The following is a 55,305-nucleotide window of genomic DNA, read 5'->3' on the forward strand; positions in this document are numbered from 1 at the left end:
GCCGGCGCCGGCGCGCCGCCCTTGCTGTGCCAGGTGTTCAGCGCGATGTGGTGGTGGTAGCCGCCCACCGACAGGAAGGCCACCGTGCCCAGGTCGGCCAGCAGGTCGAAGCCCATCACGTCGCGGTAAAAGGCGACGGAACGGCCGAGGTCGGTCACCCGCAGGTGAATATGGCCGATGCGGAGACCGGCGGGGGCATGATAGGCGGATGGATTTCCTTCCATGGCGTCAGGGTTTGAACCGGTGCCGGCCGCGGGCACCGGCAACCGTAAAGGTACCCCCAAAGTACCGGCGCCGGACTCCTCCTTTTCGCTTCTTAACACCCGCGGCAACCCATCTTATGGAAAATGTTCGTAATTTCATTTTTCCCCGCTAAGTCACCACCCTGGAACCTACGAACATCATAGCGAAAGTGCCCGCCTTCCTCAACGGTGGCGGCGAAATGGGCCTGCTCACCCGCCGTCATGCCTGGGGCGAAACGGTGCTCGGCGATCCCGCCACCTGGCCGCAAAGCCTCCGTACCACGCTGAGCATCCTGCTCCGCTCCCGTTTCCCCATGTTCCTGTTCTGGGGTCCCGAACACATCTGTTTTTACAACGACGCCTACCGCCCCAGCCTCGGCAACGACGGCAAGCACCCCGGTGCCCTCGGCAAGCGCGGCGCCGACGTATGGCCCGAGATCTGGCCCGACATCCAGCCGCAGATCGACGCCATCCTCGCCGGCGGCGAAGCCTCCTGGCACCAGGACCAGCTGCTGCCCATCTACCGCAACGGCCGGCTCGAAGAAGTTTACTGGACCTACAGCTACAGCCCCGTGATCGACGAGCGCGGCAAGCCCGCCGGCGTGTTCGTGACCTGTACCGAAACCACCCAGACGGTGCAGCTGATCCAGGACCTGCAACGCGCCCATGAAAAGGCCAGCCTTGCCATTGAGGCCGGCAACCTCGGCGTGGTGGAGGTAGACCTTCAGACCGAAGACGTGGTCGTTTCCGCGCGGATCGAAGAGCTTTTCGGGCTACCCGGGGCCAACAAGCTGAACGATTTTCTCCGCCGCATGCACCCCGACGACCAGGTGAGGCGTGAAGAAGCCTACCGCCGCGCCATCGCCGACGGGAAGCTCGAATACGACTCGCGGATGTACCGCGGCGACGGCTCGGTGATATGGATCCGCATCATGGGCCGCGTGTTTTTTGACGGCGCCGGAACGCCGCTCAAGATGATCAGCATGGTGCAGGACATTACCGACCAGAAGCTGTTTGCCGAAGAACTGGCCCGGCGCGTAGGCGAGCAGACCTCCGAACTGGCCGAAGCCCACAACCAGCTCCTTGCTTCGCACGCCTCGCTGCAAACCATCATCAACGTATTTACCTCCGCGCTGCAGGTGCTCGAGCCCGTAATAGAAGGAGGCGATGTGGTGGACTTCACCTACAAGCTCACCAACGAGGCCTACGCGGCCTACACCGGCAAGTCGCCCGCAGAACTGGTGGGCAAGCGCGTCTCCGAATTCTTTCCCGGCTACTTCGACACCGACTCCTTCCGCAACATCCGTGCGGTGGCGCTTTCGGGCGAAGCCCGCACCTGGGAAAACCACTACCGCGCCGACGGGCTCGACATCTACAACGAGATGGGTGCCGTGCCCATCAACGGCGACATCGTGGTGCACCTCACGGACTATACCGCTTTGAAACAATTGCAGCACGAGCTCGTGCGCAACATCACCGAGCTGAAGCGCTCCAACCAGAACCTCGAGGAATTCGCCCACGCCGCCTCGCACGACCTGAAAGAGCCGATCCGCAAGATCCACTTCTTCACCGCGCAGCTGAAAGAGCAATTATATACGCAGCTGAGCCCCGCGCAGCAAGGCTCTTTCGAGCGCATCGAGAACGCCTCCCGCCGCATGGGCCACCTGGTAGACGACCTCCTCACCTATTCGCATGTGAGCGAGCGGCCCCAGGAAATGGCGCCCGTAGACCTCGCCGAGGTTGCCGCGCGCGTGCTCGAAGACCTGGAGCTCGACATCCGTGAAAAGAGCGCCGACATCCGCGTGGCGGCGCTCCCCCGCGTGACGGGCTACCGGCGGCAGCTGCAGCAGCTCTTGCAAAACCTGATCTCCAACGCCCTCAAATACAGCAAGCCGGGCGTGCCGCCCGTAGTGACCCTTTCGGCCGGCGAAGCCACCGAGAACGGGCAGCGCTACCACGTGCTCCGCGTAGCCGACAACGGCATCGGCTTCGACAATACGTACAGCGAAAAGATCTTCCAGATGTTCGCCCGCCTCCACGGCAAGAACGAATACAGCGGCACCGGCGTGGGCCTGTCGATCGTAAAGAAAGTAGTGGAGCACCACTACGGCTTTATCCGCGCCGAGGGAACACCCGGCGAAGGAGCCTTGTTTGAAGTGTTCCTGCCGATACAACCGCCGGTGGCATAGCGGGTTGCCAGCCGTTGAACCGCAGGGCTGGCAGAGCGGAAGTCGCGCAGCGTCCTGGCGCACGCAGCGTCATTGCGAGCGCAGCAGCCTGCCCGGGCGGGTAAGCCTTCACAAGGGCCAGCAGGGTGATGGCCGCCGGGCTTCATGGAAGGGCTTGCCCATCGGCAGCCCATCGCTTTCCTACGGCGTACCTTCGTTCTTATGTTCCCCCTGAAAACCGGTGATTTCGACATCAGCAGCTTCTTTGAACTAACGCCCGACCTGGTGTGCATCGCCGGCAAGGATGGCTATTTCAAGAAGATCAACGGCGCCGTGCGGAGCAAACTCGAATATTCGGAAGAAGAACTCCTGCAAAGCCCGATCGCCTCTTTCATTCATCCCGACGACCAGGGCCTGACACACGAAAAAAGACAGAAGCTCCTCGAGGGCGAAGCTCTCATCAATTTCCAGAACCGCTACCGCAGCAAAAGCGGCAAGGTGATCTGGCTGCACTGGACCTCCGTTTATTTCCCGGAGCAGGAAGTGGTGTTCGCGATCGCAAAAGATGTGACGGAAAAAAAGCTGATCGAGCAGGAGATGGAAGCGCGCTACCGCGAGTTCAAAAGCCTCGCCCGCCATTTCAAGCAGCGCATGGAAAAGGACCGGAAGTACGTAGCGCTGGAGCTGCACGAGGAACTGGCCCAGCTGGCCTCGATGATCAAGATGAACATGGACTGGCTGGAGAGCCACACCGACGCGCTGCCCGAAGGCGCCCGGGGACGGATGGAACAGGTGTCGAAGCTTTCCGGGCGCATGGTGCATACGATCCGGGAGATCGCCTTCTCCTTCAGCCCGGGGATGCTGGAAGACCTCGGGTTGAAAGAAACCCTGGCCGTGCTGTGCCGGGAGTTCCAGGTGCGGAAAGGCATTCCCTGCACCTTCGACTGCACGCTCGACCCGGGCCTGCTGACCAATGAAGAAGCGATGGACTTTTTCCGGATCTGCCAGGATCTTTTCAACAACATGGACGCCGGCCCGCGCGTTGCCGAAGTGGTCATCTGCCTCGAAAGGGAGCAGCAGCAGGCCTGCCTGCGGGTGCTGATGATCCGGCTGCAGGGCGACAGCACGCAGCCGCACCCCGAGCCCGACCTGGGCGGCATCCGCAACCGGGTGGCCTCGATGAACGGCCAGCTTTCGGTGGCCCGCGAGGGGCATAGCCATTGGCAGATGACCGTGCGGGTGCCCCTGCCCCTGCCGGTGGCGGACGACCGGTAGGGCCCGCCCCTCGCTTCCGGATACCCCTAACCGCATTACCTCCCCGCGAAAACAACCGCGGCCCCGAGGCTTTTCCGGTTAGATGCCGTATTTTGGATGAATGCGTTACCACCCTCGCTCCGTCCTCAGCACGCTCCTGCTGCTGACCTCCGTTTTTGCCTCCGCGCAAAACACCACCGACACCCGCCTGCTCTGGCAGCCCGCCATCAGCAAGAACGCCATTGCCTTTATCTATGCCGAAGACCTGTGGGTGGCGAACCGCGACGGCTCCTACCCCCGTAGAATTACGGTGAGCGAAGGCGCGGAATCCAACCCCGTATTCTCCCCCGATGGAACGATGATCGCCTTCACCGGCCAGTACGACGGCAACACCGACGTGTTTGTGGTGCCCGCCGCCGGCGGCGTGCCGCGCCGACTGACCTGGCACCCCGGCGCCGACCTCGTGCGCGACTTCTCCGCCGACGGCAAGAAGATCCTCTTCGCCTCGCAGCGTACGAGCTTCACCAACCGCTACTACCAGCTCTTTACCGTAGATATACAATCCGGCGCCGAGCAGCAGCTGCCCGTCCCCAACGCGTTCTGGGCTTCTTACAGCCCCGACGGAAGCAGCATCGCCTACACCACCATCCCCGACCGCTTCGAGCAATGGAAAGGCTACCGCGGCGGCACGGCGTCGCGCATCTGGATCTACGACACCCGCTCGCACAGCGTAACGGAGATCCCCAAGCCCGCCACCGGGAGCAACGACTCCAAACCCGTGTGGAAGGGCAGCACGGTGTACTTCCGCAGCGACCGCAACGGCGAGTTCAACCTCTATAGCTACAACACCGCCACGAAAGCCGTCAGCCAGCTGACGAAGTTTACCGACTTCCCCGTGTCGGGGCTCGACGGCTCGGCCGACGGGATCATCTTTTCACAAGCGGGCTATCTCCACGTATACGACGCCCCATCCGGCGCGGTGAACCGCCTGAAGATCGGCATCGCCGCCGACCTGCTCGACCAGCGCGAGCGCTACGTGAAGGGCGAGCAATACATCCGCGGCGGCGATATCTCGCCCACCGGCACCCGCGTGGTGCTCGACTACCGCGGCGAGATCCTGACCCTGCCCGCGCAGAAGGGCGACCTCCTCAACCTGACCAACAGCCCCGGCGTGCACGAAAAAGACCCGGCCTGGTCGCCCAACGGCAAGCTCATTGCCTGGTTCAGCGACGCCTCGGGCGAATACGCCCTGCACGTGATGGCGCAGGACGGCAGCGGCACGGCGCAGGTGCTCCGCCTCAACGGCTCGGGCTTCTACGCCCACCCGCACTGGTCGCCCGACAGCCGGAAGATCGCGTTCGTGGACAACGGCCGCCGCCTCTACGTGGCCGACCTCGCCGCGGGTACGATCCAGAAGATCGCCGAAGACGAGCAATACACCCCGGGTGCGTTCCGCGACCTGTTTGGCAGCTGGTCGGCCGACGGGCAGCACCTCGCCTACACCACCATCACCACGACCAACTTCGAGCGGGCCTGGATCCATTCCTTCGCCGCCGGCAAGTCGAGCGCGGTGACCGACGCGCTTTCCAATGTAAGCGAGCCCACCTTCGACCCCTCGGGCAAATACCTGTACCTGCTGGCCAGCACCGACGCGGGGCCGGTGGTGAACTGGTTCGACCAGTCGAACAACGACATGGAGTCCACCAACGCGCTCTACCTCATCACCCTGCAAAAGAGCGTGCCCTCGCCGCTGGCCCGGGAGAACGAGACCGAGCCCGTCGACAGCAGCGCGAAGGCGCCCTACAAGGCCGACTCGAGCCGCAAGCGCGTGACCATCGACTGGGACGGCATCCAGAACCGCATCGTGGCCCTGCCGCTGCCGAAGGGCCGCTACAGCAATCTATCCGTGCTGAAGGAAGGCGAGCTCTTTTACCTGTCGGCCGCGCCGCACAACGCCACGCCCACGATGCTGAATCTATACAGCCTGAAGAAGCGCAAGGAAGAACCCATCCTGCCGGCCGACAACTACCGCATTGCCGCGAAGGGCGAGAAGACCCTCTTCGTCACGAAGGGCAAGTGGGGCGTGGCACCCACGGGCCAGAAGCCGACACCCGAGTCGATGATCAACACCGCCGGCCTGCAGGTGAAGATCAACCCCAGGGAAGAATGGAAGAACATCTTCAACGAAGCCTGGCGCGTAAACCGCGATTTCTTCTACGACTCCAACATGCACGGCGTGAACTGGCCGGCCATGAAAACGAAATACGCCGCGCTGCTCCCCGACGTGGCCAGCACCAACGACCTCTACCGCGTGATGCAATGGATGTTCAGCGAGCTCTCCGTGGGGCACCACCGCTTCGATGCCTCGGGCGACCGCCGCGCCAACCCCGAGACCGTTCCGGGCGGACTGCTGGGCGCCGACTACGAGGTGGCCGGCAACCGCTACCGCATCAAAAAGATCTACGGCGGCCTCAACTGGACGCCCGAGCTGCGCTCGCCGCTGACCGAGCCCGGCGCCAACGTTAGCGTGGGCGACTTCATCCTCAAGGTGAACGGCGCCGACGTGACCGCCGACCGCAACTTCTACAGCTACTTTGAAAATACCGCCGACAAGATCGTGACGCTCACCGTGGCCGCTTCGGCCGAGGGCGCCAACACGCGCACCGTGAAGGTGGTGCCGGTGGCCAGCGAAACGGCGCTGCGCAACCGCGACTGGGTGGAAGGCAACATGCGCAAGGTGCACGAAGCCACCAACGGGCAGGTGGCCTACGTATACGTGCCCAACACCGCGGCCCTGGGCCACGAGTATTTCAAGCGCTACTTCTACCCGCAGGCCGACAAGGCCGCCATCATCATCGACGAGCGCTTCAACGGCGGCGGGCAGCTGGCCGACTACTACATCGACCTCCTGAAGCGGCCCCTCAACTCGTACTGGCGCTACCGCTACGGCAAAGACCAGAAGGCTCCCAACGCGTCGATCCAGGGACCGAAGGTGATGCTGATCGACGAGACCGCCGGCTCGGGCGGCGACTACCTGCCCTACCTGTTCCGGCAGGCGAAGCTGGGCACCCTCGTGGGCAAGACCACCTGGGGCGGCCTCGTGGGCGTGCTGGGCTACCCCGAGTTCATCGACGGCGGCGTGGTAACGGCCCCCAACGTGGCCTTCTTCGACGCGAACGGCTTCGGCATCGAGAACGTGGGCACCCCGCCCGACGTGGAGGTGGAGCAATGGCCCGCCGACGTCATCGCCGGCCACGACCCGCAGCTCGAAAAGGCCATCCAGATCGCCCTGGAGGGCCTGAAGGCCAACCCGCCGCAAAAGGCGCCGGCGCCGAAGGCACCGGTGAAGGCGAGGGCGGCCTTTTAGTGGCGCGGGGCGCCACTAAAACGGTCGAAGCGGGTTTGATGTAAACGAAAAAGCCAGGACCCCGGTCCTGGCTTTTTGTTGCCGGCAGGGCCGACGGGCGTAAGCGATCCCGCCTGGGGCGGGGTCATTGCGAACGCAGCAGCCTGCCCCGCCCGCAATGACGGGCATTCGCCCGGCCCATCCCGCTACCAACCTTTCTAAACCTCCTAAACCCTCCTGAACCCTCTTGAACCCTCAGGGGTAAAGCCTTGCCTCGAGGTGCTCGGGGGAGGCGGGGTAGACGAGCTTGTTGTGCTGCTCGAGGAGGCCGTGGTCTTTGCCGCGGTATTCCACGTGGCGGAGCAGGTGGGCGATGAGGGCGATGTGCATATTATTCTTGTCTTCGGCGTTGGCCACGAACCAGGGGGATTTCTGGAAGTTGGTCTTGCGCAGCATCTTGTTGCGGGCGCTGGAATAGTCGCCCCACAGCTGCTGGGCCTTTTCGTCGATCGGGCTGATTTTCCACTGCTTCAGCGGGTCGCGGCGGCGGTCGGCGAGGCGGGTGGCCTGCTCCTTTTTGCTGATGTCGAGGTAATACTTGAGGAGGATGATGCCGGCATCGGTGAGGAGCTTTTCAAACCCCTCCACGTCGCGGAAGAAGGCCTGGTATTCCTCGTCGGTGCAAAAGCCCATCACCTTTTCCACGCCGGCGCGGTTGTACCAGCTGCGGTTGAAGAGCACGAACTCGCCGGAGGTGGGCAGGTACCCGGTAAAGCGCTGGAAGTACCACTGTCCCTGCTCGCGGTCGGAGGGCTTGCTGAGGGCCACCACGCGCGTTTCGCGGGGGCTGAGGTGCTTGATGATCCGCTTGACGGTGCCGTCCTTGCCGGCGGCATCGCGGCCCTCGAGCACCACGAGGAGCTTCAGCCCGGAGGCGATGACCTCCTTCTGCAACTTGACGAGCTCCACGTAGAGCGCTTCCATCTGCTTTTTCTGTTCCTTTTTCATAACGCAGGGGGGAAGGTTTTGCCGGTGCCGGACGCTTCCGGCAGGAAGGCATTCAAAAACAGGGCCGGTGGGGCGGCGGTGGCGGCCCGCAAGCGGGCGCCGGAGCGCGACGGCACGACGGCGCAACGGCGCAACGAGGGAGCTGGGACGACGGGCGCATGTCCGTCGGTCCTCTCTCCTGTCAGGCTGGAGCAGCCGAAAGGCGCGACGATTTCGACCGTTTTTGTTGCGCTCCGCGCAACAAAATGGCCGGAGGTCCCGCATGCTTCCAAACGGGATCTCCGGCTTTTGATCAGATGGCGATTGCGTTACAAAGCTGCCTTCAGCTTGTTGCTTTTGCCCGGCTTCAGCTGTACGTCTTCCAGGGTCTTCTGTGTATAATCGCGGTGGGCGATGGTGATCTTTTTCGTGCCGGGCTCGACGTCTTTGAGGATGCACTTGCCGTGGGCGTCGGTGATGCCCTTGACGCCGGTGCCTTCGATGCGCACCTCCGCGGCGGCGAGGGGTTGCGCGTCGGGGCCAGACACGTGGAGGGTGAGTGAGGTGCCGGAAGTGGCGGCGTCGACGATGATGCGCATTTTTTATACTGGTTCACGAAGTCCGGGTCGGTCTTGCTGTATTGTTTCACCAGCTTGTCGAGGGTGAGCTTTAGAATGGCGTTTGCCTGGGCGTCGAGCTCCTCCACGCGGTCGGAGGCGTCGCTGCGGTGCACGATCACCTTGCGGGGTGCGGGGGCGCCTTTTTCGTAAGCAGTGATGGCGGCATCGGCGTCGTCGAGCATCGCTTCGGTTACCGCGTAATCGGCCAGGTGGGCGAGCTCGGCGCGTACGCCCCGCAGCAGGCGGCGACCCGTAAAGAGGAAGTCCTGGTCTTTGAGGCGCTGCAGGTCGCGCTCCGAATACTTCATTTCACCGGCGAGCTCGGGCCGGCCGTTGTCGTTGGCAAAGGAGAAGGCGGCGCCGGCCAGGGTGGCCACGTCGGCAGCCACGGCTGCCTTTTGCAGCTTTTTGGCCTCGGTGACGCCGCCCGACTGGGCTTTTTCCTCCTCGGCGGCCAGCTTGAGCTCGGCGACGGTTCGCTGGAAGCGCTCCGAGCCCGACTGGAAGGCCGGGATGCGGGCAATGAGCGCGCGGTTGGCGTCGAAAAGCAGGATCATGCCGTCAAACATGTTGAGGCGGGCGATGTTGTTCTTTTTCATGGTGATCGTTTTACGTGTTTATGAATGAAGAAAACTTCCCTCTTTTTCAGGCGTCCCTGCCGGCTTGGACCAACACCCGGGCCGGTAGGCTCGCCGCCACCGGCACTGCCCGTTGACGCCCCTTCGCTGCCGCTTGACGGACCTTCTCCCCTCGCCTGACGTACCCGTCCGGGCCGGTTGACACAGGGCTCACTGCTGCTTGACGGACCTGCCCTTGCCGCGTGACGCAACCCACAGCGTCGATTGACGGACCTTCCCCCCCGCCTGACGGGCGGCCCGCGGTGCCTGACGCAGTTGCCCCGGCGCTTGACGGACCCCGGTGCACCCGTTGACGGACCTTCCCCGGCCCTTGACGCCTCTTCCCAAACGCCTGACGCACTTGCCCAGGGGCCTGACGCTCCATCCGACGGTCCTGACGCACGGTAAACCGCTCGTTCCGGCTTTGTACTGACTAATTAAACCCTTGAGAATGAACTTCGAAGGCGCGCGGGCCGGGTTACCCTGCGGCTCCGCGCGCCCTGTTGTACGGAAACCGAAGCTAGCTTCCCCCTTTGTGGGTTCCATGAGGATTTACCCCGTTTTTTGGGGGAAAATCATCAGGAATTTTTGGTGAGATCCTCAGGAATTTCTGGTGAAAACACCGGGAGGGTGCGTAGAAATACGCATAAACACCATAACGAATTAGCTAGCATAATTCAACTAGTATTAAAACATACGGGTATACAATGTGTGTTTTTTATTGTATTTTTCGAAATCACACGATTCACGATTGAACCACCAACTAATGACGCAAATCGGGCTGTTTTCCGAGAATTCAGATGAACGACCTTTAAAACTCGGACACTCTTCGATCCATTACAAGGAAGTAGTATCTATCCTAAACCGCACAACTGGCTTTATGGATAGCTATGACTATACTTTAAATCCATATTCTGGATGTGCCTTTGGATGCTCCTATTGTTATGCCGCATTTTTCGCCCGTGATAACGAACAAAAAGAAAATTGGGGGTATTGGGTAAACGTTAAGGAAAATGCGCTCGCTCTTATCAGAAAAATACGTTCAAAGCCTATTACCGGCAAGACGATCTATATGAGCAGTGTGACAGACCCCTATCAACCAATAGAGAAAAAGCTCGAGTTGACGCGTGGAATACTCAAAGAACTATTGGAATTTCATCAGCCAAGAATTGTCATCCAAACTCGAAGTCCTCTTGTAACTCGAGACATTGATTTACTGAGTCGCCTTGACAATATTCAGGTCAATATGACAGTTACAACGGATAGTGAAACGGTTCGAAAGACATTTGAACCTCATTGTCCGAGTAATAAAATGCGCTTGCAAGCGATTCGCGAGGTTCATGATGCGGGGATAGCATCCTGCATTACAATGACTCCTTTATTGCCAGTCGAAGACCCCCACTCGTTTGCTCAGACCCTTCTTGCCACTGGAATCAAGAAGTTCATTGTCCAGCCCTTTCATGCTGACCGTGGAAAATTCACTGCTGGCACGCGAGAAGAAGCAAAGAAGTTGATCCAAGAGATGGGATGGGGCCAGGATCGATATAAACAAGTTGAAGCCATTTTTAAAGAATACATCCCCGATATCGGAATTGGCAAAGAGGGATTCAAACCAATCTGACATGCAGAAACAAACCTTTACCAACTGGCTGCTTCAGCAGCAACCCACTCTCGAAAAAGTAATTCACAATGCCGCATTGGCATTTTACCAGAAACATAAGAATACCGATAATTTTCGTTACGACCTTCAAAAGGCACAACAGGAGGCCTATCACCTGACTGAAGGGAAAGACCTGTGCTATGATCGTTATACAACGCCGCTTACGTACTCACTTTGGTACCAGGCAAGGAGAATAAACGTTTTCCTTACTCAGTTTGCAGACAAGGTTATGGAAGCCTGTGATGCACAGACGCCTATCGAAATATTTGACCTTGGAGCTGGAACCGGCTGCGTGCAAATTTGCTTCGGTCTTGGATTTATCGCGTTTATGCGGAATACCAATAAAAGACCGATGCTTCGAATAATAAACGTAGACTCAAGTCCATTTATGCTTGACTATCTGCGCTCTTACTTGTGGCCGGAAATGATCAGACATTACCCGGAACTGCAAAACTTTCCAGTTGAGTATCATGTTTACTCGTGGAGTAACAGACAGGAAGTAGGGGTTTCGAACCCTTGGATCTGCGCCAGCTATCTGTTCGACTCAACTGACAACAAAGAGTACTTGGAAAGCAATTTTAACGAGCTCATAGCCACTTTTGAGCCATCCAAAGTCTTACTCCTCACCTCAGCGCAAGAGAATAAGCGGCGATTGATGCTTAGCTTATCTGGAAACCTTCAAAAAAATAATTATAAGCTTAATAACACGAAAACAAACGGCGACCTGTTCCAAGGTACACTTTCATCACTGACGGCTTTCCGGGACCAACTGAGAACCGAATACGGGCTAAGGGCCTCAACCTACCCTGTAAGTTGGCGAGACCACTCCTTCGAAGCTATTGCATTGGAAAAAGTGCAATCAGGAATAATGTTCAACTTGAGGGACGTACCTGACACGTTTGACATATTTAATCCACCTCTGCGGATCCGTAGAAACGTTGAACTAAATGAGCTACAGGAAAAGGCAGCTCGCTTTGAAACAAATCCTTCGGTAATCGTTGGCCCGGCAGGCTGTGGCAAAAGCGTAGTCATCACAGAAAAAATCATTAACGTTTTCGAACACTTTCAGTGGCAGAAACCTCTTTCGATTCTTGTAACCACGTTCAATAAGTCACTTATCAAGCAACTGAGAGCTTGGCTCATTGACATGTTAGGCGCAAAAGGCAAGTCTTATACAATTCATGAGTATCGCGACCCATCTGATGGAACTGGAATCATCAAGATAAAAGGTGATAAAGAATGCGAAATCAAGCTCGTACATTTTGAAATGTTGCCTAAGCTTGTCGGCCGCATTGTTATGCGCCCGTTCGACGAATCACTGCATTTAAACAAATTGTCCCAAATCATCGCTGAAGTTCGGGATGAACTTGACTTAAATCCTAAAGCCTACACCAAAGTAATGGAACCCGCTTTCCTTATGGAGGAGTACCATCGTGTTATTTTCGGTCTTCAATGCAAATTGAGTCTTGGAGAAGAACACTACCAGAACCTGGAGAGGGTCGGCCGCGGCAATAACCCGAAGCTTGATAGCGGGATGGCCCGAAAAGCAGTTTGGACGGCTTTACACAAATATGCACTTTGGATGCATCGAACTGAAAGGGCAGGACATTCGTTTATTGCGCGCAGGCAACTTTTCTACAACAAGTTGAAACAGGGCCAAGCTCCCGAAATGTTCGATTACATTTTCGTGGATGAATTTCAAGATTGCACGCCTGCAGATTTCGAGATAATGTCGATGCTAGTAAGAGAGGCGAACAACCTGCATATTGCCGGCGATTTAGCACAAGCAGTTCATATCGGGAAGGCTGGAAGTATCCCAAGAGGAGACGATGAAATGAACCGCCGAACTTTTCACCGATTGAAAGGATCTTATCGCTTGCCTTTCCGTGTATGTGAGGCGCTCCAGCCTCTTTCGTCCTATGTTTCTGGAAACCGGGAGGAACGCAATGGAACCGAAGCAATCACTCCTTACAAAGGCGCCCCTCCCGGCGCAAGACCGATCATTGTATTTGCAAATGACACAGAAGCTCTTTCTAAAAAGATCATCTCAATCAGAGAGCGATATCGGTGCTTTGACGTTGATCTAATAACCATTCTTGAAAGGGATAACAACATTTGCAATAAGATCCGCCCCAATGGGATACTTGTAGAGACTTCTACCATTTTGAAATTGAAAGGGCTCGAGAAGAATCTGGTTGTTTGGTCGCTTCAGGCTCCCGTCGAATTCGAAAAAGAGATTTTCGAATTCGCTTATACGATCACTACCCGAACAAATTGTCTTCTTATTATTGCAGGAACTCCGGAAATTATCCCGGCTTATAGGCCGGTGCTCAACTATCTAAATGAGGAACGTCTAATTTATTGGGATATTGAAAGTGAACGCTCTTTTCTAGAAGAAAAAAAGCGGGCCATAGTGATTGAGCAGGAAGAAGTGCCATGATCCAAACCATCATTGTTGCGGAAGTTATTTCTGGTCGACAGCTTTCGTAAAAGCGAGTAGGCTGCTGATTTGTTAGAAACCGAAAGCTATGAATAGGTTCCGCAAGTAGGTTTGTCTCACTGACATCATTGAATTGTTCACTAGTAGATTATACCTGCTATCCCACATGCTACGACAACTTATAATTCATCAAAAAAGTCCTGGTCGATATCTTTTAGCTCATAGCGCTTCTTCACCTGTACGCCAATATTGAATTGAATGGCGAAGTCAGCCAGCTTAGGACCGTCAATCAGGATGATCTTGTTCTGCGGGTTCATCGTAGCGGTGCGGAGCGCATCGTCGGTAAAACGCGAGGTGGTGATGAACACGCCTTTGTTGGTACCGCGCAGGCTGAGCGAACCGATAAAGTCGCGGATCTCTTTTGACTGCACTTTGTTATCATTCCATTTCTTGGCTTGTACGTATATCCGATCGATGCCGAGTTTGTCCTGGTAGATGATACCGTCGATGCCGAAGTCGCCGGATTGACCCACGACTTCGATCGCGTTTTCCTCCATCATGCCATAACCCATACCCTGCAGCAGGAGCAGAACGAATTTCTCAAACTGCGCGGGCGTTTTCTGCTTCAACGTTTCCAACAGGTCGGCCGCGATGGATGCGTGCACGCGGGCAAGACTTTCGCCGATCAGTTCCTCCGGGGTTTCGCTTACCGCCGGCTTTTCCTCGGTTTCGGGTGTGGGCCTCGGCCTTCCCAAAGGAACCGGTCCATTCTTTATAAGCGTCGAACTTCTCGAGGTAGGCCAGGTTGATGTAGTCGATGTCTTGCTTCAGGATCGCCAAACCCGCCTCCGTGATCTGGTACACCCCGCGCTTAACGGCTTGAAGCAACCCGGCCTTTTTCAGGTAGGTTACCGCCCACGTGACCCGGTTTTTGAACAGCGGCTGCTGCCCGCTCGGCACCATAATGGCCAGATGTGGGTCGGAAAGCTGGAAGTGCTTTCCGAGTTGGGCGATGAGCTCCTGCGCCGGGTGGGGGCTCCGTCGCGGAGGGCGGCGAGCGCAGGGTACATGATTTTCTGGAAGTCGGGGATTTGTTCTTTCATGGAGTTGGCTTAGCGATGGAACAAGTCGGTTTCGATTGCCTGAACTTTACTTTTCGACAAGCTCAGTAGTTGAAATCAATTCAGGCAAATCAGCGAGGATCTCACGGAAATATCCCTCCATTTTCACAGCAAGTGTCCCGTCATTAATGGCGCCCCAGATAGCCATGTTATTTTCAAACCAAATATTCAAGTATTCATCACCCCTTTTTGAATCCGAAAAAAACATCAAATAATACCAACCGTCAACATGGGTATGCTTTCCGAACTTGAGTCCAAAATGATTGGAGATGACTTCTTTTTGACTCTGATTAAAAATGTCCTTTCCTGCAAACACCCCAATGCTGAAATCGGTTTTCCACTTTTCGAAACCGAGGCAGAGCATCAGCGGAGAGCCAGGTATGAAAAACTCCAGTTCCGTTCCATGCTCACGCGTTCCGAAATCCTCGTCAATAGAGTCCGCGGAATAAGTTAACCCAAGCCTGTCCGCCACCTCTTTCATTTGGGTAACGAACTTAGCCAGGAGCCGATGCTCCACAGCCTTCACAACAGGCATTTCCCGTATGGAAAAGAAACTGGCCAGATGCTCATTCGAAGCCAGTACGATGTCTGCAATTTGATTTGCCATAAAATTATCGGTTGTTTGATCTGTGATCTTTTTAACGGTAGAGATATATTGATTCACTGTTTCACGCAGCCTGCTATTTCCGGATATCTTCCCCCGGCATTGCTCTAACCATTCGAGGACATCAGCTTCGTAGGATAACCTTCGGTGCCGTGAATCCAGCTTGAAGTCGACCAATTGCTCCTTCGTGATTTGGTTGTGGGTAGCTATCTGGGATGGAGGGCGACCGTCTTTTGTAAGGTAGATCAGATACGAATCACGGTAGTAGTTCTTGTAGCGGATCAATTGGTGCTTCTGGTCGCCGGCATTTATCTTGTTTTCAATGAGGAATACCGGCTGACCCGGGATCTTTATTACTATATCGATGTAGCCGCCGTTCAGATATTCGTTGTCGATTGGCCCAATGAATTCCTCTGTATACACTTTCGTCCCCGAAAGACTGCACTGGCTTAACTCCGGAATGTCGAGCAACTCCAAAAACTGCCGCAGGAAAAGTTCTTTTTGCTGGTGCGCCCCGGAAGGATCCAGCAATTCCGCGATAAAACGTGAATGCAACCTCGGCTCGTTGTACTCGAGGGACAGAATGGAGAATATGTTGAAACGTTCCCCCGATGCATCCAACGCTTTGTTTCGTTGCTCCTGCAATTCGAATGTTTGATGAAGCAGACTGCTGACAATAAGGTCTTGGCCCATAAGCTAGTTTTTGATTTATTCATATTTGCATCCTACGCTCAAGCATTAAGATGTCATTTGTTCAAATCCTCTAGTATCACCGAAAGCTCTCCGGGCACACTCAAGGATTTCTATAATCTCCGCCGCCAGCACATCCTGATCTGGCGTTTGACCAGATCGCCAAATGAAGCTTCGTTGAACAATGTGGCTTTCAAATTTTGTACCGCCAGGCCTATCCTGAACCCTTTATTCGAACCTCAAAACGTTAAGAGGCTTGAAATACCTCCCGTTATTGCGTTCGTTTATTCAACAAAATCCTGTACGCAAAAAAGTGCAGTAAAAATATAGCCCCAGTAAGGGGATATATGAAGTTAACAAACCAATTATACTGTTGTTTTCGTGTTTGCCAATTCATGCTGTTCCACAGTCTTCAGTAGGCGGGTAGCATGATCATATAAGGCGATGACTTCCTCTAACTCGACTCTCTCCTCTTTTTCGGTGTCAAAGAACGTAACCTGCTTCTTCTTACCATTGAAGTGAAGGCGGCAGATTGGCCGACGGTTGTTGTCGTCTAGCAGGATGGCGCAATAGGACTGGGCATCCCGCATGCAAACCCGAGTTGCTTTTACTTTGGCAGAAACAATCGCCCGCACGATGTGGAAGCCTTCCATTTCTTCAGCAGTTGTTACCACTTTGGACTCTTCGACAGGCGCTATATCTTCTTTCTCCTGTTGGTTTACAATTTCCTCCTCGGCTGAAAGGGCGGTTTTCAGACGATCATTGATCGTGTCGTTGATATACTGGCTGAAAGACTTTTTCACAAGCCCCTTAAATTGATCAAGCACTTTAGACGTAACCATTGAAGGGTAGACACTTTTTGCGAACAAGCGGGTGAAGTCGTCTGAGGGTTCGCCCAGTTCCTTATGGATAAGGTTACGCAGCTCAGACAAATACTTCAGCTCACTGGCCGTATTGATGATGCTTTCAATATTAAAATTGGACTTGGAAAACTCTTTAAGCTTTTCGATCTGAACATCCTTCATATCGTCTATACGGAATTCAAAGTAGGGCTTCTCGTCCATCTTATTTGTTTCCACCAGGTCCGTATAGAAGCGGTAATTGATTCCATTGGTCAGGATACCAAACTTGGCTTTGGTCGTATGGAAGTAGCGAAAGAGCTGGCTGTTATGGGGGTTGAGGTCGGCAGACCAGTGCTTGCATTCAATGAGCATGATCGGGTGGCCATCTTTGATGATGGCGTAATCCACCTTTTCTCCCTTCTTGATTCCGATGTCGGCAATGAATTCTGGAACTACTTCAAGTGGGTTGAATACATCATATCCCATAGCCTGAATGAAAGGCATTATAAAAGCGTTCTTAGTTGCTTCTTCCGTATTAATTTGGTCTTTGAGTTTAGCGACGCGGTCTGAAATGACCTTGACGTGGTCTTTGAAATCCATAATAAGCAGTTTAGGTTTTACCAAATCTAGCAAAAAAGGCTGATCTACTAGGCTACTACTAACTGCGACTTGTATAGAGACTCGACAGGCGGACCAACATATTACCCTATCTCCTTAAAAAAGCACAATGGGCTGGTTTTGGCGATCTAGGAAACGGAAATCCCTGGGAGCCAGCGAAAAATGCCCGTGAAGAACCAGTTGTTCCAGAACCAGGTGCGATCGCGGCCGGAGCGGTTGGAGAAGCTGTTGAACCTATCCCAGGGCAGGGGTGTTGTCCTTTCCGTTCCTCCCCCCTTTACCAAACAATTCGCATTTGATCCCGGCCCGAAAGGCTATCTTCACCGTGTTATTTGAGCCTCGCATTAGTGATCGATTGCCATCTTGCTTCAACTGCACCTTAGCTAGTCTTCAACTTCTTGCCTTTCTCAAGCTTTTTTACCGTTTAATTATCAAGAACATGAACATTTATGTTTCCAACCTGAGCTTCAATGTGCAGGATGAAGATCTCAAAGCCTTTTTTACGCCTTATGGTGACGTGTCCTCCGCCAAGATTATCAACGACCGCGAATCCGGCCGCTCCCGTGGCTTCGGCTTCGTAGAAATGCCGGACAACGAGGCTGCCCGCAAAGCGATCGCCGAGCTGAACGACGGCGTCGTTGACGGCCGCACCATCCGCGTGACGGAAGCCAAGCCGAAAGAAGACCGCCCCGCCCGCAGCTTCAGCGGCGGTGGTTACAACAACAGCCGTTATTAATTCAACGCCTTCCCATTAAAAAAGCCTGGTCCCCGGACCAGGCTTTTTTAATGCCGCCTGCTCTAGCTGCGCCCGATGCATTATGCAGGGAGCTCCGCACCCTTCGCGAAGCAGCCGGGTAAATCCGGTTGGGCCATATAAGAGGCCGGACCTTTCGGGTCCGGCCTCTATGGGTTGGAAATATAAGCTACAGGCCCACTAAAAGCCCGCCGGCCCCTTCTTAAACACAAAACTCCCGCCCCCCTGCTTCATCGTCAGCTCTCCTTTCCCCGGGTCGAACTCAAACTTCAACCCCTGGGCAGCCGACACAAACGTATTCCCACCTTCATAAGCCAGCTCCAGCGGGTCCTGGCCTTCGCCCTGGGCTTTCAGCGTCGTGCCCGTGCGGGTGATGGTCAGCTTGACGGGGATCTGGGCGGAGGAATAGGTACCGACCAATTGATCGAGCTGGGCGGCGGACAGGGCTTTCTTGCCGGCGTCGCCCCAGCTGTTGTTAGCAGGGTCGGCGTCTACGTACAGGCCGTTGTCGATCTTCACACCTGTGATCTTTTTCGTGCCGGGTAGCTGCACCGTGGCCAGCTGGCCGTTCTTCGACCACACGTTGGCCGTGCAATGCACCGTGGCGTTGCTGCCGTCGGCATAGGTCACCAGCACGTCGAAGGGGATGAAGAAGCCGCCGATGTTCTTTACGGTCAGCGTGCTGCCGGTCTTGCCGGGGGTCAGCTTGTCCACGGCGACGTCCATGTAGCTGGAGGTGAAGAACCAGTTGTTCCAGAACCAGCCCAGGTCGCGGCCGGAAAGGTTGGAGAAGGAGTTGAACATATCCCAGGGCAGGGGGTGCTTGCCGTTCCAGCGCTGCATGAAGCCCTGGAGGCTTTTGCGGAAGCTGTCGTCGCCGAGGAGGTCTTTGAGGGCCAGGTAGGCCAGGGCGGGCTTGCCGTATTCGTTGATGCCGAGGGCGGGGCTGCCCAGGAGGTTCACCGGCGTAATGATGGGCACCTGGGTTTCGTCGGTGGGGGCCGTCGCCCAATTGTTCACGCGGAACAACTTGAAGAATTCCCCCGCCTGGCCGGCACCCAGGTTGTTGATGTTGGCTAGGTATTCAAAGGCGGTGGTCCAGCCTTCGTCCATAAAGCCGTAGCGGTGCTCGTTGATGCCCATGTAAAAGGGGAAGTAGCTGTGGCCCACCTCGTGCTCGGCCACGAAGCGCTGGAACACGGAGTCGTCCTGCGGCGAGTCGTTGGCCATCATCGGGTATTCCATGTCGGCCACGCCCTGGATGATGGTACTCTTCGGGAAGGGATAGGCCACGCCCGGCCACACGTTGCTGAAGTAGTCGAGCGCGTGGCGGATGTAGCGCACCTGGTTGTGAAAGTTCTTCGCCGTGTCGATATAGGCGGACTGGCAGGAGGCGCGGCGGCCGGTGGCCTTGTCCACCACGATCGAGGCGGCGTCCCACACGTAGTGGTCGGAGATGCAGAAGGCGGCGTCGGGCACGTGGGTAGCGGCGAAGCGCCAGGTGTTCGTAGCCCCCTGGGTGGTGATGCCGCCGGTGCGGATATCGGCCTGGGTTACTATGTTGATGACGTTGTCGGAGGTGAGGCTGCGGTTGTATTTCTCCAGGTAGGCGGGTTGCAGCACCTGCGCGGCGTTCTGCAGCATCCCGGTGCCCCACACCATATAGTTGGCGGGCACGGTCACGGCCACCTGGTAGTCGTTGAAGTCGTTGTAGAACTCCTGCGCCTCCACGAAGTCCATGCGGTCCCATCCGTGGGTGTCGTCGTACACGGCGATGCGCGGGTAGAAGTAGGCAAGGAAGAAGGAGGTGGAATCGAGGCGTCCCTCGCGGCCGCTCTGCTGGCTTACGTCGTAGTGCCAGTTGAAGGTGACGGTGACGCTGTCGCCGGGGGCGAGCTTCTTCGTCAGCGGCACGTCCATGAAGGTGCGCACGGTGTTGGCGCGCACCTTTTTCTCCACGCCGTTCTCGGTATAGCGGTCGATGAAGATGCCGTCGGTGAGGTAGTCGCGGCCGGTGCCGCCCTGGCGCGAGGCGCCGGGTTGGTGGATGTTCTGAATGAGCTTGATGGTCAGGCGGTTTAGCGTGCCGGGGCTGTTGTTGGTATACACGATCGTTTCGCTGCCGGTGATGGTCTTTGCGGGCGGGGTCACGCGTACGTCGATGCTGTAGCGGCCTTTGTTCTGCCAGTACTTCGGTCCGGGGGCGCCGTCGGCGCTGCGGGTGCCGGCGGCGTAGGCGGCCTGGATGTTCTTGGGCATAAAGAGCGGCCCCTGTGCGGCGGCGGCGGTGCTGAGGAGCGCTGCGAGGGCGGCGAGAAAGACTTTCATAATGAAGCGGTGGTTGCGAATTGATACGCGCAAACGAGTCCCTAAGTTACCGGTTGCGGAAGCGTAACCGAAAAAATGTGGCGCAGCGGTCAGGTTTTGTGGGCGGGCGGTGGAGGGGATAGGGTGCTGGTAGCTTGTTCGTTTTTAACGCAGAGGGCGGGGAGCGATTCACGGAGGGCACGAAGAGGCAGGTTCTGTACCAACAGACTATAGGAAGCGTATCACAGGGTGGCCGGTCGTTCTTATTCGAGCGTGCGAGAGACGCCCTGCGGGCTGAGGAGTACAGCTTTGGCGGAGGCGACGGGCGTAGCCCGTCATTGCGAGTGAAACGTCCCGAGGCCTCGGGACAAACTCCATAACCTAAAGGCTTTTCCCGCCTTGCGAAGACTTCAATATGCGCGGGCATAGTTTGCGTAACGGAGGGGTAACCCGCCTGGCTGACTCAAGTGGGACGGGCTTCGCGGAGTTTACCCTGCAGAAGGCGGGGCTCGCAATGACCTTCGGTCGCGCCAGCGGCGTAGAGGTCGCGGTGAGGTCCCGGCGGCAAGCGCCGGGATGACGGCATTGGGTGTCGGACACAGGGCCCCATACAGATGCAGAGTGATGAAAGACATTTGGGAATGGGACCCCGAGGGGCATTTGTGGCAAACGAGCCAGGCGTAGGGAGCTGCAGGGAAAGGTTGGCGGGGCCCCATCCGCCTGCGGCCACTCACGTGGGAAAGGATCCTATGGGGTTTACGGGATGACGGTGCGCGCACCGTCATCCCGTTCGCGTGCGAACGGGACCTCGTCCCGCAAACGCAAGCTGCCTGTGATCGGGACCTCGCCTGCGAATGGCCCCGGGGCAACCCCATTGCGCCGGCGCTCGACGAATACCATCCCCAATGACCCGGCCATCGGGAGTGTCGTCGAAGTAATAAAAAAGGCCAGGCAGCTCTTAGTAATTCCCGTCCGTCTCCAGGTCCACGCGGTACACGTCGCTCTTATTGCGCTCGATGTTTTCGATGTGCAGGGCACCGGGCTCGGGGATGTCTTCAAACAGGTCGAAGAGGAGGCAGCGGCGGTCGAGGCCCTCGAACACGAGGGTGAAGGTGTCGCCCGGCACGAGGTAGCGCCACATCGGGTACTCAGCGATGTGGTAGGCCTGCAGCAGGCGCTTGCGCGCGCCGTCGTCCTGCACGAGAAAGGTGGTGGGCCAGATGCGCGCCAGCGTGAACTCGTGCACCGTTACGTGCACGATGGTGCTGCGCTCCTCGAACACCTGCGTATCCACCTGGAACGAGATTTCGGGCTTGAAAACGGGTTTGACGAGCGTATCGGCGGCCATGAGGCAAAGGTCGGTTTTATTCGCCGCGGCTAATGCCCGCTGTGTCCGGTTGCAGTGCCGTGCTTATTTCTGATTGAACAACCAGTTGAGGTAGGCGGTCATTTCCCGCTTGTCTTCCTGCAGAACGGCCAGGCCTTCGATCTTTTCGGCTTTTTCACGGATGATCTTTCCGTTGTCGTTGTAGGTGATCTGCGCCGGCTCATCGAGACTGACGACGAGCACTGTGAGCCCGTCCATGGCGGCGGACTCTTCCTTGTGCAGGTCGCTCCCTTTCCACTGGATCCCGCGGTACGTTACGGAAAGGATTTCGGGGCGCGTTTTTGCGCCTGCCTTTGCTTTTTTGGTTAGGCTGTACTCGTACCCCGAGGCGCTCACTTCCAGCTTCGTGATCGTGCCCAGGGTCACGCCGTTTGCCGAAAAAGGTTTGCCCACCAGCTTTTTCAGGAGCCCGTTCATTGCCGCCAGGCATTCGGCCTCGGTGTTGATCTTTTCGTAGATGCGGTGGTCCCAGCGGCTTTGCTCCGTTTCGAGGTTGAGTGAAAAATCAATGACGACCCGGCCATCGGTCAGGAATTCAGCCCAGACTACGCTATTTTTCTTCGTGGTCAGTTTCAGCGCGGGGCGGGCCCCCGTCCCGTTACTGGTCAGGGCACCTACATAGCTGTTGTCGATCTCGGCGGTAAAGTCCGGGCCCATTTTCCGGAAGGTGGCCAGCAAGTTGTTGTACAGCGCTTCCTGGGCGCCCAGGCTCCTGTAGGTAGCCTTCAGCTGGAACCAGCCGTTCGTGTCCTCCACGCGCAGCGCGAACCCTTCGAGCGGGAGGAGCGACGTATAATAATAGGTGACATACTGGGACCCCTTTGTTTCACTTTTGTACTCACCGGTGACCGCCTCCGCACCCGGCGCGTACAGGATGGCCCGGAGCTGCTGCTCAAACACAGGGCCCGTGCCCTGGGCGAATGCAGTAGAAAAGCAGTAGCAGGAAAGCAGCAGGAGGAGCAGTCGTTTCATCGGGGAACGGTTTAGGGGCCAAAGCTAGTTTTTTGCTACGACTGTTGCTTGCGGCTTAATCCACCGCGATGAACGGCCCGAAGCGCCCCCACGGATCGCGGCCCTTTACCCAGTACTCCGACACGTTGCCGTCGAGGTACAGGGCCGTGCGGCAACCCTGCCGCAGGAACCAGTCGGCAAACTGGTGAAAGGTCACGGCGTCTTCGCTTACTGCCAGCAGCACGCGCCCGTCGGGCAGGATGCCGACGCCATTGCGCACGAGGTGCAGGCCCACGGGCAGGTTCGGGTTGCGCTTGCCCTCCACTACCAGCATCGGCGCCGACTGCGTGGCATAGGTAACGCCCTTTGTCTCGTAACTCCCCACCGGCTCCACGAAGGCGCTGCCGTTGCGGATGCCGAACACGCCCTGCGGCTGGATGCCGAAGTTCACCTTCGGGTTGTTGATCCGCCGCAGCGGCTTCAGCTGTTTGCCCCCCTCCACGTACAGGCCCACCGGCGAAAGGTTAGAAGCATACATCCCGCCGTTCATCGCAAAGCGGATCTTCGGGTGCGCCGCCACGAGGTCCTGGAAGGAACCCAGCGGCTTGCCGTCAGGGCCATTCCAGTAGGTGCGGACCTGCGCCGGCGCGCAGCGGTAGGAGGCCACCTTTTGGGCGGAAGCGACAAGCGTGGCGGCAAGCAGCAACCCGGAAAGCAGGGAGCGGAGCATCATAGTGGTTAAACGTTGGGGCAGGCACGTTTCGTATTTCGAGGACAGGAGGATGGTATTCAGACGGTGAATATAAACTTGCCTCCCCATGGTACTCCATTTCCGGCAGGAGTGGCGTATCTCCTGCTATCTACTGGCGCGATTCCTTTTACCCACTGAACGAGCTGCGGAAGCAGGTGGGTTGAGGGTGGCCGTTGGTAGCGGTTTTTTTGAACGCAAAGACAAAGAGAGGGGAATTTTGAACGCCGAGGTTGTGGGAGACGCAAAGAGGCTGTTTCTTGTGCTATAGCTTGATATATGTTTGCCCCGTACTAAAGATCAACATCGTATTTCAAGCGCCCCGCGGTGCGGGACATGCGCGAAGGCAGCCTGAAAGGTTGTGAACAGACTTCTGCTCGTTGCCTTACGCAATACAATTTGAGTAAAAGATCGGTGCCTGTAGTTCCGCCTCCGCGCATGTCCTGCGTAGCAGGAGGCTCCGCTTACGAAAAGCAGCGGCGTTGATGCCTTTTAGGAGAAACACCACCATAGTTAACGAACGCGGCGCGCTCCGTGCCCCGAAGCTTTAGCGAAGGAGCACCCTCTGCGTCCCGATGGCTTTCTTCCTTTCCCTGCGTTGAAAACGACATAAGACACAAGCCGGCGCCGGATGATTCAACAGAGCCAGCGTGTATGAGACGGCTTCGGGTGGCGCGCCCTTCGGTGCGCGTCCCCCAGAGGCCAGGGCTTCGTACCTTCCCCCCATGAAGGAACCGTTCTTCGCTACGCTGGCGGCCATCACGCCGCTGGGCGCCGGCACCCTCGCCGACATCGACCGCTGCCTCACCGCCACGCATGCCCCCAAGGGCACGGTGCTGGTGCGCGCCGGCGCGCCCTCCGATAAGATGTACTTCCTGCTCCGGGGCGCCGCCCGCGCGTATTACTTCCACCAGGACAAAGAGTACACCGACTGGTTTGTGTTTGAAAACATGTTCTTCTGCTCCATCCTCGCCTTTTTCGGCGGGCAGGAAAGCGCCCAGTGCATCGAAACCCTCGAAGACAGCGACCTGCTGATCCTCACCCGCGCGCAGATCGACGCGCTGAGCGCCGCCCACGAAGACATGCAGCGGCTCAACAACCTGCTGCTGACCCACGCGCTCGTCACGCTGCAGCAATCCATCATCGATCAGCGTTTCAAGACCGCGCCCGAGCGCTATGCCAACCTGATGGCCACTTACCCCCTCGCGCTGCAGCGCGTACCGCTGAAGCACATCGCCACCTTCCTGGGCGTCGCTCCCGAAACCCTCAGCCGCATCCGCGCAGCCGTTATTTGACCTGAGGTCAACTCCCGCTCCGGTTGGCGGCGCTAGCTTTGCCGCATGATCCTCAGCATCTACGCCTCCGTCATCGTTCTCGCCTGGCTCGCCGTCTGCGCGCTGCTGCTGGTGAATACCCGAAAGATCACCTACCTCCGCACGGTTCCAACGAACGACCCTGCAGCGGCGCCCGCGGTGGCCGTCATCATTGCGGTAAAAGACGAAGAGGCCGAGCTCGAGACGGCGCTGCAAAGCGTCTGCGCGCTCCGCTATCCTCACTTCCGCATCATCGTGGTCAACGACCGCTCCACCGATGGCACGGGCGCCATCCTGGGCCGCCTGGCCCGGCGCGATCCGCGCCTGACGATCATCAACGTAGACGAGCTGCCCGCGGGCTGGCTCGGCAAGAACCACGCGCTGTACAAGGGCTACTGCGCGTCCACCGAGGAGTGGCTGCTCTTCACCGACGGCGACGTGCAGTTCGCCCCCGACACGCTGCGCAAGGCCATGACCTTCGTGCAGGAGCGCGGCCTGCAGCACCTTACCGTGCTGCCCGAGGTCACGTCGCGCTCGGGTCTTTTCCGTGCCGTGATGAACACCTTCGCCCTCATGCTCGACATCAAGCTGCAACCCTGGACCGTGTCGGACCCGAAGTCGAAGTCGTCCATCGGTGTCGGCGCCTTCAACCTCGTGGAACGAACGGCCTACGAGCGGGCGGGCACGCACCTGCTCATCTCCCTGCGCCCCGACGACGACCTGAAGCTGGGCGCCCGGATCAAGGGCTCCGGTGGCCGCCAAGATGTGGCCTATGGCGAGGGTGTGCTGTGGCTGGAGTGGTACCATAGCCTCGGCCAGTTCGTAAACGGGCTGATGAAGAATATGTACTCGGTGTACGACTACCAGCTCGCCCCGGCGCTCGGCGCCGCCGTGGCTACCTTCCTCATCCTGGTGCTGCCGGTGCCGCTGCTGCTGCTTTCAGGTGCCCCGTATATCTACGGTGGGCTCCTCATCTTCGCGGCGCAGGTGGCCCTGATGCTGGGCAAGAAAGGCATCCGCGCACCCTGGTGGCACGCGTTGCTGATGCCCTTCGCCGGGCTGGTGATGGTGTATGTGATCCTGAAGTCCACCTGGCGTACGGTCCGCCAGGGCGGCATCTACTGGCGCGATTCGTTCTACCCGCTGAGTGAGCTAAGGAAGCAGGTGGGGTGAGGGTGGCCGTTGGTAGCGGTTATTTTGAACGCAAAGACAAAGAGAGGGGAATTTAAACGCCGAGGTTGTGAGAGACGCAAAGAGGCTGTTTCTTGTGCTATAGCTTGATATATGTTTGCCCCGTACTAAAGATCAACATCGTAGTTCAAGCGTCCCGCGGTGCGGGACATGCGCGAAGGCAGCCTGAAAGGTTGTGAACAGACTTCTGCCAGTTGCCTTACGCAATACAATTTGAGTAAAAGATCGGTGCCTGTAGTTCCGCCTCCGCGCATGTCCTGCGCAGCAGGAGGCTCCGATTACGAAAAGCAGCGGCGTTGATGCCTTTAGGAGAAACACCACCGTAGTTAACGAACGCGGCGCGCTCCTTGCGCCGAAGCTTTAGCGAAGGAGCACCCTCTGCGTCCCGATGGCTTTCTTCCTTTCCCTGCGTTGAAAACGACCTAAGACACAAGCCGGCGCCGGATGATTCAACAGAGCCAGCATGTATGAGATGGCTTCGGGTGGCGCGCCCTTCGGTGCGCGTCCCCGCGCAATGACGAAGAGAAGGGGAAGCACTGATGCCGGTCAAGGATTGAGTGCGCGCAATTGCCGGCGGATGAAAACGCCCCAGGGCTTCAGGTCATTTTCCTGCCAGCCACCGTTGGCAGGGGCGCCCTTCCACAACACCGAGCAGCTTTCGTACTTGTCCGACACCGACCAGATCACCCAGCTGATGCCGCGGGCTTCGGCCCAGCGCTGGAAGCGGCCCCACTCCTCGAGGTCGAGGCGCCCATCGCCGGTGGGCTCCATGGAGCCGCATTCGGAAATGAACAGCGGGATGCCCTTCGCCAGCGCCCCGTCGCAACGGTCGCGGAGGTACTGCTTGTGGGCGGCGGCGTAGAAATGCATCGTGTACATGATGTTGCTGACGCCGCGGATCGGGTCCTGCGCTACGAGGTTGAGGTCGGTGTTCCAGTGCGGGCAGCCCACGAGTATAAGGTTGTCGGGATCTTCGGCACGGATGGCACGGATGATCCCGGTAGCATAGGCTTTCACTTCGGCCCAGGACTCCTGGTCGGGTTCGTTGAAGATCTCCCAGATCACGTTGGGATAGCGCCCCCACTTGCGCGCCATCGTCCGGAAGAAAGCGGTGGCCTCCGCATCGTTGCGGTTGTGGCTGTGCCAGTCCACGATCACGTAGATCCCCGCCTCCACGGCGCCGCGGATGACGGCCTCCACCCGTGCGATAGAGCGGGCCGCACTGTCGTTATACGCGCCTTCGGGCTCGATGCCCATGGCGGCACGGACCACGCTCACCTTCCAGTCGCGCGCCAGCCACCGGACGGCCGCCTCGTTGTAGTAGCGCGGGTGCCAGTTGTCCCAGCCGAAAGACGTGCCCCGGAGCAGCACCGGCGCGCCCTTCGCATCTACCAGCCTGGTTCCCTTCACGGAGAGCTGCCCCCAGCGCTTCACGGGCTGCGCCTGCGCCAGCACGGTGGCCAGTAGAAATACCATACAAATAATGGAGCGCATGCAAATTGTTTAAAAGACAACCGTCTTCGTTACCCGGAAGCTTCCTTTCAGTCCACCACACTGCACCGAAAAGGTGCCGGCCTCGAGGTGCTTCTTCCCATCCGTGCCTACGAAGGCAAGTGTGCGAAGGGAAATGCGGAAGCGTACCTGCTGCACGGCGCCGGGCGCCAGGAGCACCTTTTCGAAGCCGCGGAGGCGCGTCAGGTCGGGCGTGAGTGAGGCCACGTCGTCGCCGATAAAAAGCTGCACCACTTCCTGCCCCGCGCGGGTGCCGCTGTTGGTCACCGCAACGGTCACCTCGAGGGTTTCGTCGGGACCGAAAGCGCCCTTACTCACTTTCAGGTCGCTGTAGGAAAACGTGGTGTACGAAAGTCCGAAGCCGAACGGATATTGCGGATCGGTTTCGCCGCCCTGCGGGTTGGTGGCCCCTTCGGAGGGCTTGCGGATGTAGCCGGTTAGATCGTTGGGATAGCGGGGATAGGTAATGGGCAGCTTGCCGCTTGGGTTGACCGTGCCGGCCAGCACATCGGCGAGCGCATCAGCACCGTAATTACCGGGGAGGTAAATGTGCACGATGGCGGCCGCGCCGGGCTCGATGCGGCGGATGATCCGCGGGCGCCCTTCGTTGAGCACCAGGATCACCGGCTTGCCGGTGGCTTCGAGCGCCGTTGCCAGTGCCAGCTGGTTGTCGGACAGGCTCAGGTCGCTGCTGTTGCCGGGTGTTTCGGTATATGAATTCTCGCCAAGGCACAGCACGATGTAGTCGGCGCTGTCGGCGGCCCGGACGACGTTCCGTATATCTACGGTGGTATCCTGCGCATACTTTCCTTTTCCGAGGTACGACACACCGGGTACGTAGTGCACCTTCGCTTCGCCCAGGTTCGCGCGCAGCGCATCGAGGATGGTACGAAACTGCCCGCCCGCGATGGAGTCGGTCTGCTCGCCCTGCCAGGTGTAGGTCCAGCCGCCGTTGAGCGTGCGCAGCGAGGCCGCGTTGGGGCCCGTTACCAGCACCCGCGCACCGGCGCGCAGCGGCAGGGTGCCGTTGTTGTTCTTGAGCAGCGTGATCGACTCGGCGGCGGTTTCATAGGCGGCGCGGGCATGCTCGGCGCCACCAAATTTGGGGTAGTCGGCAAGGCGCGTCAGCGGCGTTTCAAAAAGACCGGCTTCCATTTTCACCCGCAGGATGCGGCGCACGGCGTCGTCGATGCGCGCCCGCGGAACCGTCCCTTCTTTCACCAGGGCCAGCAGGTCGGTAGTGAATTCTTTATAGTCGTAAGGCAGCATCGACATGTCGATGCCGGCGTTGATGGCGAGGCCGATGGCTTCCTTGAGCGAAGCGGTCATCCGGTCGCGGCGGTACACGTTCTCGATGTCCTGCCAGTCGCTCACCACGAAGCCGGTGAAGCCCAGCTCCTTCTTCAAAATATCGGTCAGGATGTGCTTGTTGACATGGGTGGGAATGCCGTTGATGAGCGCCGAGTTGACCATCACGTTGCGGGCGCCGGCCCGTATGGCCGCGGCGAACGGCGGCAGGTGGTATTCGCGGAGGTAGTGCTCGGGGATCCAGGCATCGGAGCGGTCGTGGCCCGAGCGCGGGTCGGAGTAAGCCAGGTAGTGCTTGAGGCTTACGATCAGCTTGTCTTTCGCGCCCAGCGGAACCTGCGCACCTTGCGTGAAGGCTACTCCAAGTTCCGAGGTAAGGAGAGGGTCTTCGCCGTAGCCTTCCCAGAGCCGCGGCCATTGCGGGTTCACGCCGAGGTCGAGCACGGGCGAGAAGGTCCAGGGCACGCCGGCGGCGCGGCCTTCGTAGGCGGTCACTTCACCGGCGCGGCGCACGAGGGCGCGGTTCCAGGTGGCGGCCTGCCCGATCTGCTGCGGAAAGAGCGTAGCACCCAGCACGTAGTTGGCGCCGTGGATGTCGTCGAGGCCGTAGAGTACCGGGATCTTCAGGCGTGTGCCCTGCGCCGCTTGCTGGATCTCGCCTACGATGCGGTTCCATTCGGCGGCCGTGGGCGGGTAGCCGGGCGTGTTGAGAATGGAGCCGATCTTATAATTCAAGACGGCGTCGCGCATTTTTTCCGAAAACCGGAAGGGCGTGCCGCCGCCCAGCGATTCGATCGACACCTGGGCCATCTGGCCCACTTTTTCTTCCAGCGTCATTCGGCGCAGCAGCGCGTCCACGCGCCGCTCGATAGCTGGGTGGAGGGTTTGCTGGGCCACGGCGGGAAGGGCAAGCGCCGCGGCCGTACAGGCCGGCAGCAGGCGACGGGCAAGGGATAGCTTCATGGTTGGCAGGAAATGTTCCCTAAGGTAATGCGGGGCCAGAGAAAAGGTTCGCCTCAGCCCTCGTTCTCCAGGCTCCGCCGCACGCCCAGCGCGAAGCCGCGCACGCCGGCGGTGCAACCCGCCTGGCGGATATGCCAGAGGGGTACCGGGCCGGCAGGGCCAGCGCAAGGTTTGTTCGAGGGTCATCGGGTTGTTCCAGGACAGCCGACACGTGTCAGGCCACTGGCCCACGGCGCAGCAGCTGCCCCAGGAGCCGTGCCCAGCGCCCGGCCCGCTGTGTGCCCGCGGTGCCGGCAGCGCCCGGGTGAAAGACGAGGTCAACGGGCGGCTGCGGCGAACGGAAGTGCAGGCGCAGGATGTGTTCCGAGCGCAGCGCGCAGGCCTCGATATCGTGCAGCGGCAGCACCTGCGCCTTGAAGCTACCGTTGTCGTTCCGCTCGCAGGCAAAGAGGCGGCCCTTGCGCGCGTCGAGGCCGAGCATGCCGTCGCGAAGGCGTTCCTGGCAGGAAAAACGCAGGCCGTGGCGGGCGGCCTGGTGGCTGAAGCGGTCGAGCAGTTCCTGCTGGCGCCGCTTGCGGCGGCCGGTGAACAGTCGTTGACACAGTAATAGGGCAAAAAGCGGGAGCGTGAGGTATAACAGCGAATACCAGCGGGGATCCTGTACAAGGCCGGCTTCCAGCACGGCCCCGTTGGCCAGTGCGAGCAGGAGCAGCACAGACGCATCCACCGGGTTCTTCGAAAAGTTTCCGGACATGACGTTCAATTTTCAGTGAAAAAAGGAAAGGCTAGGCGGCGGTGCCGCAGCGGCTGGCGTCAAAGTCCTTGAGCGAGGAAAAATAGAAGAGGTCGACGCAGAAAGGGAGGAACTCCGGGAAAGACCAGGTATAGCAATCCCGCAGGTCAAGCACCAGCGTCCAGTCGGGCCTGCGTTTTTGTATGGGGGTTACCTGGTTGCGCACAACATCAAATATACGACGGCGCCCGGCGGGAATGGCTTTCGAAGAAAGTTAAAGCCGTTTTGGAAAGGGAAAAGCGGCCCTCCGTATAACTACGCTGCGGGCTCCGTATATATACGGAATTTTTGAAATTAAGCTGATTTAATATGGATTTCCCGGCCGGTCGTTTTAGATTTATTGGCCAACCAACGCTTTCCCCCCGGCAACCAAAACACGCATATGAGCCAAACTCTGGAGATCCATCACCTCAACGTGGAACAGGGCGAGTCGACCCTGCTCGTCATCGACACCGACGGCGCCAAGACCACGATCCTCATCGACGGCGGCCTGCAGGCACAGGGCACCGCCATTAAAACCTACGTTACCGACCTGCTCGGCGTCGGCACTGAGCTCGACTACGTGCTGATCTCCCACTTCGATGAAGACCACTGGGAGGGTATCCGGTGGTTGATCCAAGAGGGTAGCATCATTGGCGCCGACACCCGGTTTTACTCGCCGCCGGTATCGTTCGACAAGTTCCTCCGGCCGGTGCTGGTGGACAAAAAGCTATTCCGCATCGACAAATTCAAGCTGCTGGAGCTGTACCTCAAAGGCAGCGGAAGCCGCGCCGGCAGCAAGGAAGCCGGTGACATCGAGGCATTCGAAACAGACCGGCTAGAGGTGTCTGCCCGCCTGCTCCCACTGATGTACAAGCCGATCGACCACAACCCGCCGGTGTTCCTGCGCGACTACCGCAGCAAGCTGAAGGAGTACAACGAACGCTTCGGCACCCTGCTGGGCGGCGCGCTGACGATCACGACCCAGGACCTGGACGAGGCCTTGCAGGCCGGGACCATTTTTGAAAATAAGGCGAAGTGGGTGGCGCCCGTCATCCGGGTCGGGGCCGTGGAGCTGGAGCTGCTCCGCTACGGCGTGTACGACAGCAACCACAACAACGACAGCCTGGCCTGGCTGCTGCGCTTTCACAACTTCCGCTACTACACCGGCGGCGACCTTAAAACGGAACTGGAAGACGAGTTGTTTTACACCCCCGACTGCACCGACATTCCGCCGGGCGCACGTCCCGCCGAAAAGATCCACGTGTTCAAAGCCGGCCACCACGGCGCCAATGGATCTACCTCCGACAAGTTTCTGAAAATGCTGCGCCCGGATGCCGGCATCGTCTCCTGCGGCAACCCGGTCATAGGAAAAAACACGCACAAGCATCCGCGCCCGGCGCTGATGCGTCGCCTGCTCGAAAACAATGTGAGCACCTTCGTCACCAACCTGATCACCAGCACCAACATCCAGCTGCCCGACGCTTTCGAAAAATACAGCTGGTTCAATGTGACCACCGGAAACGTGAAGCTCTTTAATGCGGAAGAAGCACTCGTTTCCACCAAGCCGGTCGTGTTCACTTATACCGTGCAAAAGGCCGCCTGGTCCCTCATCGGCAACGAAAGCCTGCAACTGGCCTACACCTTTGAAAACGAAGTCTGGCACAGCCTTTCCCAAAGTCCCTACGAAGTGGACTTCCTGGTCAACAGGGAGGCCACCGCTATGCTGAACAAGTCGCTCATACACGTGGCCAACCCGATCGAGAGTTTCCTGTCCATCGCCAGCGAGCTGATCAAGAAGCCGAAAAACTACTTCATTGGCGAAAGCGACAAATTCGACAAGATGAAGAAGAATTCGATCCGCGTGGTCGTTACCGAAATGGGCGCGCAAAAGCCGTCCCCGGACTACCATATCTGCTGCGGCCCGCACTATGCCTTTTTCCCGCGCATCGCCTACCAGCCAGCGCGCCAAACGCTGCTTACGGACTTCAAATTCACGAAAACAGACCAGCCGTCCGAACGAAAGCGCAAGCGGGAAACTGCCGACACGGGCAACAATGCCCGACAGCCGAAACGCCTGCGCAAACGCACCTTCTGACCCCTCACCGCAACCCAAACGATCCCCATGCAAAAAGAATTATACACGCGCCTGTTCACCGGGCTCCGCGACCGCATCGGCCGCGACGCGGGCTTCCCCCTCAACAGCGCCAGCCTGCGGCAGCTGGCCGTCGATCTGCAACTGTACGATGCGCTCGCCCCCGACCTGGAAGGCTATTTTTCGGAACAACGCTTCGACAGCCTCGACCTGAAAGGCCCTGCCCTGCTCTCTGATACCGAAGACGGCCTCTTTCTTCAAACCGTGATCGACCGCGAACTTACCGTACCCGCGTTTGCAGCCCCCGTGCACCTCGTGCAGCTGACGCTCAGCTACGACAGCAACGGCCTGTTCTCGGGCTACTTCAGCACCGCCGCTGACCGCGGCCCCGCCTTTTACGTGGACCTGTACCGCGGCAGCGAGCAGTTCAGCAGCTGCGACCAGTTTTCGCTGGCCGACGTCAACGACCTGCACGAAGCCGTGGGCGCGGGAGCACTCCGGTCCGGCTTCAGCAGCTTTCTCAACACCGCATCGCTGTTCACCGACATCCGCGTTCATTCTTTTGAAGTAGCCAGCGCCGGCAGCAGCGTTACGGTCACCTACGACGCCACGCCGCAGCAACTGCAGCACCTGGAAGTATTGCCCGGCATCCTGACGCTGGAAGACTTTTATTTTACCAATACGATCGTGCGCACCGGTACGGCCACGCAGCAAAGCGACCTGGCCTACCGCTTTGGCTGCCATGCACGCGTGCAGGTGTGTGCCAGGTATTACGGGTTTTCCTGCGCCCAGCAGGGTGGCGACTCCTATCGCTTTGAGGCCGCGCGCGAAGGCGGCGTGCCGCTGCCCACCGTGCCCCAGCTTCTCGGCCACTTCGGGCTCGAGCTGCCGGCCCTCGACCTCTTTCCCGAGATCACGCTCCAATCCATTGCGGTGACCGCCGACATCGCGCAAAAAAAGCTGGAGGAAGTGGAGATCGGCGCCGAGCTGCTGTTTCGCCCGCTGGAGGCCCGCTTCCGGAGCCGGCTTTCCTTTCCCGACTGCCGCTACCGCCTGAGCCTCCTCGAATCGCTGCCGGTGGCGGAAACGATGCGTCGCATCGGCGACCGGATCGGCCTGCCGCTCCCCACGCTGGGAAGCGAATTTGAACAACTGCAGGTGCAGCAACTCGATGTGGCCCTGTCGCGGAGCACGCAATCATTCGAGCTCCAGCTGACCGACCTGTTTTCCTACGAGATCTGCGGATCGACGCTGCGCTTCGAGCGCTTCGCCTTCAGCATCAGCCACAGCACGGGCGAAAAGCCGCGCGTGTCCATCGGCGGCGCCGTTTCCTTCCTCGACCTGCTATTCAGCTTCCGCGGCAGCTATGATACGCACTACACATTCGAAGCCGTGCTGGAAACGGAGCTCACCCTGAAAGACTACCAGCAGCGGTTCGAGCAACAGTTCGCCGTGCAGCTTCCGTTCTCGCTGCCCAACATCGGCTTGTCGGCACTGAGCTTTGCCTGCAGCACCGACAAGAGCTTCCACTTCGTCGCCGAGATGGGCACCTTCTCGCTCCGCGACCTGGGCATCGAACTGGAGCTGCTGCAGGACCTGCAGGTGGTGGCGCCGTCGCTCGAGATCGCCTACGACCAGCAATCGAAATTCTTCTGCGAGATCCGCGGCGGGCTCACGCTCAAGGGTCTTTCCTTCGACCTCCTGTTCACCCGGAAGTGGGACAGCGCCGCCGGCAAAGCCGGCTACTATTTCTACGGCGAGCTGCGCAACGACTATGCGCTCGGCGACCTGGAATATTTTTCCGAATCCTTCCGCACGCTCATCCCCGATTCGGTGCGCGACCTGACGCTGAAGACACTGAGCGTTACCTACGACTCGCTGGAAGACCACTTCCTGTTTACCGCGGAAATACAGGACCTGCTGCACTACGATTTCGAGCTCGGCGTGCTGCGTAAGATCGACGTGAACGACTGCCGCCTCCAGTTTCACATCCGCGACAAGAAGATTCATTTCAACCTGCAGGGCGACCTCGCCATCAATGATACGCACCTCGTTTTCGAGACGGACTATTCCACCGAAAAAGGATTGACGCTTGCCGCCTACAACAAGGAGGTGATGAACCTGAACCTCAAAGGATTTACGGATCATTACCTGGGCGAAACGGGAGTATGGTCGCTGGTGCCCGAATACTTCCGCAACATTACGTTCGATAAAACCCGCCTGCAATTCCGCAGCAGTCCCCTCCAGGTGTCAATCGACATCAGCACGAAGCAACTGGGCGGGCTTTATGGCTTCATCGGCAAATCACGCAGCGGCGCCGGCGTGCTGTTCGGCATTGTGCCGCCCGCCAAAATTCCCTTCTCCGAGATCAACGCCGACCTGGGCTTCCTCGAGGGCCTCGACTTCACCGGCTCCTTCCTCGTGCTTTCTTCCGCCGATGCCTCTTCCTACGAGCCCGAACAGATCCCCGAGCAACTGAAGACCGTAGCCTTCGTTGATGGCATCACCCTCAGCGCCGCGCTCAGCCTCAACGAAGAAGGCATCCGCAGCACGGAGCTCCGCGCGGCCGTGGCCTACTTCCGCAAGCATATCCTTGACGTGCAGCAGCTGACCATCCGCGGCATGCTGGGCCTCGATTTGGAAAAGATCGCGCTGGAAGCTTTCGTGGGCAAGATCGCCATCGGAGGTACGCTGCTGGAGCTTCGAAAGGCGGGCGTCCGTATTTCTGCGGGACTCGACTTCACCCTTTTCGGAACGCTTGCCATCGACCTGCAGGAATACATCGGCATCGCGATGTCGTTCAGCCTCTACCTGAAGGTGGCGGCCAACGGCGTCATGGGCTACGGCATCTGGGAAGGCGACCTCGGCACGCGCAACCTCAAGGAGCTGAGCCGCAACCTCGAGCACCTCAGCACCTCGGCCACGCAACTGCTCAATGACTACGAAGGCGCGCGGCAGGTGCTGGCCAGCAACACGCTCTTCAACCCCGGTGTGTTTCATGCCATCGGGGCCCTGCCCGAGCTGCAGGTGACGCGCCTCGGGCTGATTTTCGGCATCGACTACGAAGGCATCCCCAGCTTCGGCTTCCTGGGCGAATTCACGCTCAACGGAACGGGTGACGCCGACAAGGGCATCGTGGCCTTCGTGTTCGACAGCGCGAACCCCTCGAAGTGCCTGCTCGACCTGAAGTTTCCACGCGAAACCCAAAAGGCGCTGCAGGACCTCTTCCGCCAGTGCAACTTCCTGGGCATCCCCGCGGCCACCCTCGACGGCGTGCTCAACTTCCTGCAATTCGGCGGCTTCGCCGATGAAAAAGGAGCCTGGGTGCCGCTGCGTCTCAAGTTCGCGATCGCCGACGTACGCATCGGCGACGTGTTTTACAACAAAGGCATCATGGTGCAGGGGCGCATCGGTCTCTTCGGCGGCGAGCTGGAAGCCGCCTTCAACCTGCGCCTCGACAGCAGCGGCTTCAAGGGTTTCGGCAAGCTGAAGAAAATCGACATCCGCATCGACGACAAGCCGGTGCTGCTCCTTGCAGAATCGGCGGAGTCTGTGCTCGTAAAAGATCGCGTACTCAATGAAGACATCAACAAGCTGCTCTTCGACGGCCCCTATCTTAACGTCGAAGCCCCGATCGGGTCGCTCGACGCGGCTTGCATCAACAGCAGCGCCCGCGTAGAATTCCTCGGTGTGCAATACGATACGCTGTGCAGCATTTCCAGGGACGGTGTGTACTTCAAATGCAACGAGCGTCTGCCCGTGGGACAGTTGCAACTGGATGTGGCGCTGCGCTCCTTCCGCGACATGGAAGCAACCGGTAGCGTCAACCTCGACTTCGAAATCCCGGAATTGTACGTGTCGGCACAGGCGCAGGGCCACGGCGGCATTTACCTCAAAGGCACCGACCTGCGCGCCCGCTTCTCCCTGCTTGTTTCCTTCAAAGACCCCGTCAACAACCACCCGGTCAGCCTGCCCGCTTTCGACGTGGAGCTGACCGTGCCGCCGCAGCTTGTAGACGTGCTGAGCCATCTCGCCGAGCGCACCGTGGAAACCGTGCGCGAAGTGGCCAAGGAAGTGTTCAGCGAGATCAAGGCCGAACTGGAGCAGCTGGTGAAAGAAATCACGGCGCTGGCAGAAGAGATCGCGGCCGTTGCCCGCAGCATTGAGGAGCAAACGCATATCATCGCCACGCTCAAACAAAATATCGAGGAGATCATCGATGTACTGAAAGCCATCTATGGTGCCATCGCCCAGCACCGCGAGGATATCGCCCGCCTCGAACGCGAGCTGCTGGACCTTGCGGCGGAGATCGCCCAGCTGGCCGACGCCCTCGCCCGCCTCGACCTGCGCCGCACCAACGACCTGATCAACCAGATCCCCAACATCCTGATGGTCATCGTGCTGGAAATAGCCGGCACTACCAGCGCCATCACCGGTGACGTGCTGCTGGCCGTCAACCGCAAGCTCGAGGACGGCTGGAATTATTGGGAACAGGTGCGCATTGACACCTACCAGGAACGGATGCGCCTGGACGCGGAATACCGCGACAACTGGTGGAAGCCCTGGGCCTGGGGCCATCCCGCCCGGATGGGTGCCCTGCTGATCCACGAAGGCGTTTGCGAGTCGAACAAATTCCACGAGCGCAACCTGATCAACCTGCTGGCGCCGTTTGTGGAGCTGGCGGCCGCCATCGAGCGCGACACGCGGCAGGTGCAAAACCTCCTGGGCCTTCGGCGCAGCGAGCACGACAACAAGAGCAGCGTGCTGGCGCAAACGCAGACCCTCCTGGCCGAGCGTATGCAAAAAGCCAACGAGGAGACCGACGAGCAGCACCGTAAGGAGGGCGACCTGCGCACGAGCGAAGGCTTCCTGCAAGAGCTTGCTGTGCAAAAGACCGGTAAAGAATCCCTGCTGACGCAACGGCGCGAGGACCTGGAACGGATCAAAAGCCGCAAGCGGGCGGAGCTCGCGCTGTAGCGGAAAAGGAGGCGCGCGGCTGCAAGAAAAGGTTAAAGCGGCACACAATCAACGGATTGCGTAGCCGCTGGCGGCTATCTTCGCGCCATGCGCCGCCGTTTCCACTATTTCCTACTCGTCGTGCTGCTGACGGCCCTCGCGGCCGCCGGTGGCGGCGCGTACCGTAGTACTACGGTGGAGACGGTGGTGGACGGCGGCACGGTGCTCCGCGCGAAATCGCGGCCGGCGCACCCGGCCCAACTGACCGATGCCGCGCCCCTCGTGGCGCCGGCACAGCATGCCGCGCGCGGCTTCTTTCCGCCCGGCGACCTGCCCCGCTTCGAGGCAGCCCCGCCCCTCGCCTATTCGGCGCCCGCAACGCTGGTTGCCGCGCAACGCTCCGCCGCGGGCAAGCGCTACCTCGACCACAATTATCCCTACCACGCCTTCTGGTAATCGGCCTTTTCTTGTAGCCGGCGCTGCCGCCGGACCCATTATTGCATCACTTAAAAACAAGAAAATGGCTACCCTACTCACGGCCGTCATCGTGCTGGGCTTCCTGGCATTGGTCATCGGCCTCCTCATGTTCGTGAACAACCGCGACCGCAAGCGCGACGCGCAAAATAATCCGCTTCCTTAAGTTAACTTCAGATCAGCGCAGGCTAAACCGAATGCTATGGTATTGGAAACAAGCAACATATTATTGATTGGTTCGCTGCTCCTGCTCATCAGCGTCATTGCCGGCAAAACAATCCGGCGCCTCGGGGTGCCTACGCTGATCTTCTTTCTTATCGTCGGGATCCTGGCCGGCTCCGAAGGCGTGGGCGGCATCCACTTCGACAACGCCAAGTTTGCCCAGTTCATCGGCATCGTGGCACTCAACTTCATCCTGTTTTCGGGCGGACTCGATACGCGCTGGCAGCACATCCGCCCCGTATTATCCAAAGGCATTGCGCTCTCTACTGCCGGTGTGTTCATCACCGCGCTGTCGGTAGGTGTGTTCGTACATTATGTATTCGGCTTCACGCTGGCCGAGGGGCTCCTGCTCGGGTCGGTCATTTCGGCCACCGATGCCGCGGCGGTCTTTTCGATCCTGCGCGGTAAGGGCATCGGCCTCAAAGGACCGCTGCAGCCGATGCTGGAGCTCGAAAGCGGCTCCAACGACCCGATGGCCTACTTCCTTACCATCACCTTCACCGGCATCGTGGCGCAGGGCGACGCCGACGCGTGGACCCTCGTCCTGTCGTTTTTCAAAGAATTTATCATCGGCGGTGCGCTGGGCCTCCTCATGGGCCGCGCCAGCGTGTGGCTGATCAACAACATCCGCCTCGGCACCGAAGGCCTCTACCCGGTGCTGACGCTCGGCCTGGCGCTGTTTACGTACTCCTGCACCCACGCCCTCGGCGGCAACGGCTTCCTGGCCATTTACCTCTGCGCCATTATCATGGGCAACAGCCCGATGGTGCGACGCCGCAGCCTCACCCGCTTCTACGACGGGCAGGCCTGGCTGATGCAGATCATTCTCTTTCTTACCCTGGGCCTGCAGGTGTTTCCCTCGCGCATCCTGCCCCTGGTGGGCACCGGCCTGGCGATCTCGGCCTTCCTTATGTTCGTGGCGCGCCCGCTGGGCGTGTTCCTGGCGCTGCTTCCGTTCCGGATCAACCGGCGCAACAAGCTGTTTCTTTCCTGGGTAGGACTTCGCGGCGGCGTACCGATCGTGTTTGCCACCTACCCACTTCTTGCCGGGCTCGACAAAGCGGAGATGATCTTCAACCTCGTGTTCTTTATCTCGGTCACCTCGGTATTGCTGCAGGGTACCACGCTTTCCCCCGTGGCCCGGCTGCTGGGCGTGTCGGTGCCCGCCAACCGAAGGCGCCTCGATGCGGCTTTTGAAACCGAAGACCAGGTGCATGGCGAGCAGCGCGTGCTGCACATTCCGCCCGGCGCCCGCAGTGCCGGCCGGCGCATCGTGGAGCTGCGACTCCCGCAGCGCGTCACGATCCTCAGCATCGAGCGCGAAGGCCGCTTCGTCTTGCCCAACGGGTCTACCCGCCTCGCCGTGGGCGACCGCGTACAGGTGCTGGCGCCCGACCACAATGCGCTGACCGAACTGCGCCGGCTGGGCTGGGAGGATGGGGAAGAAGAAACCGCTTCATACGCGTAGAGTACGGGTCCATCGGCCGAAGGCGCAGTTCCGTCGAAAAGCCCATCGGCAATGGGAAAAGTGGGTACCTTGCTTTAACGTTGGTTAACATTGGTTAACCTTTTTCAACTGCTACCTTTCTGCGTTCTGCTTATGGAAAAGATGCTTGCAAACAAACCGACCTGGGCGGAGCGGCTTGCCGACCGCCGTACCCTCTATGTGGCCCTGGCCTTTTGGTTCGGGCTGTCGGCCCTGCTGGCCTTCCAGCACGTACAGGAAAATACGATCAACAACTACCTCATTTTCCGCAACGTTTTCTGGCACACGCTGCAGGGGCAGAATCTGTATTCCGACTATGCCTCGCAGCATGGCGACCAGAACCACTACGGACCTTTTTTCAGCCTCGTGATCGCGCCCTTTGCAGTGCTGCCCGACTGGGCGGGCGTGCTGCTGTGGGTCACGGCCAATGCCGCCTTCCTGCTGTTTGCGGTGTGGCGGATGCCGCTGCGGCCGGCGGCCAAAACGGCACTGCTGCTGCTCTGCGCCAACGAGCTGATGATCAACAGCGGGCAACTCCAGGCCAACGCCCTCACCTGCGCCTGCATCCTGCTCGGATTTTCCTACACCCAGCGGGGCAGGGAGCACTGGGCCCTGTTCTTCATCCTCTTCGGGGCGTTTATCAAGATCTATGCGATCGTGGGCGGACTGTTCCTGCTCTTCAGCCGCCACAAGGCGCGCTTCATCGGCTGGGGACTGCTTTGGAGCGCGGTATTTTTCGTGGCGCCGATGCTGATTACCGAACCCGGCTTTATCCTGCAATCGTATGGCGACTGGTATGCATCGCTCCAGGCAAAGTCGGTACAAAACACCGACCCGACGCTGGGCCTTCTCAGCCTCGACCAGAACATTTCCGTCATGGGCATGATCAGCCGCATCTTCAACCCGGCGATGAACACGACGCCGGTTTGGCTGACGGGCATCGTGTTGTTTCTCAGCCAGCTGCGCCGCTGGCGCGACTTCGGCGATATCCGTCTGCGCTTCTACCTGCTGGCGTCGGTGCTGCTGTTCACGGTGTTGTTCAGCAACGGCTCCGAGGCCTGCACCTACATCATTGCCGTAATGGGAATGTGCCTCTGGTACCTGGTGCAGGAAAAAACGCGGCGGCTCCACATTTTCTTCTTCACGCTGTTGGTGCTCACCACCTTCCTGTATTCCGACCTGCTGGGCGGCTACTGGCTGCGGCAGACGCTGGTGAAACCCTACTCGCTCAAAGCCCTTTGTCCGCTCATACTTTGGCTCAGGATACTGGTGCAGGTGCATCGCCGGCAATACAGCCGCCTGGCGCCCTGGGCGGTGCGCGTTCCGGAAGAAGATCAACTGATCCGGAACTCGCCGTATCCATTGCGGCGGATCGCGTAATCAGAAGCTTTCGTAATATTTCTCCGTGTTTCGTTTGTAGCCCAGATCAGCGGCGTGCCATATAGGCGCGGCAGAGTGCCACGAGCTGGTCGGCGAGGTGCTCCATATCCTCGTAAATCAGCGGTTTGGTAACGAGGTCCACGTCCCACTGTAACGCAAAGTTTTTATCGACGTCGCTGTTCGACGTAGTGAACAGAAGCACGGGCAGAGCGGAAAAGCGCGGGTGCTTGCGCAGCGCTACGAGCGTTTCGCGGCCATCAAGCACCGGCATGTTGAGGTCGAGCACGATGTGGCAAGGCAGTTCCGTCTCCGGTAGCCGCTCCAGCGTGTTGAGCAGGGCACGGCCGTCGGCAAAGCGCGTCACCTGCACCTCGGGGCGCTCGGCAAAGGCCTCCAGGAAAATGTGGAGATCATCCAGGTCGTCTTCGGCGTAAAAGAGGCGGTACTCGTTCATTCAGATGGCTTGAGGAGGGGTGGTCGGATTCAGGTAAGGCGGCGGCTCAGCGCGCTGAGCTGCTCTTCGAGGTCGGCAATGCGGCGGTTCATGTCTTCCAGCGGTGGGTCCAGGCGGGCGCTGAGCACCCATTCGGCCTGCCACAGCTCGCGCACCTCGCTGGCGGCCAGCGTTACCGGCCCGCCGGGCGAAGGGCCCAGCAGCCAGCGTCCCGCACCGTCGCTGCGCAGGCGGCGGAGCAGCAGCCCGTGCACGGGCGATACCAGTAAATAAACAGCGCCTTCATGCGGCGGCTCGCCGGCAGGGGCCCGGCGGCAAAGTACCCGGTCGCCCGGCTCGAAGCGCGGCGCCAGTGCCGGGTCGGTGACCTCGAACACACGGTATTCATCGCTGCGCAGGCCCGGAAGCCCGTAAGCCGGCAAGCGCTCCAGGTAACCCGGCTCCCCACCCTGCTGCAGGTAGCGGGCGGCTTCCTCGCGGGCCACGAAGGGCGCCCGCGTAAGGGTGTGCGCAACCGCGTCACCGCCCGGGGGCGTGCCGGCGGGCGCGGCGGCAGGCGGTGCAAAAGCCTGCGCAAGGTCGCGGGTAAGCAATTCGTCGATGCTGACGCCGAACAGGTGCGACAGCCGCACCAGCACCTCGGGGTCGGTTGGACCGGATAATCCCGATTCGTAATTGGCGATGGTGGTCCGGCCCAGCCGCACTTCCTGCCCCAGCTGCTCCTGGGTTCGGGCGGAGCGCTTGCGCAGGTGTTTCAGATTTTGGGCGAAGTAGGTCACGACACAAAACGTTTGTACAAAGATGTCAATTTTTCAGTCATTTGCCCGCAACAATGTCAAGTTTTTGAACAAATGTCGGTTCTGCTCAGCCGTTAGTCTTTAGCTCATCTATTCCCAGTGCGGGCTGCATTTGCTAATTAGCAAAACCGTTGCTTTCTGCGCGCTCTGCCGGAAAGTCCCATTCGCGCCTCATTCTGAACCATTTAAACAAGCGCATACCCGGTACCGGTACAACCGGCAAGTGGCGCTTGTTAATTGTGGAGGCTCGTCCCGCCGCCCGGAAACAAAAGGCCCGCTCTTTGCCTTTACAGGGGGAAGACGTATGAAAATGTGCGCCTATGAAAAACAACAACAACGCCTCTTTCGCAGCTCCCGGTTTCGCCTATGCGCTTTTGGATCTTTGCACGCTCCTGATTGAAGGGGCGAACGAGCCGCTGCTGGCTATGGGAACCGACTACCGGCTTCAACTAGTGAACCCTGCCGCCGCGCGCTGGCTGGGGCGTCCGCGCAAGGAATTGCTGCAGGAATCGCTGCTCCGCTACCTGCCGGCCGGCGACAGCACGTCGCTGCTGGCCTTCCTCGACCGTGGACTTGCGGGTGAAACCGACGGCTTTTCGCAGGCCTTCGAACTGGGCGGCCGCAGCCTGCTGTGGACGACCCAGGCCCTTCGTGATCCGAAGGGTGGCATCCAGGGTTTGTTATGCCGCATCGAAGACCGCACCGAGGTGGATCACATCCGTCGCCAGGTGCAGGACCTGCAGCGCTCGCTCCAGGAAAAAGACTTTATCCTCGGCAGCCGCGCCCAGCTGGCAGGCACGCTCCTGGAGGCAACACAAGGTCACACCTTCGTGCTCGACCGGGCCCTGCGCTTCTGTGCCGCCAACCGCTCCTACCTGGAATACACCGGCCGGCAGATCGGAGACCTGATGGGCCGCAGCCTGGTGGAGTGCTTCCCCGAGGCCGCCGCCACGCCCTTGCCCGAAAAGATCCGGGAAGCATTCGGCGGACGCACGCTGCTGCTGGAGCGGGTGCCGTGTGTGCTGAGCGACGGGACCTGCAATATCCAGCTGACGCCGCTGGCCTACGAAGGCTTTGTTTATGGTGTGCTGGTAGTGGCCGAAATGGCCGCTGACTGATTCTTTAATACCAGGTCTAGCCCTGCTTGCGCACATATTTGGTGAGAATCACGATCTGCTGGCCTTCCACGCGGCCCTCGATCTGGCCGGTGTTGTCGGGCACGAGGCGAATGTTGCGTACCACCGTGCCGAGGCGCGCGGTGAGCGTGGATCCTTTTACGTCGAGAGATTTGGTGAGCACCACCGAGTCGCCGTTTTGGAGCACGGCGCCATAGGCATCGCGGTGCAGGTCCACGGAGGCGTCGCCTTCGTGGTCGCCGGTGGAGCGGGCCCAGGCGAGGCGCTCGTCGTCGAGGTAGAGGAGGTCGAGGTTTTCGGCGGCCCAGCTTTCCTGGCGCAGGCGGTTGAGCATCCGCCAGGCAACCACCTGGATGGCCGGCACTTCGCTCCACATCGTTTCGCCCAGCTTGCGCCAGTGGGCCGGGTCGAGCTCGGCGCGCTTTTCGAGCTGCGCCCGGCAGGTGCCGCAGGCCAGCAGCGTGCCGTCCGCATCGCGGTATTCCGCGCCGGGCACTTCGTATACCTGCAGATCATCCGTGCCGCCGCACAGCTCGCAGCGGCCGCCGCTTCTTTCGTTCAAAACATCCTCGAGTTTCATATGCGCTTCTTTGCGTGGCGAAGATAGGACCTGTAGCCCACGAGTGCCACCAGCAGCGCCAGCGCCGACCAAAGGAGCAGCTGCACGCTGACCCCCGTCCAGCCACCGAGGCTCCAGCACTGCACGCCGGCCCAGGTGCCGAAGGCGCCGCCGATGAACATGCAGGTCATGTATACCGTATTTATACGGCTGTGGGCCGCTTCGTCAAGGCTATACACCTGCGCGAGGTTGTTGACCTGCGTCGCCTGCACGCCCACGTCGAGCAATACTGTTGCCCCGATAAAAGCCGCGGGCGATTGCGGAAAGAAGAAAATCCAGAGCACCGAGGCAATGAGTATCAGTACAGTGAACAACTGGATCCGCGATGGCGGCATCCGGTCGGCGAGGCGGCCGAAGGGCGTGGAAGCGGCGGCACCGCCGATGGCCAGGAAACCAAAAAGACCGATGGTCTTGGCCCCGTAACGAAATGGCGGTCCGCTCAGGTGAAACGTGAGGGTGGTCCAGAAAGAGCAAAAGGTGCCGAATACGAGCGCGCCCAGCAGCACGATGCGGCGCAGGCGGGCGAAGCGCCCCAGTTGCGCCACCGTGGAGCGGATAAGCCCAACGTAGGAGCCGCTGTAGGTGGCTGCCACGCGCGGTAACCCGAAGGCCACGAGCAGGGACGTGAGCACAAGCAACCCCGCCGACAGTCCATACACCCAGCGCCAGCCGAGCCAGCCGGCAACGGCACCACTGAAGATGCGGGCGCCGAGGATGCCCACCAGCGCGCCGGTAAACACGATGCCGACGATCTTGCCTTTGTCGCGGCGCGCCAGGGCGGCGGCCATGGGCATCAGCACCTGCGTGGCCGTGGCGAATACGCCGGTAGCGAAGGAAAGCGCGAAGAGACCCGCCGGGTGCCGCACCTGTGTCAGCAGCAGGAGCACCACGATGAGCGCTCCCTGCAAAAGCAGGATAAGCCGCTTCCGGTCGGTCTTGTCGCCGAGGGGCGTCAGCAGCAGCAGGCCGAGGCCGTAGCCGGCCTGGGTGAGCACAGGCAGGTAGCCGGTGGCGCCCTCGCTCAGCCCCAGGTCGCGGGCAATGTCGTTGAGGATAGGCTGGTTGTAATAAATGTTGGCCACACAGACGCCGGCGCCAGCCGAAAGAATACCGATCTGCGCTCCTGAAATACCCCGTGCATCGTTCATCGCCGCAAAGGTAGCCGCGGGAACAAGGGCGGGAGCGGAGCGCCGATCGGTAAACGGCATCAGCGGGCCGCCGCGGCCGCTTCGAGAGCGGCGATGTCCATCTTCACCATCTTCATCATGGCGCCCATCACCCGGCCCTTGGCGGCGGCATCACCCGCCTTCAGCAGCTGCGGCAGCTGCACCGGCACGATCTGCCAGGAAAGCCCGAAGCGGTCTTTGAGCCAGCCGCAGCGCGACGCCTTGCCGCCATCCGCCAACAGCGCCTCCCAGTACCGGTCGATCTCCTCCTGCGTTTCGCAATGGACCACGAAAGAAACGGCCTCGGTGAACTGGTAATGCGGCCCCCCATTGAGGGCGATATATTTCAGGCCGAACAGCTCGAAGGCCATCGTCATCACCGAGCCTTCCGGGCCGGGGCCATGCGGGCCGTAACGCTCCGTTTGGGTCACCGTGCCGCCAAACAGGCCGGTATAGAAGCCAACGGCTTCTTCGGCCTTATCATTGAACCAGAGAAAGGGGGTGATCTTTTGCATAACAGCGGTTTTGCTGCAAACCTAACCCCTGGGGCGCAGAGCCCGGGGGCGTTCTGCGACATTCCGCGGGTATTTTGCGCCCGCGGGGCCGCGCGCCCTCCTAGGCGGAATGCGGCCGGGCACGTATCTTTGCCCCCCTTTTCAGAAATTATGAAATTCTACAATACGCTTATCCGCTACCGCCTGCCGCTGGGCATCGGGCTCATTGTCCTGGGCATCGTCCTCAACGTGACGGTCAGCGGCTTCTGGCCCGTGTTTCCCCTCTACTTCGTAGGCGCCATTCTCCTCTTCGGCCACTTTTTCTTTGGTCCGCTGCGTCTCATCCAGGAGCATATGGAAAGCGGCAACATGGAAGAAGCCCAGAAGGTGATCGACTCGGTGAAATTTCCCAACCTGCTCTACAAGCCGATCCGCTCGGTGTATTTCACGCTGAAGGGCAACATCGCCATGATGAACCAGGACTACGACAATGCCGAGAAGCACATGAAGAAAGGCCTCGACCTGGGCATGCCGATGAAGGAAGCCGAAGGCGCCTCGCTGCTGCAGATGGGTATGCTGGCGATGCAGAAGAACGACCTCCGCACCGGCGAGCGCTACATCCGCGAGGCGCTGCGCAAGGGCCTGCACGACAAGGAAAGCCAGGCCGCCGCCTACCTGCAGATGTGCAGCATCATGATGAACAAGCGCGAGTTCCGCGCCGCCAAGGAATTCTTCCGCAAAACAAAAGCCTGCAAACCCACCACGCCCCAGATCGTGGACCAGATCAAGCAGATCGAAAAATACATCGCCCGAATGCCTGGATGAGGACGTGAGGCGTGAGCTCGCGATGCAACGCAAGAAGAAAGGATGCCGAGGGCATCCTTTCTTCGTTATAGGCGTCAGCGCTCACGGCTGACGGCTCACGCCTCACGAATCAAGCTGCTCCACCGACACAACGGCTTCCACATTCAGCGGGCCGTAGATATGCGGAAACTCCTCGCCCACGGAAGGAGCCAGCTCCCACTTCAGCTCATGGGTCAGCTTCGACGTATCGATCGTCAGCTTTACCAGCCCGGACTGCCCGGCGAAGTAGCGTTGCAAAACGCCCTGCACCTGCCGCTCGTCGGCGCTGGCGTGGATGAAGCCTTCCACAGGAAGAGAGGCCGCTTCGTAAAAGCCCTGCTGCTGCGCCTGTTCCCATTCGGCGCGCGTCGTTACATGATAGATCGTAGCCATGCCGCAAAGATGAGGCGCCGCCAGCTTTGCTGAAATAAAACTAAATGTTTAGTTGTTCGACTAAAATATTAGTTGTAGGTTAGCGTTCATAGAAAGAGGAAGAGCTCAGAGAGGTTAGGAGGTTGGTAGCGAACCTGCTTTCCCAATAGACTAATAGACCAATAAACTAATAAACATGAAAACGCTTACCAAGGCCGAAGAGCAGGTGATGCAGGCGCTCTGGAAGCTGGGCGAGGGTTTTACCCGCGACCTGCTGGAGGTATTGCCCGAGCCGAAGCCGCACCAGAACACAGTAGCTACGCTGCTGAAGATCCTTGTGGACAAAGGCTTTGCTGCCATCCGCGTGGTGGGCCGGCAGCACCAATACTATCCACTCGTGAGCAAGTCATCGTATTCCAAGTCGTCGCTGAAGAATATGGTGAAGAATTATTTCAGCGGCTCGTATACCGAAGCCGTGTCTTTCATGGTGCAGGAGAACGGGCTTAGCCTCGACGACCTGGAAGCCTTGGTGAAGCAAATCAAAAAATCAAAGAAATGAGCAGCCTGTTTCCTTACCTGCTGAAAACCGTGCTGTGTGCAGCGCTCCTGTATGGCTACTATTGGCTCGCCCTGCGCAACCGCGTCTTCCACCAGTGGAACCGCTTTTACCTGCTGCTGATCGTGCCCCTGTCGCTGCTGCTGCCGCTGGCGCGGATCGAAGTGACACGGCCCGCCGCCACGGCTGCCGAACTGCCGGTGCGGCTGCTGCAGGTGGTGAGCGACGGCAATGCGTACGTAGAAACGGTTGTACCGCAAACGCGCGGCTTCGATCCGATGACTGCCGTGTACTGTATTTATACGGTAGTGGCACTGGTGCTTTTGTTTCGCTTTGGCCGTAGCCTGCTGGCCCTGCTGCGCCTGGCGCGCCGCTACCCGGCGCAACGCGTCGGCGAGGTGGATTTTATCCTGGTGCCGGTGCCGGGCACGCCGTTCTCCTTCTTCCGCCGCGTGTTCTGGAACCCCGCGCTCGACCCATCCACCGAAGGCGGACAGCAGATCCTGCAGCACGAACTCGTACACGTACGCGAGCGGCACTCCTTCGATAAGCTGCTGTTGCAGGCGGCCCTCGTTCTTTGCTGGTTCAACCCGATATTCTGGCTCCTGCGCAACGAGCTGCACCTCGTGCACGAGTTCATTGCCGACGAGCGCTCGGTACGCGACCGCGACGCCGGCACGCTGGCCGCGTTGATCCTGCAAGCGGCCTATCCCGAACAATACGCCGGGCTTACGAATCCCTTTTTTCACCGCGCCATCAAACGTAGACTCTATATGCTAAACCAGTTGCAAAAGACCCGCGTTCGCTACTTCGGACGCGTGGCGGCCCTGCCCCTGCTCGGGCTCATCGCTTTCACCTTCGCCGTTCGCGCCCAGAAGAGCGAGCCGGTAGTCGTCACACAAACCAACTCCGAAAAATTTACTGTCGTGATCGATGCCGGGCATGGGCGTATGGCCGATGGCGGCTGGAACGGCGCCAGAAGCAATGGCGTGACCGAAGACCAGCTGGTGCTGGACCTGGCGCAGCGCATCAAAGCCCTGAATGCCGACCCCAACCTCAACATCGTTTTCACACGTGCCGATGAAAACATTGTGGACCTGAAAGAGCGTCCCGAGATCGCCCGCCGTGCCGGCGCCCGCCTCTTTTTATCGCTGCATGTGGACCAATACGTAGTAAGCAATGGCCCGCTCACGGGCGCTCCTGAAGGCTTCAGCGTTTATGTGTCTGCAGACACCGGCGTGCGCGCCGGAAGCCGGCTGTTTGGTTCGGCGTTGCAACAATCGCTGACCAAGGTATATCCAACCGACGGACAGCTGCGGAATCTCGGCGCATGGGTATTGAAGAACAGTCCCTGCCCGGCAGCACTCATCGAACTGGGCTACATCGACAAAGATGCCGACCGCGCCTTCTTAACGAAAGATTCCAACCGCGACCGCATTGCGCAGGCCATCCTGAATTCGATCGCTGCTTACCGACAGCAGGTCCCGAATGCTTCAGCGGATGTACTGCCCGCAAAAGCGACGTCGGATGTATCGCCTGCCGCTCCCGCGGCCGACCTGCGCCCTGTGCAAGCTCCGGCAGATGTGCGCGCATCGGGCCCGGCAGCCGCACCCGCCGACGTTATCGAGTCCGTCGACGTCAACCCCGACCGCAGCGTAACGCTCGTATATGGCAGCGGACGGAAAGACAGCATGAGCGCATCGGATGCCGTAGCGCTGGGCTACCTCAATAATATCGATGGAATTGTAACGCCGGTCCGGTCTTCTCAAAACCCGCGCAGCGCGGTGCCACTTAAGCCTGTAGTCATCGGGTTGAAGTCGGGCGATACGCTAAGCGTGGAAATCGCACGCGCGCTGCCTGTGCAGGCGATCATCAGCCCCGACGGACTCTCCATCGAAAGTTGTACGCTTACGGCCAATATGTCCAACGGGGAAATCTGGGAGGCCCCTATGAAAGACCGGCAGACGACTACCCAGATGAAGAGGCTTTTGCAACAAGCCTGGAGCGGCATGATGATCACCGTCGACAACCGCACCTACCGCGCCCAGGACGGCAGCGTGAAAAAAGCGCCATCGCTTGTTTATTTCGTAAAATAAGATTACCCGAGTGTTCCCAGCAGCTGGGTGATCTTTTCCCTCCGGTAGGCGAAAAGATCATCCAGCTGTTTTTTTATGAAAGAAGACCCCAAACGTCCCAGGAAGCCAAAGGGCAGGCGGTAGTGCACGATATCGGTCATCTCCACTCCACCGGGGATCTCTTTGAAATGGTGTTCATGGTGCCAAAGCGCATAAGGTCCCTGGCGCTGCTCGTCTACAAAGAAATGGGGGCGCTGCACCTGCGTGATCTCCGTCATCCAGAACAGCGGGATGCCGAACAGCGGTCGCACTTTGTAGGTGATGATCTGGCCCGGGTACGCCTCCTCCCGATACAATTCATTGGTAAATTTCAGGTTGAGCTTTTCGGGCGTGATCAGCGCCAGATTTTTGGGGTGCGAAAAGAAATCCCAGGCCTGCTCCAGGCCAATGGGCATCCGCTGTACCTGTTTCAGCACATATACACTCATACGCTCAAAACAAAAACGCCGCCCAAAAGTTCGCAACACCCATCCCGTTCTCTCGTTTTCTCGTTCTCTCGTTCTTTACAGGTCTTCCAGGTCGATCTTTTCCAGGCCTGCCCGCGCCGGCCCTGTGAGCACGTCGCCGGTAATGGAGTAGCGCGCACCATGGCAGGGGCAGTCCCAGCTTTGCTCGGCGCGGTTCCAATCCACCACGCACTTCGCATGCGTGCACACCGGGTTGAGCGCGTAGAGCTTGCCGGCCTCATTCCGGTAGATGGCCACGTTCGTGCCTTCGTATTTCACCACGCGTCCCTCGCCGGGCGCGATCCCGGCCAGCTCGGGCAGTTTCCCGGCTTTGAGGCGCTTGCCCACAAACTGCGCCACCACGTCGGCATTTTCCTTCACGAAGTCCATAAAGCCTGCCACCGGCTTGACGCGTCCCGGCGCGAGCAGCGATGCATAGCCGCTCTCGCCTTTCACGATGAGGTCGCTGAGCAGCTGCGCGGCGATATGGCTGTAGGTCATCCCGTTGCCGCTGTAGCCGGTGGCCACCAGTACGTTGTCGGGGTTGCCGGGCAGGTGGCCGATATAGGGCAGGCCGTCGGCCGGCTCGAAGTATTGCGAAGACCAGTGAAAGGCGATCTCCTCCACCGCGTAATGATTGCGCAGGTAGGCTTCCAGCTGCGCGAAGCACTGTTCGGTATTGGTCACGTGGGCCGTCTTGTGGTCTTCACCACCGGCGATGAGGTAGCGCTTGCCGTCCACCTCCTGCGTGCGGAAATAGTGGTAGGGATCGTAGAGGTCGTAGGCCAGGCCGTCGGGGTAGTTGTGGTCGCTGAGCGTGGCGGCGACCGCATAACTACGGTAGGGCGCGTTGCGGAAGTGGAGCAGGTTGATGCCCGGCGGGATGTGCGTGGCCCACACGAGCCAGCGGGCGCTGATCTCGCCGCGCGAGGTCTTCACCCGGAGCAGCTCACCTTCCTTTTCGAAGGTCTCCACGCGGCAGCCCTGCAGCACGAGGCCGCCGGCGGCCCCGAAGGCCTTGTCGAGACCCAGCACGTAGCGGGTGGGATGAAACTGCGCCTGGCGGCGGTACACGATCGCCTTGCGGAAGGGCATCGGCACGGGGATGCTTTCGGTATACGCTACTTCGGCGCCGGCGTTGACCGACGCCTCGAACATTTTGTACAACTGCTTTTCCTGCTCCTCGGTTTGGGCATATACGTAACCATCCTTTTCGGCGTGGCTGCAGTCGATGCCGAACTCGGCAATGTGCCGCTTCACGAGGTCGAGGGCGGAGCGGGCGGCGCTGTGGAGGAGGCGGGAAGCATCTTCACCGAAATCGGATTCCAGCCGGTCGTACGTGCTATCAAAAAAGGTATTGAGGTGGGCGGTGGTGCCGCCGGTGGTGCCGAAGCACAGCGTGTGGGCTTCCGCTACGATACAGCGCTTGCCCTGCTGCTGCAGCAGGAGCGCCGTGGCAAGGCCGGTGATGCCGCCGCCCACGACCAGCACGTCCACCGCCTCGCGGGGCATGCTGCCGGAGTCGGCATGGTCGGGAACATTATTCTGCCAAAGACTGGTGGTAGCGCCGTCACGTTGCATAGAGAGCCGTTTGCCGCTACACGCAAAAAATCTATGCCGGGGGAATTCGGTGAACGGTTAATTGTTAACCGGTTGGTAAAGGAATAGGCCAATCGTTGAGCTTGACTAACCAATTACCCGGTCCACTCATTAACCGGTTACCAACTTTCGTCCTCGGGGATCTCGCCCGGCGGTCGTTTGTAGCGGGCGCGGGAGGCGGCTTTTTCCTTTTCCCGATCCAGCAGCAGGCGGGCGAGGATCGTGCCGGCGTCGGCGTCGGCGGCAGCCAGGGCCGCCCGCACTTTCTTCTCGGATACATCTACCCGGTAGAGCAGGCGCAGCACCGACCCGAAGTCGTGCAGCACCGCCTCGTTGAGCAGGCGCGCGAGGTGAAGGAAGCGCGCGTCGTCTTCCGTCATCAGCGCATCGATCTGGCTTACTTCTTTTTCGAGCGGCGTCATGACCCCAAGGTAAAGAGAGAAAGAACGCAGATTTTTTATGATTTATACGATTAGCGCAGATATACTTGCGTGCGTCAGCAAATCATAACCAATCTTAAAAAATCTGCGTATCCCGCTTGCGGGATCTGCGTTCTTTCTCTAGAACCGCTCCCCGATGCCCAAACTGAACAACGCGAAGTCGTACTTCACGGGGTCGGCGGGGTCGAAAGCTTTGAGGCGACCGGTAAGCTCCAGCGCGGCGGTCCAATCCGTTGCCGGGCGCTCCAGCAGCCCGAAGCGCCGGGCCACCCGGGCCACGTGCAGGTCAACCGGGATGACGAGGTCGGCGGGACGGATCTTCTTCCAGAGCCCGAAGTCCACACCCTGGCCGTCGGCGCGCACGAGCCAGCGCAGGTACATCAGGATCCGCTTGCAGGTAGAGCCCTTGAACGGCGCCGCGATGTGCTTGCGCGTGCGCGGCGGCGCGTCGGGCAGCGAGAAGAAATACGTATGAAACGAATTGAGCGCGTCTTCCATCCCCGTAAAGCGGCCGGGCACGAAGGCGGTTTCGAGCGTGTTGCTTTGCCGGTAGTGCTGTTGAAAGAACTGGATGAAGTAAAGGATGTCCGTAGGATTGAACGTGCGGTGCCTGAAATGGAGGAAGCGCTTCAGGTCCTGTTCCTCGTGCTGCGTGACGAATTGGTAGGGCGCCTCGTCCATCAGCGCCATCAGCTCGTTCGATTTGTTGATGATCGTCGTGCGGTTGCCCCAGGCAAAGAGCGCCGCGAAGAAGCCCGCGATCTCGATGTCGGCCTTTTGCGTAAAGCGGTGCGGCACCGATACCGGATCGGCCGCGATGAACGAAGGCCGGTTGTATTCGGATACCTTGCGGTCGAGGAAAGCTTTGAGCTCAGCGGGCGTCATGCGGCAAAGCTAAGGGCAGCTGCGCGCTGTATTTTGGACTATTCCCTACTTCCTTCGAATCGTTTCCAACACCTCTTTGGGGTAAAGATGGATCATGCAAAAAGCCAGGAGCACCCAACCGGATGCGAACAATTTGAAATTGGGAATTTGGGCCTGAAAATGTTCCCCATATTCTTCAACCCATGCCTTTACAGAGAACCCGGGCAGGATCGAGAGCCACAACAACAGGGCAGCAACCCCGATACCACACAAGGGGATGACTTGCCGCCCTTTCCACCAATTGGCGATTTTGGGCACAAGCCGCAACGGCAACCCCACAATCGCGCAGCACAGGATAGTGATCCCTATAAGAACCAGGGCGTAAAGTGATTGAAAAACCATCCCGATCAGGTCAAGCTCGATATAACAGCGGGTTGCGTATTCCAAATAAAGAAAATACAGGACGATCGAGGTCGAAAGGAATTGACCGACAAATATTAGCGGGGAGTTTTTTCGATTAACCAATTCCCGAAATTAAGAGGGTTTCACCAGAGCGCATGACGACCAGGGCTTTGCGCTGTGGCCGAAAGGGAAACTACGAATTATTACGCTGTTCGAAGGCCATAGCGCAACAGTCTATATGTAAAAGGGTCCGCCACCGGCAAGCAGTCAGTTGCGGTGAAGCAATGCTGCAAGAGGTATCTTAAGGAACCAAAATGCTTCATAAATGAAAACAACCCTCAAGACCTCAGCACGTGTGGCGGACCCGGCAACTAAGATAAGCCGCGCGCAAGACTTTTCCAACCACGACCTCTCGGTCGGCATCGACGTGCACAAGAAGCGCTGGCAGGTAGCGGTGCTCTGCGACGGGGTCTGCCTCGGCAATGTTTCCCTTGAAGCCGATAGCGACCTGCTGATTCGTCACCTGAGAGGCCGCTATGGCAACGCGCAGTTCCGCTGCGTCTACGAAGCCGGCCCCTTTGGCTTCGCCCTCTGCCGCGCCCTGTGGGCCGCCGGCATGGAGTGTATCGTGGTCAATCCCGCCGACATCCCCGGCACCGATGCCGAGCGAAGAGGCAAGACCGATGCGGTGGACGCCCGCCGCCTCGCCAACCACCTCGCCGCCGGCCTCTTGCGCGGCATCCACGTACCCTCCGAAAAGCTGCAGAAGCACAGAAGCCTCATCCGCTTTAGAAAGAAGCTCTGGGGCGACCTCACCCGCTGTAAAAACCGGTTGAAGAGTGAGCTTCGCTTCCAGGGCGTCACCATACCCCCGCCCTTTGACAACCCGCACTGGAGCCACAACTTCCTCCACTGGATCGAAGCCACTGCAAGCAAAGACGCAGACCTGCAGGACACCCTGGAGCTGATGCTGGAAGAAGTGCGCCACCTGCGGCTTCTCTTACTGAAAACCGAAAAGAAGCTGCGCGCCCTCATGCGCACCGAAGCCTACGAACGGCAAGAGCAACTCCTGCGCTCCGTGCCCGGCATCGGTCCCATCACCGCCCAGCTCTTTACGCTCGAGGTCGGCGACGTAGCCCGGTTTAAAAATTTCGACGCCCTCAACCGCTTCGTGGGCCTCTGCCCCGACGAGCACTCAAGTGGTGAGCGGCAGCAGCACACCGGTATTACCCAACGCCGGCACAACCAGCTCCGAAGCCACCTCGTGGAAGCTTCGTGGCAATTGATCCGACGGGACCCGGCCATGCTCGATGCCTACAAAAAGCTATGTAGCCGCATGAAGCCTGAGCAAGCCCTCATCCGCATTGCCCGCAGGCTGCTGCGAAGAATGCGGGCCGTGTTGCTATCCGGGCGGATGTATGTGAGGGGCATCGAGCAGGGCAGCAGTGAGGAGATCAACGCACCGGAGCCGCCGGAGAAGAAAAGGAAAGGACGGCAACCCAAACAAGAAACAACCAACTAAGAAAACCTAGGCCTTACTAGAACAGCAACAACAACCCTCCGACTTCTTCTGACAGGTAACTACATGGAAGCTTCCAAAACATACCGGCGGCCGACTGCTCAACATGGGCTGCACTCTTTACTGAGGTGCTCCGCAACAGTCTGCAGCGGCCGCCTTTTCTTAACTACTGATAAAGACCTGCAGCAACTCCACGTCGGTTGACTGCTCATAGGAGCCTGCTTCACTAAACAACCTGGAAGAAAAACACCGGCAGCGAATAGAGCATACAAGGCAACCTTGCCCCTGCCGGGCAGGCTTGCGCTTCACAAACCATGATTGCTGCCACATAAAAAAAGCGGTGAGACACCGCCTGCAATCATGGTTCGCGAAGCACCGAAAAAAATAAAGTGGTTACCTCATGCAACGAATCCCTTTACATAGGAGCCCCTGTTA

At 59.1% G+C, this 55,305-nt stretch carries 44 protein-coding genes and 1 pseudogene; 19 read left to right on the forward strand and 26 right to left on the reverse strand.

Annotated features, from left to right (window positions below; all coding sequences use genetic code 11):
- On the reverse strand, positions 1-224 hold a 224-nt coding region (locus tag E0486_RS13860), incomplete at its 3' end, for a VOC family protein (RefSeq protein ID WP_207906260.1).
- A gap of 188 nt (positions 225-412) precedes the next feature.
- Between E0486_RS13860 and E0486_RS13865 the strand changes: the two genes are divergently transcribed.
- From E0486_RS13865 to E0486_RS13875, 3 genes are all read left to right on the forward strand, one after another.
- Positions 413-2,431 carry a PAS domain-containing sensor histidine kinase gene (locus tag E0486_RS13865; protein WP_131852801.1) on the forward strand — a complete coding sequence of 673 codons (2,019 nt, stop codon included), beginning with the start codon at positions 413-415 and terminating at the stop codon, positions 2,429-2,431.
- A 201-nt stretch (positions 2,432-2,632) separates the two neighbouring features.
- Positions 2,633-3,685 (forward strand): sensor histidine kinase, encoded by a 1,053-nt coding sequence (locus tag E0486_RS13870; RefSeq protein WP_165917336.1) that lies wholly within the window; start codon positions 2,633-2,635, stop codon positions 3,683-3,685.
- Positions 3,686-3,785: 100 nt separating this feature from the next.
- Positions 3,786-7,031: a S41 family peptidase gene (locus E0486_RS13875; RefSeq protein WP_131852805.1), complete on the forward strand. Its 3,246-nt coding sequence runs from the start codon at positions 3,786-3,788 to the stop codon at positions 7,029-7,031.
- A 234-nt stretch (positions 7,032-7,265) separates the two neighbouring features.
- Here E0486_RS13875 and ppk2 read toward each other — a convergent pair whose 3' ends face one another.
- Positions 7,266-8,018 carry a polyphosphate kinase 2 gene (ppk2, locus tag E0486_RS13880; RefSeq protein ID WP_131852807.1) on the reverse strand — a complete coding sequence of 251 codons (753 nt, stop codon included), beginning with the start codon at positions 8,016-8,018 and terminating at the stop codon, positions 7,266-7,268.
- Between the two features lie 308 nt (positions 8,019-8,326).
- Positions 8,327-8,596 carry a carboxypeptidase-like regulatory domain-containing protein gene (locus E0486_RS19360; protein WP_131852809.1) on the reverse strand — a complete coding sequence of 90 codons (270 nt, stop codon included), beginning with the start codon at positions 8,594-8,596 and terminating at the stop codon, positions 8,327-8,329.
- 128 nt (positions 8,597-8,724) lie between these two features.
- On the opposite strand from E0486_RS19360, the gene E0486_RS19365 reads away from it, so the two are divergent.
- The 3 genes from E0486_RS19365 (at position 8,725) to E0486_RS13895 (ending at position 13,334) form a co-directional block, all read left to right on the forward strand.
- Positions 8,725-9,240 carry a hypothetical protein gene (locus tag E0486_RS19365; RefSeq protein WP_165917337.1) on the forward strand — a complete coding sequence of 172 codons (516 nt, stop codon included), beginning with the start codon at positions 8,725-8,727 and terminating at the stop codon, positions 9,238-9,240.
- A 760-nt stretch (positions 9,241-10,000) separates the two neighbouring features.
- A complete protein-coding gene (locus tag E0486_RS13890; protein ID WP_131852811.1) occupies positions 10,001-10,855 on the forward strand; it encodes an SPL family radical SAM protein in 855 nt (284 codons plus the stop codon).
- Position 10,856: 1 nt separating this feature from the next.
- Positions 10,857-13,334, forward strand: a complete 2,478-nt coding sequence (locus tag E0486_RS13895) for a UvrD-helicase domain-containing protein (protein WP_131852813.1) — start codon at positions 10,857-10,859, stop codon at positions 13,332-13,334.
- Positions 13,335-13,513: 179 nt separating this feature from the next.
- Here the strand turns inward: E0486_RS13895 and E0486_RS13900 are convergent, their stop codons facing one another.
- The 4 genes and pseudogenes from E0486_RS13900 to E0486_RS13915 form a co-directional block, all read right to left on the reverse strand.
- A complete protein-coding gene (locus E0486_RS13900; RefSeq protein WP_165917338.1) occupies positions 13,514-14,089 on the reverse strand; it encodes a restriction endonuclease in 576 nt (191 codons plus the stop codon).
- Positions 14,090-14,171: 82 nt separating this feature from the next.
- Positions 14,172-14,360, reverse strand: a pseudogene (locus E0486_RS19370) (winged helix-turn-helix domain-containing protein); the annotation flags it as partial.
- A gap of 123 nt (positions 14,361-14,483) precedes the next feature.
- Positions 14,484-15,752: a PDDEXK-like family protein gene (locus E0486_RS13910; RefSeq protein ID WP_131852817.1), complete on the reverse strand. Its 1,269-nt coding sequence runs from the start codon at positions 15,750-15,752 to the stop codon at positions 14,484-14,486.
- Positions 15,753-16,114: 362 nt separating this feature from the next.
- A complete protein-coding gene (locus tag E0486_RS13915) occupies positions 16,115-17,191 on the reverse strand; it encodes a type I restriction endonuclease (RefSeq protein ID WP_131852819.1) in 1,077 nt (358 codons plus the stop codon).
- Positions 17,192-17,648: 457 nt separating this feature from the next.
- Here E0486_RS13915 and E0486_RS13920 point away from each other — a divergent pair, with 457 nt between their 5' ends.
- Positions 17,649-17,945 carry an RNA recognition motif domain-containing protein gene (locus E0486_RS13920; protein ID WP_131852821.1) on the forward strand — a complete coding sequence of 99 codons (297 nt, stop codon included), beginning with the start codon at positions 17,649-17,651 and terminating at the stop codon, positions 17,943-17,945.
- A gap of 198 nt (positions 17,946-18,143) precedes the next feature.
- Here the strand turns inward: E0486_RS13920 and E0486_RS13925 are convergent, their stop codons facing one another.
- The 4 genes from E0486_RS13925 to E0486_RS13940 all read right to left on the reverse strand — a co-directional run bounded on the left by E0486_RS13925 (position 18,144) and on the right by E0486_RS13940 (position 23,341).
- Positions 18,144-20,291, reverse strand: coding sequence for a M1 family metallopeptidase (locus tag E0486_RS13925; RefSeq protein WP_207906261.1), 2,148 nt, complete (start codon positions 20,289-20,291; stop codon positions 18,144-18,146).
- Positions 20,292-21,228: 937 nt separating this feature from the next.
- On the reverse strand, positions 21,229-21,618 hold the full coding sequence (locus tag E0486_RS13930) for a hypothetical protein (protein ID WP_131852823.1): 390 nt from the start codon (positions 21,616-21,618) through the stop codon (positions 21,229-21,231).
- 63 nt (positions 21,619-21,681) lie between these two features.
- A complete protein-coding gene (locus E0486_RS13935) occupies positions 21,682-22,629 on the reverse strand; it encodes a hypothetical protein (protein ID WP_131852825.1) in 948 nt (315 codons plus the stop codon).
- 55 nt (positions 22,630-22,684) lie between these two features.
- Positions 22,685-23,341 (reverse strand): phosphodiester glycosidase family protein, encoded by a 657-nt coding sequence (locus E0486_RS13940; RefSeq protein ID WP_165917339.1) that lies wholly within the window; start codon positions 23,339-23,341, stop codon positions 22,685-22,687.
- A 740-nt stretch (positions 23,342-24,081) separates the two neighbouring features.
- Here E0486_RS13940 and E0486_RS13945 point away from each other — a divergent pair.
- Complete coding sequence (locus tag E0486_RS13945) at positions 24,082-24,651, forward strand: Crp/Fnr family transcriptional regulator (protein WP_131852829.1); 570 nt, start codon at positions 24,082-24,084, stop codon at positions 24,649-24,651.
- Between the two features lie 45 nt (positions 24,652-24,696).
- Complete coding sequence (locus E0486_RS13950) at positions 24,697-25,842, forward strand: glycosyltransferase family 2 protein (RefSeq protein WP_131852831.1); 1,146 nt, start codon at positions 24,697-24,699, stop codon at positions 25,840-25,842.
- 564 nt (positions 25,843-26,406) lie between these two features.
- Here E0486_RS13950 and E0486_RS13955 read toward each other — a convergent pair.
- The 4 genes from E0486_RS13955 to E0486_RS18955 form a co-directional block, all read right to left on the reverse strand.
- Entirely contained in the window at positions 26,407-27,354 is a 948-nt protein-coding gene (locus tag E0486_RS13955; protein WP_131852834.1) for a glycoside hydrolase family 5 protein, read from the reverse strand.
- Positions 27,355-27,363: 9 nt separating this feature from the next.
- Entirely contained in the window at positions 27,364-29,643 is a 2,280-nt protein-coding gene (locus tag E0486_RS13960) for a glycoside hydrolase family 3 N-terminal domain-containing protein (protein ID WP_131852836.1), read from the reverse strand.
- A gap of 214 nt (positions 29,644-29,857) precedes the next feature.
- Positions 29,858-30,397, reverse strand: a complete 540-nt coding sequence (locus E0486_RS13965; RefSeq protein WP_131852838.1) for a hypothetical protein — start codon at positions 30,395-30,397, stop codon at positions 29,858-29,860.
- Positions 30,398-30,428: 31 nt separating this feature from the next.
- Complete coding sequence (locus E0486_RS18955) at positions 30,429-30,602, reverse strand: hypothetical protein (protein WP_165917340.1); 174 nt, start codon at positions 30,600-30,602, stop codon at positions 30,429-30,431.
- Between the two features lie 216 nt (positions 30,603-30,818).
- Here E0486_RS18955 and E0486_RS13970 point away from each other — a divergent pair, with 216 nt between their 5' ends.
- The 5 genes from E0486_RS13970 to E0486_RS13990 all read left to right on the forward strand — a co-directional run bounded on the left by E0486_RS13970 (position 30,819) and on the right by E0486_RS13990 (position 41,028).
- Positions 30,819-32,513: a ComEC/Rec2 family competence protein gene (locus E0486_RS13970; protein ID WP_131852840.1), complete on the forward strand. Its 1,695-nt coding sequence runs from the start codon at positions 30,819-30,821 to the stop codon at positions 32,511-32,513.
- Between the two features lie 27 nt (positions 32,514-32,540).
- Positions 32,541-37,487, forward strand: coding sequence for a coiled-coil domain-containing protein (locus tag E0486_RS13975; protein ID WP_131852842.1), 4,947 nt, complete (start codon positions 32,541-32,543; stop codon positions 37,485-37,487).
- Between the two features lie 87 nt (positions 37,488-37,574).
- Positions 37,575-37,922: a hypothetical protein gene (locus tag E0486_RS13980; protein WP_131852844.1), complete on the forward strand. Its 348-nt coding sequence runs from the start codon at positions 37,575-37,577 to the stop codon at positions 37,920-37,922.
- A 220-nt stretch (positions 37,923-38,142) separates the two neighbouring features.
- Positions 38,143-39,630, forward strand: coding sequence for a potassium/proton antiporter (locus E0486_RS13985; protein ID WP_131852846.1), 1,488 nt, complete (start codon positions 38,143-38,145; stop codon positions 39,628-39,630).
- Positions 39,631-39,762: 132 nt separating this feature from the next.
- Positions 39,763-41,028, forward strand: a complete 1,266-nt coding sequence (locus tag E0486_RS13990; RefSeq protein ID WP_131852848.1) for a glycosyltransferase family 87 protein — start codon at positions 39,763-39,765, stop codon at positions 41,026-41,028.
- Positions 41,029-41,074: 46 nt separating this feature from the next.
- On the opposite strand, the gene E0486_RS13995 is transcribed toward E0486_RS13990, so the two are convergent.
- Positions 41,075-41,482, reverse strand: coding sequence for a response regulator (locus E0486_RS13995; RefSeq protein WP_131852850.1), 408 nt, complete (start codon positions 41,480-41,482; stop codon positions 41,075-41,077).
- Positions 41,483-41,511: 29 nt separating this feature from the next.
- Entirely contained in the window at positions 41,512-42,261 is a 750-nt protein-coding gene (locus E0486_RS14000; RefSeq protein WP_131852852.1) for an XRE family transcriptional regulator, read from the reverse strand.
- 338 nt (positions 42,262-42,599) lie between these two features.
- Here E0486_RS14000 and E0486_RS14005 point away from each other — a divergent pair, with 338 nt between their 5' ends.
- Positions 42,600-43,397, forward strand: coding sequence for a PAS domain-containing protein (locus E0486_RS14005; RefSeq protein WP_131852854.1), 798 nt, complete (start codon positions 42,600-42,602; stop codon positions 43,395-43,397).
- Positions 43,398-43,413: 16 nt separating this feature from the next.
- Here the strand turns inward: E0486_RS14005 and E0486_RS14010 are convergent, their stop codons facing one another.
- From E0486_RS14010 to E0486_RS14020, 3 genes are read right to left on the reverse strand one after another with little or no spacing between them, the layout of a single operon-like run.
- A complete protein-coding gene (locus E0486_RS14010; protein ID WP_243697444.1) occupies positions 43,414-43,977 on the reverse strand; it encodes a PhnA domain-containing protein in 564 nt (187 codons plus the stop codon).
- Between the two features lie 14 nt (positions 43,978-43,991).
- Positions 43,992-45,182, reverse strand: coding sequence for an MFS transporter (locus tag E0486_RS14015; RefSeq protein ID WP_131852858.1), 1,191 nt, complete (start codon positions 45,180-45,182; stop codon positions 43,992-43,994).
- Between the two features lie 59 nt (positions 45,183-45,241).
- A complete protein-coding gene (locus tag E0486_RS14020; protein ID WP_131852860.1) occupies positions 45,242-45,715 on the reverse strand; it encodes a VOC family protein in 474 nt (157 codons plus the stop codon).
- 150 nt (positions 45,716-45,865) lie between these two features.
- On the opposite strand from E0486_RS14020, the gene E0486_RS14025 reads away from it, so the two are divergent.
- A complete protein-coding gene (locus E0486_RS14025) occupies positions 45,866-46,519 on the forward strand; it encodes a tetratricopeptide repeat protein (protein WP_131852862.1) in 654 nt (217 codons plus the stop codon).
- 102 nt (positions 46,520-46,621) lie between these two features.
- On the opposite strand, the gene E0486_RS14030 is transcribed toward E0486_RS14025, so the two are convergent.
- Positions 46,622-46,930, reverse strand: coding sequence for a DUF952 domain-containing protein (locus E0486_RS14030; RefSeq protein ID WP_131852864.1), 309 nt, complete (start codon positions 46,928-46,930; stop codon positions 46,622-46,624).
- 175 nt (positions 46,931-47,105) lie between these two features.
- Between E0486_RS14030 and E0486_RS14035 the strand changes: the two genes are divergently transcribed.
- Positions 47,106-47,468 carry a BlaI/MecI/CopY family transcriptional regulator gene (locus E0486_RS14035; RefSeq protein ID WP_207906262.1) on the forward strand — a complete coding sequence of 121 codons (363 nt, stop codon included), beginning with the start codon at positions 47,106-47,108 and terminating at the stop codon, positions 47,466-47,468.
- A complete protein-coding gene (locus E0486_RS14040) occupies positions 47,465-49,561 on the forward strand; it encodes an N-acetylmuramoyl-L-alanine amidase (RefSeq protein WP_131852868.1) in 2,097 nt (698 codons plus the stop codon). Before E0486_RS14035 ends, E0486_RS14040 begins: the two co-directional genes overlap by 4 nt.
- A 2-nt stretch (positions 49,562-49,563) precedes the next feature.
- Here the strand turns inward: E0486_RS14040 and E0486_RS14045 are convergent, their stop codons facing one another.
- From E0486_RS14045 to E0486_RS14065, 5 genes are all read right to left on the reverse strand, one after another.
- The gene (locus tag E0486_RS14045; protein WP_131852870.1) at positions 49,564-50,028 is read right to left on the reverse strand and encodes an SRPBCC family protein; all 465 of its coding nucleotides are present in this window, start codon (positions 50,026-50,028) and stop codon (positions 49,564-49,566) included.
- 75 nt (positions 50,029-50,103) lie between these two features.
- Positions 50,104-51,627, reverse strand: a complete 1,524-nt coding sequence (locus E0486_RS14050) for an FAD-dependent oxidoreductase (protein ID WP_131852872.1) — start codon at positions 51,625-51,627, stop codon at positions 50,104-50,106.
- 137 nt (positions 51,628-51,764) lie between these two features.
- The gene (locus tag E0486_RS14055) at positions 51,765-52,067 is read right to left on the reverse strand and encodes a hypothetical protein (RefSeq protein ID WP_131852874.1); all 303 of its coding nucleotides are present in this window, start codon (positions 52,065-52,067) and stop codon (positions 51,765-51,767) included.
- A gap of 138 nt (positions 52,068-52,205) precedes the next feature.
- Positions 52,206-52,970 carry a TIGR02757 family protein gene (locus E0486_RS14060; RefSeq protein WP_131852876.1) on the reverse strand — a complete coding sequence of 255 codons (765 nt, stop codon included), beginning with the start codon at positions 52,968-52,970 and terminating at the stop codon, positions 52,206-52,208.
- 45 nt (positions 52,971-53,015) lie between these two features.
- Positions 53,016-53,396 carry a hypothetical protein gene (locus E0486_RS14065; protein ID WP_131852878.1) on the reverse strand — a complete coding sequence of 127 codons (381 nt, stop codon included), beginning with the start codon at positions 53,394-53,396 and terminating at the stop codon, positions 53,016-53,018.
- A 280-nt stretch (positions 53,397-53,676) separates the two neighbouring features.
- On the opposite strand from E0486_RS14065, the gene E0486_RS14070 reads away from it, so the two are divergent.
- Positions 53,677-54,873, forward strand: coding sequence for an IS110 family RNA-guided transposase (locus tag E0486_RS14070; protein ID WP_243697445.1), 1,197 nt, complete (start codon positions 53,677-53,679; stop codon positions 54,871-54,873).
- The last annotated feature ends 432 nt before the right edge of the window (positions 54,874-55,305 follow it).

The sequence above is a fragment of the Flaviaesturariibacter aridisoli genome (genome assembly GCF_004343705.1).
In the GTDB taxonomy this organism is placed as follows: Bacteria; Bacteroidota; Bacteroidia; order Chitinophagales; family Chitinophagaceae; genus Flavisolibacter; species Flavisolibacter aridisoli.

Coding starts and splice junctions, on each gene's coding strand:
- E0486_RS13870 (WP_165917336.1), top strand. CDS start 2,633: ATGTTCCCCCTGAAAACCGGTGATTTCGACATCAGCAGCTTCTTTGAA.
- E0486_RS13875 (WP_131852805.1), top strand. CDS start 3,786: ATGCGTTACCACCCTCGCTCCGTCCTCAGCACGCTCCTGCTGCTGACC.
- ppk2 (WP_131852807.1), bottom strand. CDS start 8,018: ATGAAAAAGGAACAGAAAAAGCAGATGGAAGCGCTCTACGTGGAGCTC.
- E0486_RS19360 (WP_131852809.1), bottom strand. CDS start 8,596: ATGCGCATCATCGTCGACGCCGCCACTTCCGGCACCTCACTCACCCTC.
- E0486_RS13890 (WP_131852811.1), top strand. CDS start 10,001: ATGACGCAAATCGGGCTGTTTTCCGAGAATTCAGATGAACGACCTTTA.
- E0486_RS13895 (WP_131852813.1), top strand. CDS start 10,857: ATGCAGAAACAAACCTTTACCAACTGGCTGCTTCAGCAGCAACCCACT.
- E0486_RS13910 (WP_131852817.1), bottom strand. CDS start 15,752: ATGGGCCAAGACCTTATTGTCAGCAGTCTGCTTCATCAAACATTCGAA.
- E0486_RS13915 (WP_131852819.1), bottom strand. CDS start 17,191: ATGGATTTCAAAGACCACGTCAAGGTCATTTCAGACCGCGTCGCTAAA.
- E0486_RS13920 (WP_131852821.1), top strand. CDS start 17,649: ATGAACATTTATGTTTCCAACCTGAGCTTCAATGTGCAGGATGAAGAT.
- E0486_RS13925 (WP_207906261.1), bottom strand. CDS start 20,291: ATGAAAGTCTTTCTCGCCGCCCTCGCAGCGCTCCTCAGCACCGCCGCC.
- E0486_RS13930 (WP_131852823.1), bottom strand. CDS start 21,618: ATGGCCGCCGATACGCTCGTCAAACCCGTTTTCAAGCCCGAAATCTCG.
- E0486_RS13935 (WP_131852825.1), bottom strand. CDS start 22,629: ATGAAACGACTGCTCCTCCTGCTGCTTTCCTGCTACTGCTTTTCTACT.
- E0486_RS13940 (WP_165917339.1), bottom strand. CDS start 23,341: ATGATGCTCCGCTCCCTGCTTTCCGGGTTGCTGCTTGCCGCCACGCTT.
- E0486_RS13945 (WP_131852829.1), top strand. CDS start 24,082: ATGAAGGAACCGTTCTTCGCTACGCTGGCGGCCATCACGCCGCTGGGC.
- E0486_RS13950 (WP_131852831.1), top strand. CDS start 24,697: ATGATCCTCAGCATCTACGCCTCCGTCATCGTTCTCGCCTGGCTCGCC.
- E0486_RS13955 (WP_131852834.1), bottom strand. CDS start 27,354: ATGCGCTCCATTATTTGTATGGTATTTCTACTGGCCACCGTGCTGGCG.
- E0486_RS13960 (WP_131852836.1), bottom strand. CDS start 29,643: ATGAAGCTATCCCTTGCCCGTCGCCTGCTGCCGGCCTGTACGGCCGCG.
- E0486_RS13965 (WP_131852838.1), bottom strand. CDS start 30,397: ATGTCCGGAAACTTTTCGAAGAACCCGGTGGATGCGTCTGTGCTGCTC.
- E0486_RS13970 (WP_131852840.1), top strand. CDS start 30,819: ATGAGCCAAACTCTGGAGATCCATCACCTCAACGTGGAACAGGGCGAG.
- E0486_RS13975 (WP_131852842.1), top strand. CDS start 32,541: ATGCAAAAAGAATTATACACGCGCCTGTTCACCGGGCTCCGCGACCGC.
- E0486_RS13980 (WP_131852844.1), top strand. CDS start 37,575: ATGCGCCGCCGTTTCCACTATTTCCTACTCGTCGTGCTGCTGACGGCC.
- E0486_RS13985 (WP_131852846.1), top strand. CDS start 38,143: ATGGTATTGGAAACAAGCAACATATTATTGATTGGTTCGCTGCTCCTG.
- E0486_RS13990 (WP_131852848.1), top strand. CDS start 39,763: ATGGAAAAGATGCTTGCAAACAAACCGACCTGGGCGGAGCGGCTTGCC.
- E0486_RS13995 (WP_131852850.1), bottom strand. CDS start 41,482: ATGAACGAGTACCGCCTCTTTTACGCCGAAGACGACCTGGATGATCTC.
- E0486_RS14005 (WP_131852854.1), top strand. CDS start 42,600: ATGAAAAACAACAACAACGCCTCTTTCGCAGCTCCCGGTTTCGCCTAT.
- E0486_RS14015 (WP_131852858.1), bottom strand. CDS start 45,182: ATGAACGATGCACGGGGTATTTCAGGAGCGCAGATCGGTATTCTTTCG.
- E0486_RS14020 (WP_131852860.1), bottom strand. CDS start 45,715: ATGCAAAAGATCACCCCCTTTCTCTGGTTCAATGATAAGGCCGAAGAA.
- E0486_RS14025 (WP_131852862.1), top strand. CDS start 45,866: ATGAAATTCTACAATACGCTTATCCGCTACCGCCTGCCGCTGGGCATC.
- E0486_RS14030 (WP_131852864.1), bottom strand. CDS start 46,930: ATGGCTACGATCTATCATGTAACGACGCGCGCCGAATGGGAACAGGCG.
- E0486_RS14035 (WP_207906262.1), top strand. CDS start 47,106: ATGAAAACGCTTACCAAGGCCGAAGAGCAGGTGATGCAGGCGCTCTGG.
- E0486_RS14040 (WP_131852868.1), top strand. CDS start 47,465: ATGAGCAGCCTGTTTCCTTACCTGCTGAAAACCGTGCTGTGTGCAGCG.
- E0486_RS14045 (WP_131852870.1), bottom strand. CDS start 50,028: ATGAGTGTATATGTGCTGAAACAGGTACAGCGGATGCCCATTGGCCTG.
- E0486_RS14050 (WP_131852872.1), bottom strand. CDS start 51,627: ATGCAACGTGACGGCGCTACCACCAGTCTTTGGCAGAATAATGTTCCC.
- E0486_RS14055 (WP_131852874.1), bottom strand. CDS start 52,067: ATGACGCCGCTCGAAAAAGAAGTAAGCCAGATCGATGCGCTGATGACG.
- E0486_RS14060 (WP_131852876.1), bottom strand. CDS start 52,970: ATGACGCCCGCTGAGCTCAAAGCTTTCCTCGACCGCAAGGTATCCGAA.
- E0486_RS14070 (WP_243697445.1), top strand. CDS start 53,677: ATGAAAACAACCCTCAAGACCTCAGCACGTGTGGCGGACCCGGCAACT.